57 protein-coding genes and 4 pseudogenes (1 of these 61 only partly in view) are annotated in these 54,966 nt (G+C 63.5%); 36 read left to right on the plus strand and 25 right to left on the minus strand.

Translation table 11 applies throughout. From position 1 onward, the window contains the following. The 3 genes and pseudogenes from FJ979_RS28245 to FJ979_RS28250 all read left to right on the plus strand — a co-directional run. Positions 1 to 642, plus strand: a pseudogene (locus FJ979_RS28245) (EmrB/QacA family drug resistance transporter); the annotation flags it as partial. 101 nt (positions 643 to 743) lie between these two features. Continuing rightward, a complete protein-coding gene (locus FJ979_RS32705) occupies positions 744 to 908 on the plus strand; it encodes a hypothetical protein (protein WP_181165226.1) in 165 nt (54 codons plus the stop codon). Between the two features lie 145 nt (positions 909 to 1,053). Continuing rightward, on the plus strand, positions 1,054 to 1,497 hold the full coding sequence (locus FJ979_RS28250) for a PPC domain-containing DNA-binding protein (protein WP_140513575.1): 444 nt from the start codon (positions 1,054 to 1,056) through the stop codon (positions 1,495 to 1,497). A 19-nt stretch (positions 1,498 to 1,516) separates the two neighbouring features. Here the strand turns inward: FJ979_RS28250 and FJ979_RS28255 are convergent, their stop codons facing one another. Next, a complete protein-coding gene (locus tag FJ979_RS28255; protein WP_140566345.1) occupies positions 1,517 to 2,125 on the minus strand; it encodes an isochorismatase family cysteine hydrolase in 609 nt (202 codons plus the stop codon). 238 nt (positions 2,126 to 2,363) lie between these two features. Between FJ979_RS28255 and FJ979_RS28260 the strand changes: the two genes are divergently transcribed. Genes FJ979_RS28260 through FJ979_RS28270 form a run of 3 tightly spaced genes read left to right on the plus strand, consistent with a single transcriptional unit; the run spans position 2,364 to position 4,217 of the window. Further along, entirely contained in the window at positions 2,364 to 2,780 is a 417-nt protein-coding gene (locus FJ979_RS28260; RefSeq protein ID WP_140584373.1) for a GFA family protein, read from the plus strand. Further along, positions 2,732 to 3,787 carry an ATP-dependent DNA ligase gene (locus FJ979_RS28265; RefSeq protein ID WP_140560377.1) on the plus strand — a complete coding sequence of 352 codons (1,056 nt, stop codon included), beginning with the start codon at positions 2,732 to 2,734 and terminating at the stop codon, positions 3,785 to 3,787. The genes FJ979_RS28260 and FJ979_RS28265 overlap by 49 nt, the downstream gene beginning before the upstream one ends. A gap of 13 nt (positions 3,788 to 3,800) precedes the next feature. Continuing rightward, on the plus strand, positions 3,801 to 4,217 hold the full coding sequence (locus FJ979_RS28270; RefSeq protein ID WP_140560366.1) for an HD domain-containing protein: 417 nt from the start codon (positions 3,801 to 3,803) through the stop codon (positions 4,215 to 4,217). A 76-nt stretch (positions 4,218 to 4,293) separates the two neighbouring features. On the opposite strand, the gene FJ979_RS28275 is transcribed toward FJ979_RS28270, so the two are convergent. Further along, positions 4,294 to 4,632 (minus strand): DUF427 domain-containing protein, encoded by a 339-nt coding sequence (locus FJ979_RS28275; protein ID WP_318013176.1) that lies wholly within the window; start codon positions 4,630 to 4,632, stop codon positions 4,294 to 4,296. 364 nt (positions 4,633 to 4,996) lie between these two features. Between FJ979_RS28275 and FJ979_RS28280 the strand changes: the two genes are divergently transcribed. Continuing rightward, positions 4,997 to 5,278, plus strand: coding sequence for a hypothetical protein (locus FJ979_RS28280; RefSeq protein WP_140513579.1), 282 nt, complete (start codon positions 4,997 to 4,999; stop codon positions 5,276 to 5,278). Between the two features lie 95 nt (positions 5,279 to 5,373). Here the strand turns inward: FJ979_RS28280 and FJ979_RS28285 are convergent, their stop codons facing one another. Continuing rightward, a complete protein-coding gene (locus FJ979_RS28285) occupies positions 5,374 to 5,991 on the minus strand; it encodes an NAD(P)H-dependent oxidoreductase (protein WP_140560364.1) in 618 nt (205 codons plus the stop codon). Positions 5,992 to 6,140: 149 nt separating this feature from the next. Here FJ979_RS28285 and FJ979_RS28290 point away from each other — a divergent pair, with 149 nt between their 5' ends. The 3 genes from FJ979_RS28290 (at position 6,141) to FJ979_RS28300 (ending at position 8,671) form a co-directional block, all read left to right on the plus strand. Then, positions 6,141 to 6,854 carry an MgtC/SapB family protein gene (locus FJ979_RS28290; protein ID WP_224655833.1) on the plus strand — a complete coding sequence of 238 codons (714 nt, stop codon included), beginning with the start codon at positions 6,141 to 6,143 and terminating at the stop codon, positions 6,852 to 6,854. A 162-nt stretch (positions 6,855 to 7,016) separates the two neighbouring features. After that, the gene (locus FJ979_RS28295; protein ID WP_140513581.1) at positions 7,017 to 7,403 is read left to right on the plus strand and encodes a hypothetical protein; all 387 of its coding nucleotides are present in this window, start codon (positions 7,017 to 7,019) and stop codon (positions 7,401 to 7,403) included. A gap of 77 nt (positions 7,404 to 7,480) precedes the next feature. Beyond that, complete coding sequence (locus FJ979_RS28300) at positions 7,481 to 8,671, plus strand: NADH-quinone oxidoreductase subunit D (RefSeq protein ID WP_140560363.1); 1,191 nt, start codon at positions 7,481 to 7,483, stop codon at positions 8,669 to 8,671. Between the two features lie 54 nt (positions 8,672 to 8,725). Here the strand turns inward: FJ979_RS28300 and FJ979_RS28305 are convergent, their stop codons facing one another. Both FJ979_RS28305 and FJ979_RS28310 read right to left on the minus strand, forming a co-directional pair. Further along, positions 8,726 to 9,163, minus strand: a complete 438-nt coding sequence (locus tag FJ979_RS28305) for a CBS domain-containing protein (protein WP_140496149.1) — start codon at positions 9,161 to 9,163, stop codon at positions 8,726 to 8,728. A 120-nt stretch (positions 9,164 to 9,283) separates the two neighbouring features. Then, on the minus strand, positions 9,284 to 9,457 hold the full coding sequence (locus FJ979_RS28310; RefSeq protein WP_140522262.1) for a hypothetical protein: 174 nt from the start codon (positions 9,455 to 9,457) through the stop codon (positions 9,284 to 9,286). A 202-nt stretch (positions 9,458 to 9,659) separates the two neighbouring features. On the opposite strand from FJ979_RS28310, the gene FJ979_RS28315 reads away from it, so the two are divergent. Further along, positions 9,660 to 9,845, plus strand: coding sequence for a hypothetical protein (locus tag FJ979_RS28315; RefSeq protein WP_140496151.1), 186 nt, complete (start codon positions 9,660 to 9,662; stop codon positions 9,843 to 9,845). A gap of 24 nt (positions 9,846 to 9,869) precedes the next feature. On the opposite strand, the gene FJ979_RS28320 is transcribed toward FJ979_RS28315, so the two are convergent. Together FJ979_RS28320 and FJ979_RS28325 are read right to left on the minus strand one after the other, a co-directional pair. After that, positions 9,870 to 10,619: a metallophosphoesterase gene (locus FJ979_RS28320; RefSeq protein WP_140496152.1), complete on the minus strand. Its 750-nt coding sequence runs from the start codon at positions 10,617 to 10,619 to the stop codon at positions 9,870 to 9,872. Continuing rightward, positions 10,612 to 11,421, minus strand: a complete 810-nt coding sequence (locus FJ979_RS28325) for a nucleotidyltransferase family protein (protein ID WP_140496153.1) — start codon at positions 11,419 to 11,421, stop codon at positions 10,612 to 10,614. Before FJ979_RS28325 ends, FJ979_RS28320 begins: the two co-directional genes overlap by 8 nt. A gap of 269 nt (positions 11,422 to 11,690) precedes the next feature. On the opposite strand from FJ979_RS28325, the gene FJ979_RS28330 reads away from it, so the two are divergent. Further along, positions 11,691 to 13,394 carry an HAD family hydrolase gene (locus FJ979_RS28330; RefSeq protein ID WP_140556677.1) on the plus strand — a complete coding sequence of 568 codons (1,704 nt, stop codon included), beginning with the start codon at positions 11,691 to 11,693 and terminating at the stop codon, positions 13,392 to 13,394. A 99-nt stretch (positions 13,395 to 13,493) separates the two neighbouring features. On the opposite strand, the gene FJ979_RS28335 is transcribed toward FJ979_RS28330, so the two are convergent. From FJ979_RS28335 to FJ979_RS28355, 5 genes are all read right to left on the minus strand, one after another. Then, on the minus strand, positions 13,494 to 13,691 hold the full coding sequence (locus FJ979_RS28335; protein ID WP_140496155.1) for a hypothetical protein: 198 nt from the start codon (positions 13,689 to 13,691) through the stop codon (positions 13,494 to 13,496). Positions 13,692 to 13,864: 173 nt separating this feature from the next. Continuing rightward, positions 13,865 to 15,211, minus strand: a complete 1,347-nt coding sequence (locus FJ979_RS28340) for a sorbosone dehydrogenase family protein (protein WP_140556675.1) — start codon at positions 15,209 to 15,211, stop codon at positions 13,865 to 13,867. Further along, on the minus strand, positions 15,198 to 15,656 hold the full coding sequence (locus FJ979_RS28345) for a DUF2231 domain-containing protein (protein ID WP_140496157.1): 459 nt from the start codon (positions 15,654 to 15,656) through the stop codon (positions 15,198 to 15,200). Before FJ979_RS28345 ends, FJ979_RS28340 begins: the two co-directional genes overlap by 14 nt. Before the next feature lie 106 nt (positions 15,657 to 15,762). Continuing rightward, the gene (locus FJ979_RS28350; RefSeq protein WP_140584375.1) at positions 15,763 to 16,944 is read right to left on the minus strand and encodes an acetate/propionate family kinase; all 1,182 of its coding nucleotides are present in this window, start codon (positions 16,942 to 16,944) and stop codon (positions 15,763 to 15,765) included. Between the two features lie 27 nt (positions 16,945 to 16,971). Then, on the minus strand, positions 16,972 to 19,359 hold the full coding sequence (locus FJ979_RS28355) for a phosphoketolase family protein (RefSeq protein WP_140584404.1): 2,388 nt from the start codon (positions 19,357 to 19,359) through the stop codon (positions 16,972 to 16,974). A 164-nt stretch (positions 19,360 to 19,523) separates the two neighbouring features. On the opposite strand from FJ979_RS28355, the gene FJ979_RS28360 reads away from it, so the two are divergent. The 6 genes from FJ979_RS28360 (at position 19,524) to FJ979_RS28385 (ending at position 24,341) form a co-directional block, all read left to right on the plus strand. Continuing rightward, a complete protein-coding gene (locus FJ979_RS28360) occupies positions 19,524 to 20,126 on the plus strand; it encodes an alpha-ketoglutarate-dependent dioxygenase AlkB (RefSeq protein ID WP_140556672.1) in 603 nt (200 codons plus the stop codon). Between the two features lie 147 nt (positions 20,127 to 20,273). Next, a complete protein-coding gene (locus FJ979_RS28365) occupies positions 20,274 to 20,714 on the plus strand; it encodes a DUF2267 domain-containing protein (RefSeq protein WP_140584376.1) in 441 nt (146 codons plus the stop codon). A gap of 49 nt (positions 20,715 to 20,763) precedes the next feature. Then, positions 20,764 to 22,533, plus strand: coding sequence for a thiamine pyrophosphate-dependent enzyme (locus FJ979_RS28370; protein WP_140584377.1), 1,770 nt, complete (start codon positions 20,764 to 20,766; stop codon positions 22,531 to 22,533). 354 nt (positions 22,534 to 22,887) lie between these two features. Next, positions 22,888 to 23,352 carry an Hsp20 family protein gene (locus FJ979_RS28375; protein WP_140584378.1) on the plus strand — a complete coding sequence of 155 codons (465 nt, stop codon included), beginning with the start codon at positions 22,888 to 22,890 and terminating at the stop codon, positions 23,350 to 23,352. 66 nt (positions 23,353 to 23,418) lie between these two features. Next, a complete protein-coding gene (locus FJ979_RS28380; RefSeq protein ID WP_140584379.1) occupies positions 23,419 to 23,886 on the plus strand; it encodes a hypothetical protein in 468 nt (155 codons plus the stop codon). 152 nt (positions 23,887 to 24,038) lie between these two features. Beyond that, positions 24,039 to 24,341 (plus strand): DUF982 domain-containing protein, encoded by a 303-nt coding sequence (locus FJ979_RS28385; protein WP_140584380.1) that lies wholly within the window; start codon positions 24,039 to 24,041, stop codon positions 24,339 to 24,341. Positions 24,342 to 24,482: 141 nt separating this feature from the next. Here FJ979_RS28385 and FJ979_RS28390 read toward each other — a convergent pair whose 3' ends face one another. From FJ979_RS28390 to FJ979_RS28405, 4 genes are read right to left on the minus strand one after another with little or no spacing between them, the layout of a single operon-like run. Then, positions 24,483 to 25,271: an SDR family oxidoreductase gene (locus tag FJ979_RS28390; RefSeq protein ID WP_140584381.1), complete on the minus strand. Its 789-nt coding sequence runs from the start codon at positions 25,269 to 25,271 to the stop codon at positions 24,483 to 24,485. 53 nt (positions 25,272 to 25,324) lie between these two features. Then, positions 25,325 to 25,660, minus strand: a complete 336-nt coding sequence (locus FJ979_RS28395) for a hypothetical protein (protein ID WP_140496164.1) — start codon at positions 25,658 to 25,660, stop codon at positions 25,325 to 25,327. Further along, positions 25,660 to 26,526, minus strand: coding sequence for a DUF6772 family protein (locus FJ979_RS28400; RefSeq protein WP_140522704.1), 867 nt, complete (start codon positions 26,524 to 26,526; stop codon positions 25,660 to 25,662). Before FJ979_RS28400 ends, FJ979_RS28395 begins: the two co-directional genes overlap by 1 nt. Positions 26,527 to 26,578: 52 nt before the next feature. Next, positions 26,579 to 27,718, minus strand: coding sequence for a mandelate racemase/muconate lactonizing enzyme family protein (locus FJ979_RS28405; protein ID WP_224684726.1), 1,140 nt, complete (start codon positions 27,716 to 27,718; stop codon positions 26,579 to 26,581). A gap of 133 nt (positions 27,719 to 27,851) precedes the next feature. Here FJ979_RS28405 and FJ979_RS28410 point away from each other — a divergent pair, with 133 nt between their 5' ends. The 6 genes from FJ979_RS28410 to FJ979_RS28430 all read left to right on the plus strand — a co-directional run bounded on the left by FJ979_RS28410 (position 27,852) and on the right by FJ979_RS28430 (position 31,949). Further along, on the plus strand, positions 27,852 to 28,610 hold the full coding sequence (locus FJ979_RS28410) for a FadR/GntR family transcriptional regulator (protein ID WP_140584382.1): 759 nt from the start codon (positions 27,852 to 27,854) through the stop codon (positions 28,608 to 28,610). Next, positions 28,607 to 29,395, plus strand: coding sequence for an SDR family oxidoreductase (locus tag FJ979_RS28415; protein WP_140584383.1), 789 nt, complete (start codon positions 28,607 to 28,609; stop codon positions 29,393 to 29,395). The genes FJ979_RS28410 and FJ979_RS28415 overlap by 4 nt, the downstream gene beginning before the upstream one ends. A 79-nt stretch (positions 29,396 to 29,474) precedes the next feature. Continuing rightward, positions 29,475 to 29,669, plus strand: coding sequence for a hypothetical protein (locus FJ979_RS32710; RefSeq protein WP_181181817.1), 195 nt, complete (start codon positions 29,475 to 29,477; stop codon positions 29,667 to 29,669). 14 nt (positions 29,670 to 29,683) lie between these two features. Beyond that, on the plus strand, positions 29,684 to 29,854 hold the full coding sequence (locus FJ979_RS28420) for a hypothetical protein (RefSeq protein WP_181181818.1): 171 nt from the start codon (positions 29,684 to 29,686) through the stop codon (positions 29,852 to 29,854). Between the two features lie 23 nt (positions 29,855 to 29,877). After that, entirely contained in the window at positions 29,878 to 30,798 is a 921-nt protein-coding gene (locus FJ979_RS28425; protein ID WP_140584405.1) for a sugar ABC transporter permease, read from the plus strand. After that, entirely contained in the window at positions 30,795 to 31,949 is a 1,155-nt protein-coding gene (locus tag FJ979_RS28430) for an extracellular solute-binding protein (protein WP_246679381.1), read from the plus strand. The genes FJ979_RS28425 and FJ979_RS28430 overlap by 4 nt, the downstream gene beginning before the upstream one ends. A gap of 43 nt (positions 31,950 to 31,992) precedes the next feature. On the opposite strand, the pseudogene FJ979_RS33495 reads toward FJ979_RS28430, so the two are convergent. The 3 pseudogenes from FJ979_RS33495 to FJ979_RS28445 all read right to left on the minus strand — a co-directional run. Beyond that, positions 31,993 to 32,190 (minus strand): annotated as a pseudogene (locus FJ979_RS33495) (extracellular solute-binding protein); the annotation flags it as partial. Between the two features lie 76 nt (positions 32,191 to 32,266). Then, positions 32,267 to 32,422 (minus strand): annotated as a pseudogene (locus FJ979_RS33500) (carbohydrate ABC transporter permease); the annotation flags it as partial. After that, a pseudogene (locus FJ979_RS28445) lies at positions 32,421 to 32,579 on the minus strand (extracellular solute-binding protein); the annotation flags it as partial. The pseudogenes FJ979_RS28445 and FJ979_RS33500, both read right to left, overlap by 2 nt. Here FJ979_RS28445 and FJ979_RS28450 point away from each other — a divergent pair. From FJ979_RS28450 to FJ979_RS28505, 12 genes are all read left to right on the plus strand, one after another. After that, positions 32,576 to 33,544: an ABC transporter ATP-binding protein gene (locus tag FJ979_RS28450; protein WP_140584384.1), complete on the plus strand. Its 969-nt coding sequence runs from the start codon at positions 32,576 to 32,578 to the stop codon at positions 33,542 to 33,544. The pseudogene FJ979_RS28445 and the gene FJ979_RS28450 overlap by 4 nt on opposite strands. Positions 33,545 to 33,664: 120 nt before the next feature. Further along, on the plus strand, positions 33,665 to 35,128 hold the full coding sequence (locus FJ979_RS28455; protein ID WP_140584385.1) for a phosphatidylserine/phosphatidylglycerophosphate/cardiolipin synthase family protein: 1,464 nt from the start codon (positions 33,665 to 33,667) through the stop codon (positions 35,126 to 35,128). 107 nt (positions 35,129 to 35,235) lie between these two features. Then, on the plus strand, positions 35,236 to 36,036 hold the full coding sequence (locus FJ979_RS28460) for an endonuclease/exonuclease/phosphatase family protein (RefSeq protein ID WP_140513604.1): 801 nt from the start codon (positions 35,236 to 35,238) through the stop codon (positions 36,034 to 36,036). A 112-nt stretch (positions 36,037 to 36,148) separates the two neighbouring features. Continuing rightward, the gene (locus tag FJ979_RS28465) at positions 36,149 to 36,481 is read left to right on the plus strand and encodes a hypothetical protein (protein ID WP_140496173.1); all 333 of its coding nucleotides are present in this window, start codon (positions 36,149 to 36,151) and stop codon (positions 36,479 to 36,481) included. A 124-nt stretch (positions 36,482 to 36,605) separates the two neighbouring features. Beyond that, positions 36,606 to 37,208, plus strand: a complete 603-nt coding sequence (locus FJ979_RS28470) for an ANTAR domain-containing response regulator (RefSeq protein WP_140496174.1) — start codon at positions 36,606 to 36,608, stop codon at positions 37,206 to 37,208. 2 nt (positions 37,209 to 37,210) lie between these two features. Continuing rightward, positions 37,211 to 38,437: a CmpA/NrtA family ABC transporter substrate-binding protein gene (locus FJ979_RS28475; RefSeq protein ID WP_181168328.1), complete on the plus strand. Its 1,227-nt coding sequence runs from the start codon at positions 37,211 to 37,213 to the stop codon at positions 38,435 to 38,437. Positions 38,438 to 38,647: 210 nt separating this feature from the next. Then, entirely contained in the window at positions 38,648 to 38,968 is a 321-nt protein-coding gene (locus FJ979_RS28480; RefSeq protein WP_140496176.1) for a hypothetical protein, read from the plus strand. Between the two features lie 68 nt (positions 38,969 to 39,036). Beyond that, the gene (locus FJ979_RS28485) at positions 39,037 to 40,338 is read left to right on the plus strand and encodes a nitrate/nitrite transporter (protein ID WP_140496177.1); all 1,302 of its coding nucleotides are present in this window, start codon (positions 39,037 to 39,039) and stop codon (positions 40,336 to 40,338) included. A gap of 20 nt (positions 40,339 to 40,358) precedes the next feature. Further along, entirely contained in the window at positions 40,359 to 42,809 is a 2,451-nt protein-coding gene (nirB, locus tag FJ979_RS28490; RefSeq protein ID WP_140584387.1) for a nitrite reductase large subunit NirB, read from the plus strand. Positions 42,810 to 43,020: 211 nt separating this feature from the next. After that, positions 43,021 to 43,350: a nitrite reductase small subunit NirD gene (nirD, locus tag FJ979_RS28495; protein ID WP_140522291.1), complete on the plus strand. Its 330-nt coding sequence runs from the start codon at positions 43,021 to 43,023 to the stop codon at positions 43,348 to 43,350. 3 nt (positions 43,351 to 43,353) lie between these two features. Then, complete coding sequence (locus FJ979_RS28500) at positions 43,354 to 46,245, plus strand: nitrate reductase (protein WP_140584388.1); 2,892 nt, start codon at positions 43,354 to 43,356, stop codon at positions 46,243 to 46,245. A 382-nt stretch (positions 46,246 to 46,627) separates the two neighbouring features. Next, positions 46,628 to 47,482, plus strand: a complete 855-nt coding sequence (locus FJ979_RS28505; RefSeq protein WP_140496181.1) for a hypothetical protein — start codon at positions 46,628 to 46,630, stop codon at positions 47,480 to 47,482. Between the two features lie 188 nt (positions 47,483 to 47,670). Here FJ979_RS28505 and FJ979_RS28510 read toward each other — a convergent pair whose 3' ends face one another. The 6 genes from FJ979_RS28510 to FJ979_RS28535 all read right to left on the minus strand — a co-directional run. Then, positions 47,671 to 49,185, minus strand: coding sequence for an aldehyde dehydrogenase family protein (locus FJ979_RS28510; protein ID WP_140584389.1), 1,515 nt, complete (start codon positions 49,183 to 49,185; stop codon positions 47,671 to 47,673). A 170-nt stretch (positions 49,186 to 49,355) separates the two neighbouring features. Further along, complete coding sequence (locus tag FJ979_RS28515; RefSeq protein WP_140522297.1) at positions 49,356 to 50,618, minus strand: RNA polymerase sigma factor; 1,263 nt, start codon at positions 50,616 to 50,618, stop codon at positions 49,356 to 49,358. Next, complete coding sequence (locus tag FJ979_RS28520) at positions 50,615 to 50,989, minus strand: YciI family protein (protein WP_140496184.1); 375 nt, start codon at positions 50,987 to 50,989, stop codon at positions 50,615 to 50,617. Before FJ979_RS28520 ends, FJ979_RS28515 begins: the two co-directional genes overlap by 4 nt. 84 nt (positions 50,990 to 51,073) lie before the next feature. Continuing rightward, the gene (locus FJ979_RS28525) at positions 51,074 to 52,177 is read right to left on the minus strand and encodes a DNA topoisomerase IB (RefSeq protein WP_140584390.1); all 1,104 of its coding nucleotides are present in this window, start codon (positions 52,175 to 52,177) and stop codon (positions 51,074 to 51,076) included. Between the two features lie 129 nt (positions 52,178 to 52,306). Continuing rightward, positions 52,307 to 53,191, minus strand: a complete 885-nt coding sequence (locus tag FJ979_RS28530) for a transglutaminase family protein (RefSeq protein WP_140522300.1) — start codon at positions 53,189 to 53,191, stop codon at positions 52,307 to 52,309. Positions 53,192 to 53,205: 14 nt separating this feature from the next. After that, on the minus strand, positions 53,206 to 54,966 hold the 3' portion of the coding sequence (locus FJ979_RS28535) for a circularly permuted type 2 ATP-grasp protein (RefSeq protein ID WP_140522302.1). 651 nt of this gene lie beyond the right edge of the window; only the last 1,761 of its 2,412 coding nucleotides appear in the window; the start codon falls outside the window, past its right edge — the gene reads right to left on this strand; the stop codon is at positions 53,206 to 53,208.

The raw sequence follows: 54,966 nt of genomic DNA on the forward strand, positions 1-54,966 counted from the left end.
TTCGACTACACCGCGACGCTTTCGGGACTTTCGATGATGCCTGGCGGCATCGCCATGCTGATGCTGATGCCGATTTCCGGCTTCGTGCAGCCGAAATACCTGATCATGATCGGCATGTCGGCGGTTGCCGTGGGATTGTGGCACCTGACTTCACTGTCGCCGAATGCCGGTTTCAGCTATTTCACCTATGCCCGCATTTTCATCACGGTAGGGCTTCCCTTCCTGTTCATCCCCATTTCGACGGCCGCCTATGTCGGCCTGCCGCCGCAAAAGACCAACCAGGCCTCGGCGCTGATCAATGTCGCCCGCAATATCGGCGGCAGCGTCGGCGTATCGCTCTCCAACACCGTCGTGGCGCAGAACGCACAACTGCATCAGACCCATCTGATCGGCAACACGGCGCAGTCCTCGCCTGTCTATCAGCAGATGCTTCGGCGCATGACTGACTATTTCGTCGCTCAGGGCTCGCCCGCGGTCGAGGCGAAAGTCCAGGCGGTCGGCTGGATTGGCCAGACGATAGGCCGGCAGGCGACGCTTCTGGCTTACGTGGACTTGTTTCGCTACTCCGCGATCGCGACCGCCCTGCTCGTGCCGCTCGCACTTTTGCTGCGCTCTCCCAAGTCGAGTTCCTCCGCGAAATAGCTTCTACCGAGGCAGGCGCTCCTTCGAGCAAGGCAGTTTCATGGAACCGGGCGGCGCTTGTCTGGTTACGTCCCATGACACGGAAAAAAGGAGACAGACCGATGGCCAAGGAAAAGATCCGGCCACAAGACGAAGATCGCGAAGCCGTGCATCTGGCCGAAACGACCGACGTCTCGCCCAAGCAGGCGAAAGATCTTATCCGCAAGCACGACAACGACAGGAAAGAGGTGAAAAAGGAAGCCAAGAACTTCAAGGCTGAGGGGTAGGCGTTCGGGCGGATACTGCCGGCCGCTTCGACGCCGCGCGCCTGCCGCAATATGGAACCGGGACGCGAACGGTTCGTTCGAATAAGTGGGCCGGCCTGAAAATTCACCGCCAAGGTTTCTGCACCTTGGCCACAGGACAACGGCAATGAAATCGAAACTGGTTTCGAAAGTCGCGGGACAGAGGACCTTCGTGGTGGTGCTCGAGCCTGGCGAAGAGGCGATTGGCGTGCTCACTGCCTTTGCCAGCGAAGAACAGATCGACGGCGCATCGCTGACCGCGCTCGGCGCGTTCGAGCGAGCAGCGGTCGGTTGGTTCGATTTCGAGGCAAAGGACTATCGCAAGATACCGGTCAACGAGCAGTGCGAGGTTCTCAGCGCGATCGGCGACATTGCCTTGGGCGATGACGGCAAGCCCAGCCTCCACCTGCATGCCGTGCTCGGACTGAGCGACGGAGCGACGCGGGGCGGACATCTGCTGGGCGGCGTCGTGCGACCGACCCTGGAGGTCACACTGGTCGAGTCCCCCGCTCATCTGCGCCGCAGGAAACACGCCGATCTCGGCATCGCCTTGATCGACCTGAGCGCCTGACCTGGACATTGCTTCGAGATCAGGTCCAGTTGGAAAGAACCGTCTCCATCTCGACCGTTTCGACCTGCTGCGCGAACCGCTGATGATAGACGGTCATCAGCGCGTCGTGTGTTGCATCCGAAGAGCTGCACAGGGCATCCGTCACCAGAACCACGCGGTAGCCGATATCGATCGCGCCAAGCACTGTCGCCAGAACGCAGACGTCGGTCTCGCCGCCGGTGATGACCAGAGTGTCGATCCGGCGGGATGAAAGCAGCGTGTGCAGATGCCCTTCGGGCCACGGTGAATAGATATGCTTGTCGACAACGATCGCCGGCGGGCAGCATGCCGCCAGCGGCGGCAGGAGTTCGATCATCTCCTCGCCGATCCTGTCGATGGTCATCGATGCCCAGCGTTCATAGTACCGCTTCCAGGTGCCGGCGCCCTGCCCCGGGCTTCGCGCCGGAAGGAAGCGAGTGAAGATCGTTTGTGAAGGATATCTTTCGGCAAGGCTGACGATCCGGGGAAGGACACGGGTGATCCAGGGTGTCGCCCACTCCGACGGCTCGGCGAACAGCCGCTGCATGTCGACACACAGATGGGCGCAATGATCGCCCAGAGGTCCATATGCCAGACCCGGAACCGACATCAGCAGCGACCCGCTTTGTCGTCTTCGGCGTCGAGCCGGCACAAGGCGGCCAGGGACGGATACCTGAACGCACATGCCAGCCGCATAGGGGTTCCGTTCAAGTCGACATCCTTGCGCTAGTCCCCAGTTTCTCGAGTGCCGACCAAACGCGAGGCAGCGAAACTCGTTCCCCTCGGGCTTTCGGAAACCACATCATCGGTGGAACGTTGACCAGCATCGAGGTTCGAGAGATCGGCCAATGGTCGCGCAGCAAGAAATGAGAGAACGAACCGGGGGATGCCTGTGCGGCAACGTCCGCTATCGCACCATCTCCAGGCCGCGCGCTCACTATTGCCACTGCGACATGTGCCGACGCTCGACCGGCAGTGCGTTCGCAGTCCTGGCGTGGGTACCATCGGCCAGCTTGCAATGGCTTTCCAACAAGCCTTTCTGCCGCAGGTCATCACCCATCGCACAAAGAAGCTTCTGCCGCGACTGCGGATCGCCCATCGCGTTGGCCTACGATGCATCGCCGGATGAGATCGCCCTGCATGTCGGAACCTTCGACGATCCCGCCGATCTCGAGCCACGCTACAATTACGGATCCGCGCAACGGCTCGGATGGACATGCTGCGGTGTGGACCTGCCGCACCACGACGCCGAAGAGCGGTGGTAGAAGCCGTGGCCGCTGCTTTTCCGCTGCCTTTGGATACCCGCCCCATGGAGGCCAAGGCGGCCGACGCACTGCCGGGCGACGACGGTCTCTGGCAGTATGAGCCGAAGTGGGACGGATTCCGCTGCCTGGCCTTCAAAGGCACCGCAAGCGTCGATCTCAGGGCCAAGTCCGGCAAGCCGCTCGGCCGGTATTTTCCGGAAATAACGACACTGTTGCGCGATCTCGATACCCAGTCTTTCGTTCTTGACGGCGAGATAGTCATCGAAGTGAATGGCGATCCTTCCTTCGAGGCCTTGCAGATGCGGCTTCACCCTGCCGAAAGCAGGATTCGCATGCTGAGCGCGCAAACCCCGGCCCGTCTCGTCCTGTTCGATATTCTCGCCGATCCGGACGGGGGGATCATGCTCGACAAGAGCTTGACGGAACGACGGGCCGCGATTGAGCGCTTCGTCATGAGGTCGGGCGTTTCCTCGTTGCGGTTGTCGCCGCGCACCACCGACGTGACCACCGCCAGGCGCTGGCTGGGCGAGGCCGGCCACGGCTCCACCGATGGAGTTGTCGCCAAACTGCTGATGGACCCTTATCGGCCGGGCGAGCGCACCATGATCAAGGTGAAGCGGCTGCGCACCGCGGACTGTGTCGTCGGCGGGTTCCGCTACCTGACGGGCAGCAGCCAGGTCGGATCCCTGCTGCTCGGTCTCTATGACGACCACGGCAAACTCGACCATGTCGGGTTTACGTCGACGATCGGCAAGGACGACAGGGCAGAAATTACCGCGAAGCTCGAGAACCTGAGAGGCGGACCCGGCTTTACCGGCAAGGCTCCCGGCGGGCCGAGCCGCTGGAGCACCGAACGCAGCGGGGAGTGGGAGCCCGTGCGGCCGGAGTTGGTGGTCGAAGTCCGTTTCGATCACGTCACCGGCAATCGGTTTCGCCATGGAACGAAACTGCTGCGATGGCGGCCGGACAAGGCGCCCCGGCAATGCGGGTTCGAACAGATTGAATGAAGGGAGGCTGGCAATGAGCATGCTCTACCGCGCGGCCAAGATTGCCGAGGACGCGCATCGATCGCAGACCGACAAGACCGGGCAACCCTATATCGAACACTGCAGGCGCGTGGTCGACACGGTCGAAACCCTTGACCAGAAGATCGTGGCTTATCTGCATGACGTCCTCGAAAAAGGGGAAGGCTGGACAAGGACAAGGCTGAAATCGGCGGGGTTTGGCCCCTCGATTGTCGCCGCGGTCGATGCACTGACGAAGAGGCCTGGCGAGAACGAAATCGCTTTCGTGCGCCGGGCTGCGTCAAATCCCCTGGCGCGGGCGGTCAAGCGTGCCGATCTGGCCGACAACCTGTGGCAAGCGCGCCGGGCCGGGATTCCTCTCGCGAAATTTGAAGAGGGCCTGCGCATTCTCGACGAAGACCGCGCAGCGTGAAGGCGACCTGGGCCGGTGTCATCGCACGACAACCCAATGGAATCGGTTCCCTTGGATAGATCCTGCCGCTGCCCTGCTATTCCACTATGTGAGGCGTGTGGCGCTCGTCTTCAGCGGGATCGGCGTCTATGCGAGCCTTGCCGGGATCGAAGGCGGCATGGCGAGCAAGCACCCAGACAGGCGCCGCGGGCTCTTCATACGCCCACATGAAATCATCCGCCGATCCGCCAACGGCATGCACACGCCAATAGCTCGCAGTGCCTTTTGGCGATATCGAGGTGGTATCGGTTTTCTCGAGCAGGTCGAAATAGATGTCCTGGAACGGGATGTAGAACACAGGATCCCTCCCCGTTTCCTGGACCTGCAGCGCATGTTCGGTGGAGGCGATGATGGCGTCGGAGAATCTGACAGTCACCGTTCCATGGAAAGGCTGAATATGGAGATTGTTTCCCGACGGTGATCGGGGCTCGGCTGAAGGGTTCATTTGAGTGTCTCTGAGATTTCCAATTGGTAAAGTTCAAGGGCCGGTCTCAAAGGCAAAACGAGGTAATGCGGGATTGGTTGCGCGAATGCGGCGGCTACCTCGCGATGCTGCATCCCAGGCCCAAGGCGGAACACCAACCGATCCCACTGAGAGGAACAACGGGCCGGGTCGGCGGTTATCCGTTAGCCTTTCCGATTCCACGATCCATCAGGATAGCCGAGTTCTGGCGGCGGAAAGCGATGCAACTGGCGACAAAGGGGCCACACGAGGCACCCGTTCATATCGGAGACATGAGATGGAACCGCGCAAGAAGCAACGATCCGAACAACGGGACGAAACTGAAGCCCCGGCAATCCAGCAGGCGGACTGGGATGCAATCAAGGGCGGCAGGGTTCTTCCAGACAAGGTGTCCGACAACGTCGACGCCGTCGTCGACGTCGAGAAGGAAGGCGACCTGCCGGAGGAGGACGATGACAACGCCTACCAGAACAGCGACGAGGCATTGCCCGACGACGAAGAGGAAGGTGCCATATCGCGCGATCTGGCCAGGCGAGCCGGGCCTTTTGACGAGACGTGACCCCAGGGGCGCCTACACTGATCTGGCGCCCGGCAACCATCGAGTGGCCGAGGGTGTCAGGGCAACGGGCACTCCGTGCCGCCACGAAAATCTCTTCACTTTCCGACGCCGGGATATTGCCTTTCCTTCAGCACGCTGGCCAGATGGGCCGCATTCGAAGCCGCCATTTCGATCATCTCGACCACGGCTTCCGGCGTTCCGGGCAGGTCGACATAGTTGACGTCGCCCATAGCCTGCCCAACCCAATACACGCCGCTGTTGGCAGGAATCGTGAAGCCGACGTCGTTTAGCGCCTGAAAGCACGCCGCGTGACAGGCGTGAGCGCCGTCTTCATTGCCGACGATCGCCACGATCGCGACCTTGTCGGCGGCCGGCATCCGGCCTTGTTTGTCGGTTTCCGATAGAAACGCATCCATGCGTTCCAGGACGCGCTTGGCGACACTCGACGGCTGGCCGAGCCAGATGGGCAGGCCCAGCACGAAGATGTCGGCGTCGAGGATCTTCCTGCGGAGCTGCGGCCAACCGTCTCCCTCGCCCATGTCCGACAGCACGCCGGGTTTGACGTCATGGTCGAGGGCGCGAACAATCTCGCCGCGCACCCCATGCGGCACCATTGCCGCCAGCAGATCCGCCAGCAGGCGGTCCGTGGACGATTTCTCGGCGTCGTCGGAGGCCTTCAAGGTGCAATTGAGCGCAAAGGCGGTGAGCGGCATGGAAAGATCTCCCGAGTGCGTTCTGTGCCAAACGCACCGGGACGTCGTGGGTTGCCTGAACCCGACAAGAAGCTTCACCTTCCACCTAGGGAACCATCGAACGCTCCGCGGTGTTGGAGAACGAGCCCTTTGCGTGAGTCGTCCCCGCTATGACCATGCCGCTTCATCCAACCTTGACCGACCTAGCCCTGCGCCTGGCTCTTGCTTTTGTTGCCGGCGTGATCATCGGAATGAACAGGGAAGCCCGCGGCCACACCGCCGGGCTCAGAACAACCATCCTGGTCGGCCTGGCGGCCGCGATCGCGATGATGCAGGCCAATATCCTACTCGAGGTGGGCGGCAAGGGCCCCGATTCGTTCAGTGTGATGGACGTGCTGCGTTTTCCGCTGGGCGTGCTGACGGGCGTCGGCTTCATTGGCGGCGGAGCCATTCTCCGCCGCGGCGACTTCGTGACAGGTGTCACCACGGCCGCCACCTTGTGGGTCATGACCGCAATCGGCCTCGCCTTCGGCGGCGGACAACTGGCACTTGGCACAGCGGGGACGGTTTTGACGTTGATAACGCTTCAGGTGCTGAAGCAGGTCGATCTGTGGATCCCACGAACCCATCATGCGATCCTGGCGATCTCGTTGGCGAACGGCGTTCCGCCTGACCTCGACGCGCTGGTTCAACCGCTGGGCTATCGCTGGCGCTTTCTCGGAATGCAGCACGACATCGAGCGCGGCCGGTTCGTATTCTCCTTCGAGCTGAGCTGGAAACAGCCCGACGCGGCCAAACCCTCCGTCGAGATACTGGCTCGGATCAGTCCGCGCTACGACATCGAACGGTTTGACGCGATCAGCGATAAAGGTCCCCGACCATAGGCAGGGCAGCGATGCGTCCTCGTCCCTGCCTCGGATTCGACCGGAGCCGGAACAAATCCGGACTTCGCGCTTTGAACACGCAACACTGTTCGAGGCGATGGCTTGCTGTCCCTGTCGCGCGTCATCCCGATCGACCCTCCTCGAACAAGGAAGGAAGATATCATGAACAAGGCAATCATCATCCTGGCGGCACTCACTCTGGCTTTGCCTGCCCATGCTCAGTCCCAAAACGCACCCCTTCCCCCGGACGCACCGGCACCGGAAGCCGTGCCAGGTCAGACCGGCCCCGACCAGGGCATCACCGGACAGACATTCACCAACATAGCCATCGTCGCATTGGCGGACTTGCCACCCGACCTCAAGGCTAAGGTCGAGACCGTGGTTGCCCAGACCAGCCAGGAAGACCTTCACGTCCTGCAGCGTTCGGTCAGCGCATCGCCGGAAGCTTCCTCGGTCCTGGCCGCGAATGGACTTGATGCCTCCGAAGTGGTGGCGGCCAACATTGACGGCGACGGCACGCTGACGCTGATCATCCAGACCACGACCTGACGGCGTGGGGCAGAACCCGGTGCTTCGGCGGATGTCCCATTCCCGGTGCCAGGCGGCAACGGTCGAAGGAGGGCGTCATGGCTGACGCGACGGTCCGCAATTTCACGATAAACTTCGGGCCGCAGCACCCTGCGGCGCATGGCGTCCTGCGGCTGGTGCTCGAACTCGACGGCGAAGTCGTCGAACGCGTCGATCCGCATATCGGGCTGCTGCATCGAGGCACGGAGAAGTTGATCGAGTACAAGAACTACCTACAGGCCCTGCCCTATTTCGACAGGCTTGACTATGTGGCGCCGATGAATCAGGAGCACGCCTTCTGCCTGGCGGCGGAGAAGCTGCTCGGGATCTCGGCTCCACAGCGCGGCCAGCTCATTCGCGTGCTGTATTGCGAGATCGGCCGGCTGCTGTCCCATCTGCTCAATGTCACCACGCAGGCGATGGATATCGGCGCCCTCACGCCGCCGCTCTGGGGTTTCGCCGAACGCGAGAAACTGATGGTGTTTTATGAACGGGCATCGGGCGCCCGCATGCATGCCAACTATTTCAGGATCGGCGGCGTACATCAGGATCTTCCTCCGGACCTGTTGGACGATATGTGGGATTTCTGCGATCCGTTCCTCAAGGTCTGCGACAATCTCGAAGAACTGCTCACCGAAAACCGCATATTCAAGCAGCGCAATGTCGACGTCGGCGTCATCGGTCTCGACGATGCCTGGGCTTGGGGATTTTCGGGCGTAATGGTGCGTGGGTCGGGCGCGGCATGGGATTTGCGCAAGGCGCAGCCTTACGAATGCTACCCGCAGATGGATTTCGATATTCCCATCGGCAAGAACGGCGACTGCTATGACCGCTACCTCGTACGAATGGAGGAGATGCGCCAGTCGGTACGGATCATGAGGCAATGTCTTGACAAGCTACGGTCGCCGCAAGGCCAAGGACCGGTCGCAATTCCCAACCGGAAGATCACGCCGCCACGCCGCGCGGAGATGAAACGCTCCATGGAAGCGACCATTCACCATTTCAAGCTTTACACGGAAGGCCATCACGTGCCCGAGGGCGAGGTCTATGCCGCCGTCGAGGCGCCGAAAGGCGAGTTCGGCGTCTATCTGGTTTCGGATGGGGGCAATGTTCCTTACCGGTGCAAGATTCGCGCGCCGTCCTTCGCACATCTGCAGGCGATGGACTATCTGTCCCGGGGGCACATGATCGCCGACGTCTCGGCGATCATCGGCTCCCTCGACATCGTCTTTGGAGAGATCGATCGCTGAACCGCCGTCGCCGCCCGCGGGACGCGGGCAGCGCTCTCGCAATGTCATCGATGGTCAGTGTGCCGTCTGCGAATGCGCGCCGCCTGCCTGTGAGATGCCGTTCAGCGCTTCGCCGGCTCGTGCTGCCTCGCCGTTTTTCGTGAGATCGCCAAGCGAGATGATGCCAACCAGCCGTTTTTCACGGCTGATCACCGGCAGCCGTCTAACCTGAAGGTCCCCCATCTGCTGGAGCACGTCTTCGATCTCCTCGTCGTCGTAACAGTACCTGATCTCGGCGCTCATCACTTCGCGTATCCGCGTATCCGGGCCCCTACCCTGGGCGACGCCACGGACGGCGATGTCGCGATCAGTGATCATTCCGACCAGCCGGTCGTCCTCGCCTACGGGCAGAGCGCCGGCATCGAGGCTGGCCATGGCGGCGGCGGCCTCCCGCAGGGTCTGGTCCGGACTGGCGACCTGAACGCCTTGCGTCATGCAGTTGCCAACTTTCATGATGTTCTCCTTTGGTTGAAGCGCCCCTTGCCGTTGCTGTGATGGAAACACGATGGAGGGACAATGGCGCCGGCCCAAGAGGTTCCATTGCCACGGGATCGGGATTCATGCGTCGCACGTTCAGACGACGCGGCTGCCGGCATGCATCGGCGACTCTTCGTTCTCGTCGGGATTGGGCAGAGGCGCCTCGTCCGGGAGTTGTTCCGGATCAGGCTCCTCGATCGGTTCGGGCTTCCAGGTCGGCGCCGGCATCGGCACGTCGCGATTGGGATCTGGTTTTCCTGGGTTTGGCATCGGGATCACCTCCCTTCATTCGGGACGCAACTCCTGGCCGGCGTCATTTGTTCCATGGCCAATTCGCGGTCGCCTCCGGCCTTGCCGCCACGGATCGAGACGGCGCGCTGCCGATCGGATCCGCCGGTCGACTTCAGCCCCGTCTTTCGGAACCGGACGGTTTTCCAATCCGTTGTCTCGACATCGATCGAGGAGAAAGACGATGGCTGGTGACGAGAGAATTTCCGGCAGCAACTTGCCCCAAGTCGCGGTCGACAGTGAACAGGTCCGGCAACTGGTGGCGACAGCCGATCTGCCGTCCAATCAGGCACGCGAGCTCGTGCGCCGTCACGGCAACGATCCGCACAAGCTCGAAGAACTGGCAAAATCTATCAAAGCGGTAAGCTGACCGTCGGGACGGCGTCCGACTCCGTCAGATTTCAAGCAAGGCATAGGGTCGGCCGGTCGGTTTGGAAACGTGCATGGCGACGTTGTAGACCCTCGCCCCGCCGGGCGTGCGGCCCTCATAGCTTCCCCGATGCGCATGGCCGTGCACGACAGCACTGACCTGGAACCGGTCGATCGTTTCCGCCAGCCGCGACGAGCCCAGAAACGGAAATATCTCCAGGGGTTCGCCGGCGATGGTCTCGACGATCGGAGCGTAGTGCAAAATGACAAGCGTGCGTTTTGCGCGAACCTGGCGCATCGCGTTCTCAAGCCGCATGGCCTCGCTGACGCTCTCGGCGACCATCGACTTGATGGCCGGCTCGCCGAAGGAGCCGAGCATGCGTGAACCGAACCCCCCGACGAACCCTTTCACGCCGACAAAACCGACCTCCTCTATTTCGGTCGTCTGCCCGTCGAGGAGATGGACGCCCGCTTGACGCAGGATTTCCGCGACGTCCTCGACCGCACCGGATTCATAATCATGGTTGCCGAGCACGCCGACCACCGGGATAGAGCAGGCGCGCAGGTCTTCGGCGAGGATCTCGGCTTCGCGGGGCTTGCCCAGATTGGTCAGATCGCCTGGAAGAACGAGGATATCGGCCTCGCGCGACATTTCGCCGAAGAGATCGCGATACGATGTCTGGGCGTCCTCCTTCACATGCAGGTCGCCAACGGCCGCCACCTTGATCGTGGCGGTGCCCTCCATCGCCGGAGCGTCTTCGGTCCGTTCAGCCATCACGAAATTCTCCTGTACCGCCGACGCCGGCGAAGCCCCATTCCTTGACGTCGATTTCGTAGTCGGTCTGCGAAAGCAGGCGCCCGCGGCAGATCTTCATTCTGGGGGAAGGCAATTGGCGCTGCTTGGCAAGGCGGTCGAGCAGTTCGTCAAGCAGCCATGTGGGGATGCGGTCGCGCTCGCTCGGATAGATCCATCTGAAACTGAGAATCTGCATCAGCAGCACTTCCCAGTGGACTTCCAGGTAGGACAGCAGCCTGTGCCAGTCGATCTGGTCCTGCGCCTTGAGGATCGTATGGGCGATGTCCGCCCCGTCATGACGCCCTCGGTCCTGGATGAAGCATTTGGACCATATGAGCTCGGTCGGGCCGACGATCCTCACCCGGCTTCCCAGCAGTTCGGTTTGGCGGGCATGCTCCATCCACTGGTCACTTACCGGCATCGTTCCATTCGCCGAGGCGAATATGATGTCGAAGAAATGCGTGCCCTTGAAGACCTTCCCAAGCCACCGGTCATCCTCGATTTCGACCGCATAGCCGAGCTGCTTGAAATGGGCCAGGATGCGCGAGAAGTCGCCTGCCTTGCAGAAGATATCGAGATCCTTGGTCTGACGGATGACGCCGGTGTAGGCGCTTACCGCATAGGTTCCGGCGACAAGGAAAGGAATGTCGGTGGCGGCGAGTTCGCGAATGGCTTCGGTATAGAACACCTCCGCCTCGGCGTTCTTGAGCGTCGGGGCGGCCTTTGCGTCGATCGCGGGAAGGGATGCCGGAACAGTTCCCGGCAACGGATCGTTGATCATGGCACGCATGGCTCCCACACATCGGCAACCGATTGATCGCCCGCGTTGTTAACAGCGGGAACCCTGCCTGGTTCCGCCACGGTCGCGTTGCGGCCTGAAGGAAATCGGGCGCGACGGGCAAAATTACCCGCGGAGTCCTGGGTTTCAATATGGTTGCATGGGCCGTTTCCCTGCATGGAACCATCGCCATTCGGCATCGTTAGCCCGGACAGCCGAAGCTGCCTTCGGGCGATCGGGGTGTCTGGTTTCAAGCGCAGACGATATCCAGGATGTATGTTCTTGCCCTAGCGACAGACTATGACGGCACGCTCGCCGAAGACGGGGTCGTCTCCGATGCGACCTATGCTGCGCTCGAACGGCTGAAGCAGACGGGCCGCAAGCTGATCATGGTGACCGGCCGCGAGCTTGCCGATCTTGAGCGGGTCTTTCCGGCACTCGACATCTTCGACAGGGTGGTCGCCGAAAACGGCGCGTTGATCTATACGCCCGCTTCGAAGAAGGAACGGCTTTTGGCGCCGGCGCCTCCGGCTGAATTCGTCGACCGGCTGAAGCGTCGCGGGGTCGCGCCCCTGTCGGTCGGACGCTGCGTCGTGGCCACCTGGGAACCACAGGAAGCCGCCGTGCTGTCGGAGATCAAGGAGCTTGGACTTGAGCTCGAGATCATCTTCAACAAGGGCGCGGTGATGGTGCTGCCAAGCGGGGTCAACAAGGCCACCGGCCTTGCCTGCGCACTCGAGGAATTGGGGTTTTCCGCCCACAACGTCGTCGGCGTCGGCGATGCCGAGAACGACCATGCATTCCTGCGCGCCGTCGGCTTCGGCGTCGCCGTGGCCAACGCATTGCCGACCGTTAAGGAGACGGCGGATTTCGTCACAGCCAGCCCTCGAGGTGCCGGCGTGGTGGAACTGATTGAACAGCTCATATCGCGCGATGCCGGCTTCGTGGAGACGGCTCGCCAACACGTGGAAGTGGGAACCGACATAGCGGGCGCGCAGGTGCACCTTTCACCGCATGGCGGCGGCGTGCTGCTGGCCGGCACGTCCGGCATCGGCAAATCCACGCTTGCCACCGCGTTGACCGAGCGCTTTGTCGAGAAGGGCTTTCAGTTTTGCGTTCTCGACCCCGAAGGCGACTATCAGGAACTCGAGAATGTGGTGGTGGTTGGCGACGCCAAGACCCCGCCGATCTCGCGTGAGGTCTTCGATCTTCTGTCCAAGCCAACCAACAATGTCGCTGTCAACATGCTGGGGCTGAAGACCGCCGAACGGCCCGGCAATTTTGCCAAGCTGCTGCCGGACATGGCCAGCATTCGCGCGCGCACCGGCCGACCGCATTGGCTGATCATCGATGAGGCGCATCATCTCTTGCCCCAAGCCCGTGACGGCGCGTCTTTCGCGCTGCCCAAGAGCCTCCCCGCGACCATCCTGATCACCGTGCACCCCGATCTGGTTTCGCGCGACGTCCTGGCTGGCGTCGAAACCGTCCTGGCGCTTGGACCGGAAGCCGACAAGATCGTCGCAAGCTTCTGTGCCGCCACCGGCATCGACGTCCCCGACGGCGCCGTGCCGCCTCCAAAGGACGAAGTCCTGTTTTGGAACCGATCATCGGGCGAGCCGATCAGGACGGTCAAGGTCGAACGGCCTCGCCAGGTTCGCAAGCGGCACATGCGCAAATATGCCGAGGGCGACCTTGGCGACAACAGCTTCTATTTCCGGGGGCCGGACGGAGCGCTTAACCTGAAAGCGCAGAACCTGATGATGTTCCTTCACATCGCAGAAGGCATCGACGATCGCACCTGGGAACATCACCTGCGCGCCGGCGATTATTCGAAATGGTTCCGCAGCAAGATCAAGGACAAGAACCTCGCCGACGAGGTGGCGGACATAGAAACGGATACCGGCACGGACATGCAGGAGAGCCGCGCGGCCATCGCCGAGGCCATTGGCCGCCGTTACACTGCTCCCGCGGACTGACCTTGAGCCGGGGTAGACGCAAGCCCATCCCGATTCCTCGGGATGGACCTTTCTCATGTCATGATACGGAGCGAGCGTCAGCGCGCCTGGCTGAAATGCCTAGCGGTTTTTGTGGCTCTGTTGGCCCGCTCTTACATGTTGTTCGTGCGAGCCGCCCCGCATGTTGGAGCCGTCGCCCTGTTGCCGCTCATTGTTGCCTGCGGCCTGTTGCTGCTGGCGGTTCTTGTTTTCCGTGTTCTTGTGGCTCTGCTGGCCCGCCTTCACATGTTGCTCGTGGCTACCACCTTGATTGGGCATGGTAATTCTCCTTTCAATCCAACTTCGAGACGACGGTCGTCTCCCCCGGAGAATGCAGATTTCGGCGCCGACGTTCCCTCACGTAATATTTCGTGACATCCTGCCAAAGGGACGAAGGCGGACCGAGCTTGATGCCGACCGGCGGGAGAGCGACATGCCTGAAGCAGCGATCATCACCCCGAGGGTGTGACGCGCCACACTGTGTTTCCGACATCGTCCGCGATCAGCAGCGCTCCGGTTTTGTCGATGGCAACGCCGACCGGCCGACCACGCGCCTCCTCCTGGTCGTTGAGGAAACCTGTGACGACGTCTTGAGCCATGCCGCTCGGACGGCCACCGCTGAATGGCACGAAGACGACTTTGTAGCCATTCAGCCCGGGACGGTCCCAGCTGCCGTGCTCGCCGACAAAGGCGCCGCCTCGATAAGTCTGCGGCAGGCTGGTTCCGGTGTAGAAGGCCATGCCCAACGGTGCCACATGCGAGCTCAGCGCATAGTCGGGAACGATCGCCTTGGCGACCAGATCGGGGCGCTGCGGCATTACCCGGGGATCGACATGCTGGCCGTAATAGCTGTACGGCCAGCCGTAGAAGCCGCCATCCTTCACCGATGTCATGTAGTCTGGAACCAGATTTGGCCCAAGTTCATCGCGCTCGTTGACGACAGTCCAGAGTGCTCCGGTCTGCGGCTCGAAGCTCAAGCCGTTCGGATTGCGCAATCCGCTGGCAAAAATGCGCGATCGTCCGGTGGCCCTGTCCACCTGCCAGATCGCGGCACGATCCTTTTCCGCGCCGATGCCGTTTTCGGTGATGTTGCTGTTCGAACCGACGCCGACATAGAGCAACGAACCGTCCGGGCTGGCGACGAGGCTTTTGGTCCAATGATGATCGATCGGACCGCCCGGCAATTCCGTCAACCTGACACCCGGCGCGGTGATCTTGGTGTCGCCTGGCTTGTAGGGGTAGCGCATGATCGCGTCGGTGTTGGCAACATAGAGGTCGTTTCCCACCAGGGCGACGCCGAAGGGCGAATTCAGGTGATCGAGGAACACATCCCGGACGTCAGGCACGCCGTCGCCATTGCTGTCACGCAGCAAGGTGATGCGGTTGCTCGGTCCCGTATCGCCGCCCGAGGTGACAAGCGATTCGATCAGGCCCATCACGATATCCTTCGGCCGTTTGGCTGGCGGTTCCGGCGGGGCCTTCGATTCGACGACCAGCACATCGCCGTTCGGCAGGATGTAGAGCGAGCGCGGATGCTGAAGCCCGGTCGCCAGCGCATGGATCTGCAGGCCCTGCGCTACCGTCGGCGTTTCATCCTTCTTCCAGCCGACCACGGATGCAAGATGCATCGGCGGGAACAGATATTGCTTTATCTCCGGCAAATTCGGGTTGGGGCCTATCTGAGTGCTTGGGTCGGCGGCATCGTTGCTGCAGCCCGCGGCGCCGAGCGTCGCAAAGCAAAGGAACGCAAGCCCTGTACCATAAGCGCGTCGCTTGCCGGATCGATCAAACGGTTTCATCGGCCACTCCCACGTGGTGGCGGTAGACAAGGGCCCAGCCCAGCCAGCCGGTGAATATCAGGATGAGTACCACCAGCGCCGACAGGATCAGGCCTGTGGGCAGGACCGAGGTCCAGGCATCACGGGTATGTATGAGCATGTTGAAGAAGGAGAGTATGACCGCCAGCGCATTGCCCAGCATGTGCAGCCACGCAGTTTTATGTGCGCGCACCCGGCGATCGCCCAGGAAGTCGGTGAAGCCGGCAATGGCGGCTAGGACGCCGACGATCACCCCGACCGTCAGCAGCCAGGCGGAGAAATTCGCCCACATCATCTCCGCCGTCCGCCAGTAGTTCAGGTCCGTCAGCAATGCGCCGACGAAGCAGGCGATGGGAATGGGCACGAGCATCGGATGGATGGGATGGCCGGCGATGCTGGCCGTGGAAGCCGGATTCTCCCTTGCCATGAGGAAGTCCTTCCATATCAACTCTTGGTTGGCCCATAAACAATCCCCAAGGCCGGAGGTTCCTGCCTGATGGTCCCGGCGGGTCGCCGCGGACCGAGTTCAGCGGTCAGATCGGCACGGTCGCCAGCACCTGGCGGGCGATGATCAATTCTTCGTTAGTGGCGATTGCGTAAACATCGACTGCGCTGCCCTCGCCGGTGATCCGCCCTTTTCCCGACCGGTTTGCATTCGCGTCGAGCAACACGTCCAGCCATCGCAGGCGCTCGCAAACCGCTTCACGGATCTGCCAGGAATGCTCTCCGATCCCTCCCGTGAACACCAGCGCCTCGATACCCTGGAGCGTGGCTCCCATCGCCGCGATCTCGCGGGCGATCCGAAACGTGAAGAGATCGATCGCCTCCGCCGCACGAGGATCCTTGCTGCCAAGCAATGTCCGCACATCTGCCGACACTCCCGAAACGCCGAGCAGGCCGGACTTGTGATAGAGCAAGGTCTCCAACTCTTTCACGGACATGCCGCGCGCCTGCTGAAGGTAGAGAAGCACGCCGGGGTCGATGGCGCCCGGCCGCGTGGCCATCATCAACCCGTCAAGCGCGGTGAACCCCATGGTGGTGTCGAGACTTCTGCCTTCGCGCATGGCGCACAGGCTGCATCCGCTGCCGAGATGCGCGACCACGCAACGCTTGCCCCGGAGTCCGGGCGAAAGCGCCTGCAGCTGGCCTGCGACGAATTCGTAGGAAAGGCCGTGGAAGCCGTAACGGCGGATCCCGCTTTCCTCGAACTCGCGCGGCAGCGCATAGCGGTTGACGGGCGGCTCCAGCGTGCGGTGAAAGGCGGTGTCGAAGCAACCGATCTGGGGTAGGCCGGGCAGCAGTTTGGAGATCGCACGAACCGGCGCCAGGCCGGCCGGCTGGTGGAGCGGTGCCATCGGCGTCAGCGCGTCGAGCGCCTCGACGATCTCGCCGGTCAGCAGGACCGGAGTCGAAAACCGCTTGCCACCATGGACGATGCGATGGCCGACCGCGCTCAGCGGAGCCTGCGCAAGATACGGATCGAGGACATCGAACAAGTCCCGCAGGAGAACCTCTACGGGCGGGCTTGCGGGCTTGACGGCGCGTTTGAAGATGGATTTGCCCGACGCGTCCTTGGCGACGAGGCTTGGCTCGTCATCCAAGTCTTCGCACGCACCGCTCACCGTGAGCACCGGCCCCTCCTGTGATCCGGCTTCGAACAGGCCGAACTTCAGGCTGGACGAGCCTGCATTGAGGGCGAGTATTGCGCTGGTCACGAGCGGCACTCCCCGGCGGGCACAGCCTTAACCATCCGCCGCGCCCGCTTTGTCGCGCCAGGCCCAGTTCCGGATCTCGGGCATGTCCTCGCCATGTTCGCGAACATAGCGCGTGTGCTCGTTCAGGCCGTCGGCAAATCGGGCCCTCGCATCGGCTGCCCTGGCGCTCAGCCCCGGCACCCGGTCGATCGCCTCGATGGCTAGGTGAAAACGGTCCAGTTCGTTGAGCACCGCCATGTCGAAGGGCGTGGTCGTCGTGCCCTCTTCTTTGTAGCCGCGAACGTGGAAGTTGTCGTGATTGGCCCGTTTGTAGGTCAGCCGGTGAATGAGATAGGGATAGCCGTGGTAGGCGAAGACCACCGGTCTGCCGGTCGTGAACAGCCTGTCGAATTCCGCGTCCGCCAGGCCGTGGGGGTGCTGCTCCTTGGGTTGCAGCGCCATCAGGTCCATTACATTGACGACGCGTATCGCGAGATCCGGTATCGCCTGGCGAAGAAGGTCGACAGCGGCGAGCGTCTCCAGCGTCGGCACGTCTCCCGCGCAGGCCATCACCACGTCGGGATCCTCCCCTCCACGCTCGGTTCCCGCCCAATCCCAGATCCCGATGCCGGCCTCGCAATGACGTATGGCGTCGTCCATCGGCAGCCACTGGGAAGCCGGCTGCTTGCCGGCAACGATCACGTTGACCCGATTGTAGGTTCGCAGGCAGTGATCCGTGACCCAGAGCAGCGTATTGGCATCCGGCGGGAAGTAGATGCGCACGATGTCCGCCTTCTTGTTGGCGACGAGATCGACGAAGCCGGGATCCTGGTGGCTGAAACCATTGTGGTCCTGCCTCCACACATGGGAGGTCAACAGATAGTTGAGCGACGCGATCGGCCGCCGCCAGACAAGTTCACGCGAGACCTTCAGCCATTTGGCGTGCTGGTTGAACATGGAATCGACTATGTGGATGAACGCCTCGTAGCATGAGAAGAGGCCGTGCCGGCCGGTCAGCAGGTATCCTTCCAGCCAGCCTTGGCAAAGATGTTCGCTCAGCACCTCCATGACGCGGCCGTCGCGCGCCAGATGCTCGTCATAAGGCTCGATCTTTTCCATCCAGACGCGCTCGGTCGCGTCGAAGACCGCATCCAGCCTGTTGGACGATGTCTCGTCCGGTCCCATGAGCCTGAAATTGCGGGCATCGGCATTCAGCCGTATGACCTCCTCGATGAACGCTCCCATGAGCTTCGTCGCCTCGGCCCTTGCGCCGCCGGGTTTCGGGACCGCGACCCCGAAGTGGCGGAAATCCGGCAATCGCAACTCCTGCTTGAGCATCCCTCCATTGGCATGTGGATTGCTGCCCATGCGCCGCTCGCCGTCCGGCGCCAGGGCCTGTAGCTCGTTTCGAAACCTGCCCGCTTCATCGAAAAGCGTCTCGGGCCGATAGCCGCGCATCCAATTTTCCAGAGCTGCGAGATGGCCTGCATCGTTTCGCGGGTCGGTGATCGGCACCTGGTGCGCGCGCCAGAAACCCTCGACCTTCTTGCCATCCAGCTCCTTCGGGCCGGTCCAGCCCTTCGGGCTTCTCAGCACGATCATCGGCCAGCGGGGCCGATGATCCACTCTGCCGGTCTCGCGCGCTTCCTTCTGGATTTCATCGATCCGATCGAAGACAGTATCGAGCGTTTCGGCCATCAGCCGGTGCATCGCCCGCGGTTCGTCGCCTTCGACGAAAAAAGGTTCATAGCCATATCCAGTCAGCAAGCTTCGCAACTCCTGCGCGTCGATCCGGGCGAGCACCGTCGGATTCGCGATCTTGTAGCCGTTGAGATGAAGGATCGGCAGGACAGCGCCGTCATGGACCGGATTGAGGAATTTGTTCGAATGCCAGGAGGCTGCCAGCGCCCCCGTTTCCGCCTCGCCGTCGCCGATCACGCAGGCCACGACGAGGTCCGGGTTGTCAAACGCGGCGCCATAGGCGTGAGCCAGCGCATAGCCGAGTTCGCCGCCCTCATGGATCGACCCCGGCGTTTCCGCGGCGGCATGGCTCGGGATGCCGCCCGGAAAGGAGAATTGGCGAAAGAGCTTGCGCAGCCCATCCTCGTCGCGACTGACCTCGGGATAGATTTCGCTGTAGGTCCCTTCGAGATAGGTATTGGCGACCATCCCCGGTCCACCATGGCCTGGGCCGCAAATGTAGATCACGTCGGCAGCACGCTGCCTGATGATGCGATTGAGATGGACGTAGATGAAATTCAGGCCGGGCGTAGTACCCCAGTGGCCAAGCAGGCGAGGTTTGATGTGCTCCGGCCGCAACGGCTCCTTCAGCAGCGGATTGTCGATCAGATAGATCTGCCCGACCGACAGAAAATTCGCCGCCCGCCAATAACGGTCGATAAGATCGAGCTCTCCTTGTTCAGGCCGGCTACGCATTGCCCGCACGAGTTTCTCCTTGGCAAAGCTGGTTGTAATACGATGCGTCCCGCCCGCATTGAATAATCCGACAGCGAAGTCGAGGTTCCCATCAAATGCGAGCCGCCCCACGCGGCCGGCCGGGGAAATCTTGCCTCAGCCGCGGATTTCACCATCTAAAGGCGATGCCATCGCCCGGAACCAGCAATCCCACGGATCCTCGCCAGGACGACCTCTTTGGTGCGCCCGACAGCTTGCCGGAAGGATTTCGTTACCGGCCCGAACTGATCACGCCGGCGCAGGAAGCTGAACTGGTGCGGGAGCTCGAGAGCCTGTCCTTCCAGCCATTCGATTTCCACGGCTATCTCGCCAATAGGCGCGTGGCAGGCTTCGGCCTGCGCTACGACTATGAGCGGCGCCAGGTGATGGAGGCGCCGCCCATACCAGGTTTCTTGCTGCCCTTGAGGGACAAGGTAGCCGGCTTTGCCGGCCTGCCTGCCGCCGATTTCGTGCAGGTCCTGATCAACGAATATCGGCCGGGCGCCGGCATCGGATGGCATCGCGACAAGCCGCACTTCGGCATTGTCGCCGGAGTGTCGCTGTTGGCTGCTTGCAGTTTCCGCCTGCGCCGCAGGAACGGTGCGAAATGGGACCGCGAAACCGTCACGGTCGAGCCGAGATCCGCATATCTGATGGCGGGCGCCTCCCGGACCGAGTGGGAGCACAGCATACCGCCGATGAAAGAGCATCGCTATTCGATCACGTTGCGGACGCTCCGGCCGTTGTGATCGTCGGACAGCGACTGCGACAGCCGGTGCAGCATCTCGCGTGAACTGCCGAAGCGAAGAAATTTCGGCCGGGCATGAAACTTTCCCTGCCACCGATGGTTTTGCCGACGGGTTTTGCGGGTGAGCGATTCGATTGAGGAGGCGGCGATGAGCGCTACCGGACTCGAGATTTTCGACAAGACCACCCAAACCACCAACGTCTGGCTGGACGAGATCATGGCCGACCACGGACAGGATCGCCAGTTCGCTTGGCACCTGCTCGGCGTCGTCCTGCGCACCGTCAGGGACCGGCTGCCGGTCGACATGGCTTCGCATCTTGGAGCGCAGTTGCCGCTGCTCGTGCGCGGCACCTACTATGAGCAGTTCGAGCCGTCACGCCTGCCGCAAAAGAGCCGTTCTCTTGAAGAGTTTCTCGGCCCCGTTGAGCAGGGCATGAACGATACGCGTCCCGTCGACCCGAAAGCCGCGGTTCAATCGGTCTTCAAGGTCCTCTTTCATCATATCGACCCCGGTCAGATCAGAAAGGTCCGCGCCTCGCTGCCTGAGGACGTACGGCAGCTCTGTCCCGATCCCGATACGAAACACTGAACCTCCTCTCGGTTCGAGAGGGCGGCGTGCTCAATAAAGGAAATCCGCCATGCCCAATGCCGCCGAAATCCTCGTCGACACGCTGATCAACTGGAAAGTGGAGGTCGTCTTCGGCCTGCCGGGCGACGGCATAAACGGCATCATGGAGGCGTTGCGCACCCGTCAGGACCGCATCCGGTTCGTCCAGGTCAGGCACGAAGAATCGGCCGCCTTCATGGCGTGCGCCTATGCCAAATGGACCGGCAGGTTGGGCGTCTGCCTGGCCACCTCGGGACCGGGGGGCACACACCTCCTTACCGGCCTCTATGACGCCAAGCTCGACCAGGCTCCCGTGCTTGCCATCACCGGCATGCAGTTCCACGACCTTATCGAGACTTTTACGCAGCAGGACGTCGACCTGACCCGCGCCTTCAACGACGTCGCCATCTTCAACGCACAGGTCTCCGATGCCGCCCACATGGAAAACCTGGCGGGTCTCGCCTGCCGCTCGGCTCTTGCCCGGCGCGGCGTCGCCCATCTGTCGATTGCCAGCGATGTACAGGAAAACGAGTTGCCCGAGGCAGACCGCTCGAAGCGAAACCGGCCCTCGCACACCCCCGATCGATGGTTCGAAGGCAGCCGGCTTCCGGCTGCCGACCAGCTCGACCAGGCGGTTAAGATTCTCAATGCGGCGAAAAAAGTCGCTATCCTGGCCGGGCGCGGCGCACTCGGCGCGCGCGAAGAACTTGAACGCGCGTCGGACCTGCTGGCGGCGCCCGTCGCCAAGGCGCTGCTCGGCAAAGCCGTGCTGCCCGACGACCATCCGAATACGACCGGGGGCATCGGCATTCTCGGCACCCGCGCCTCGCAGGATGCGCTGAGCGAATGCGACGCCCTGCTGATCATCGGATCGACCTTCCCCTACATCGAATACTATCCCGAACCCGGCAAGGCGCGCGGCGTCCAGATCGACCGTGACGCGCAGAGGATCGGCCTGCGGTATCCCGTCGAGGCAGGGCTCGTAGGCGATGCCGCCGAAACCTTGCGTCTTCTCAACGAACGCCTCGAGCGCAAGAGCGACCGCTCCTTCCTGGGAAAGGCGCGGCAGGAAATGACCCGCTGGCGCGATGCAATGGCATTATCCGAAGCCAAGCCGGATGTGCCGCTGAAGCCGCAACTCGTGGTCAAGGCATTCGGCAGGCGTATGCCCGAGAACGCGATCCTGGCAGCCGATTCAGGACAGAATACCGAGATGGCTGCCAGGCACATCGACATGAAGGCCGGACAGGCATTCGGGGTTTCTGGAGCGCTCGCCTCGATGGCCTGCGGCCTTCCCTATGCGATTGCCGCCGGCATTGCCTTTCCGGGGCGCCCTATCTTCGCAGTGGTTGGGGATGGTGGGCTTGCCATGCAACTCGGCGAATTCTCGACCGCGGTACGGCACGGCATTCCGCTCAAGGTCCTCGTGCTCAAGAACGGCATGCTGAACCAGATCGCCTGGGAGCAGATGATGTTTCTTGGCAATCCGCAATTCGGCTGCGAGCTGCAGCCCATCGATTTCGCCATGGCCGCCGAGGCCATGGGCGGCATCGGCTACAGCGTCTCGCGGCCGGAAGAGGTCGAGGGCGTGCTTGAGGCGGCCTTCGCCACGCAGGGACCGGTGATCATCGAGGCCGTCGTGGACGCCTATGAGCCAATGATGCCGCCCAGGATGCCGCCGGATTATGCGAGGAATTTCCGCAAGGCGCTGCCGGACACGCCTGGACACGACCAGATCGAGGACAATGTCGGCGAGGAGCCGCTGAAGTCCATGATGAACGAAGTTTCCGAGGAAGCGTAGGCACAGCCGATCTCGCCCCACGTCCGCGACGGATGGCGACGTGCGCGGCGACACTGCATAGGGATACTTCTACCGAGTCCGTGGGATCGGTATCGGCGCCCCGACCATCGCGGAAGTCTCGGGCCATGTACCGCTTCGGGGCAGATCCTGCTGTTGCGAGAGTGAAAGGGTTGTGCGGCAGAACTACCGCAAGCCACTGTTCTTGCATGGCAACTTAGCATCAAAAAATCTTTGGGACCCCTCTTGAAGAGATTTCTGGCCGTTCCCAGATCGTTTCGCGTCGAGGCTTCGGCTCGATGAAAAAGGCGTCGCGACACCCGCGGCGTCCCATGTTGCTTTTCGGAGGATATGGATATGAGAAGCGTGGATTTTGCACCCCTTTACCGCACGACGGTCGGCTTCGACCGTCTTTTCGACATGCTCGACAGCAGCATTCGCTCGGACTGGCCTCCCTACAACATTGAAAAGAATAATGAGAACAATTACCGCATCACCATGGCGGTAGCAGGCTACGACCTGGACGAGCTCGAACTCGTGCAGAACGGCGCCGAACTGTGCGTTACCGGACGCAAGAAGCCAGATCCAGAGCAGCGGCAAGTTCTCCACCAAGGCCTTGCGATAGGTAATTTCAGACAGGCCTTCAGGCTGGCCGACCACGTAAGGGTGAAGGCTGCGACGCTGAACTGCGGTTTGCTCGCCATCGAGCTCGTGCGTGAGGTGCCCGAAGAACGCAAGCCGCGTCGCATCGAGATTGGCGTCCGCGACCCTGAAAATATACCGAAGTCGATAAGCCAGGATGTGTCGCGCAAGGCGGCCTAGAATGTCGCAACAACCTGCGGTCCGCCTCCCGGCAACGCCGAGAAGCCAAGATTGCGGAGAACGGAGATGAGAAGCGAAGCTGATATCTTTCTTCAAGCCGGCACAAGAAAACCGACCCGCATCGACGTCTCGCCGGTGCCGAAAAACCCCGGCGACGTTCTCAACTGCTCAACCATGAGCCTTGAGGCGAAGCGTGCCTTGCTTGCCTCATGGGCCTCGCACGCGCATGCGGTTGACGACGCTCCGTCGCTGCGCAGGCTGGATGACGGCTCGGTCATGAATGTGGATGAGATCCTTCGCGCGCTGAAGGCACTGGATGAGCGCGAGCAAGGGCATCCGCCGCACAGGGCGGCGTCTCGGTCCCAGCGGCGTTCTTTCGGCCGCTTCCGTCGAGGGAGTTGGTCCCGCTGGATCGCGGGCATCCGAGGTGAAGACGATGATGACGATCCACCTCCGAGCCCGGTCTGCGCGGCGATCCCGCCGAGGGCAGGCGGTGGCGGGGCATTTTCCCTGCCGGAACCTGAAGCAGCCTAGAGCAATCCCGGGAAAAGCGCATACCGCTTTTTCCCTGGAAATTACGTAGAAACAAACAGTTAGAGCAGTTCGGCGTCTCGTGAAACGATGAACTGCCCCAATGAAGGGGTTGGGGCCAACCCCTCAAAGCATCCAGCCAATGGAGGAAGTTCATGAATGACAAAATGTTCGAGCAGCCTGTTCTGGTGAAGAACGGGGATTTCATGATCGAGGAAGTAGCGTGCCTCGAAGATGCATTCGAGTTTCTGCAGAATTGGCCCCGGAACCGCAGAGGCCCGATTTTCGAAACCGCCCTGCGCGCGTGTCAACGCGCCTATGACGGCCATGTCCCAGCCTCGCTGGCACGCGATGCTTTTGCCGGCTTTGCGCGCTCGGCCAGGATCCTTGAAGACGTCTCGACCTGCATACCCTGGATGGCGGGGATCAAGACGGGCAGAGGCGGCATTTCCGCCTGAGGAGAACGTTCGCCGAACCTTCGGTTTCAAGTATGTCAGGTTCCGAGCAAAGTCATGGAGAGCGCCTAATTCCGTAGGTCGTGCCGCCGGCAGGGCGCGGTGACCGGTGCTAACGCCGGTCACCATGCTTGGCGGTGCCGGTCAGCGGAACATCGAGCCGCCATCAACGTCGAGCGCCGCGCCATAGACGAAGCTCGCGGCGTCCGAGCAAAGAAATAGGATCGCGGCGGCCATGTCGTCGGGCCGGCCCATGCGGCGCATCGGCAAATTGGCCGCGATGCGGTCCTTGAGAGCCTGGTCGATATGGGAATGCATCGGCGAATCGGTCGGCCCCGGATTGAGGGCGTTGATGCGCACCTTCTTTCCCGCCAATTCGCGCGCAACCGACTTCACCAGCGACAGCGTGCCGGCCTTGGACGCCGCATAGGCGGTGTCGGCGATGAGCCCGCCGCCGCCATGCACACCGGCGTCGGAGGCCACGCACACGATATTCCCCCCGCCGGCATTGCCTTGCATGCGCTGCACCGCCCCCTGGACGGTGAAGAAGGTGCCCAGCAGATTGACGCCGAGGACGCGCTGCCAGTGCGCCCAATCCTGCTCCGCGATTCTCTTGGCAGTGATGATCGCCGCGCAGGTCACGACGTTGTCGAGCCGCGCCAGCCTGGCGTCGCAATAGTCGAACATGCGCGCGATGCTGTCGGGGTCGCCCATGTCGGCCACCACCTTGTGCGGTGGTGTCCCGGCCGTTCCGCTCAATTCGTCATGGCGCTTCGCCAACCCCTCGGTATCGCGGTCGCACATCACGACCTCGGCGCCCTTGGAGAGAAAGGCACGGGCGGTCTCGAAACCCATGCCGCTCGCGGCACCGGTCACCAGCACGGTCTTGCCAGCAAAACTGTCCTGGGCAAACGTCGCATAGGGGCCCATCATGATGTCTCCGTGAACAGTAAGGGTTGGCCGGCGGTAAGGTTGGCGAGGCGTGTTCAGGCCTTCAGGTGCAGCGTCACGAGCACGCTGCACTCCGCGCCGCTGTCGAAACGCGCCGCGACGCGCAGCCAGTTGCCAAAATGGCTAAGCCGCGCCATTGCCATGCCGTCGCGCTCGGCCGGCATGACAAACTCGGTGCCTTCGCGCAGCCAGTGCATTCCATCCGGCGAGATCTCGATCCACGCCGTTGCCGCAGGGCCGACAGGTTGCTTCAACGCGCGCACGAAGAAGATCGCCTCGCGCGCCCATCCTGCCTCGTAAGGCTCGCTGGCGGCCTCGCCGCGCCAGCGCTCGTTGCGCGAGACGACCGCGGTGATGTTCTCGGGCAGCATCAGAAGTCTCCGGAAATGCAGATGGAATCGACATAGAGGAAGGCCCGTTTGGCAACGTCGGTTTCAGCGAAGAGGCCGAAATTGAGCATGCACCACAGGTTCTTCATCGCCGGAATGCGGATCGAATCGAATCCCGAGAGATCGAAGCTGCGATCGTTGCAGCGCAGCCCGAGCGCCGTCATCGATTCCAGATCGAAATCGAAGCACAGATAAGTCCAGTTCACCTTGGTGGGGATCTCGTTGTAGCACAGGCGCTGCGATCCGCCGGGAAGGTCGAGCCATCCCTCCGGCGACAGGTGATAGTGGCTGATCGTCTTGTCGTCGCTGCCGATCGGGATGATCTTCTCGGTCTCGCGCTTGTATTGCCATTTTTGCAAGTGCTGGCCGTCGAGCGCGTTCAAAAAGCGCAGATGCGGCATGACCCGATCGCTGTTGCCATCCTGGTCTCCGCCCTGCAGGTCGAACAGGAAGCCGACGGAGCGCACATCGGTTTCGGACAGCTTCAGCGCATTAGCTTCGGGCTTGAAGGTGAAATACATTTCGAAGCGGATCGGTCCGCGCTTCCTGAATGTGTGGCGTTTGATGGCGACGTTGCGGGCTCCCGGCGCGGGACGTGTCGCAACCTTCAACGCATAGGATGAATCCATCCCCCCGTGTGAGCCGGCGTCCCAGTGCGCGAGCGTCGACAGCATGGCGCTGGTATGTTGCGCGTAGCCCGGCAGCATGGTGTCCAGATCGTCCTCATAGTTGCCGACAAGCTGCGACCAGCCGCAATGGCCGCGCGCGAAATCGTCGAACGACAATATCCGCGGCAGCGGGTCGAAGCGGCTGAGCGCGGGGTCCGCGCGCAACAACGCCAGCCGCATCGCCTCGGCGAGGTCAGCGCCCTGGTTTGGAACCTGGTTCTTCATCTCGGCCTCATCCGGCTTTCAGTTTCTTGACGGCGTCCCAGTCGATCTCTATGCCGAGCCCCGGTTTCTGCGGGACGTCCAGCGTGCCGTTCTTCTGCCTGACGCAACCGGGCGCGAGATCGGCCAGACTGGTCTTGAACGGGCTGGCGTCGCACTCGCACTCCATGACGCCGAAATTCGGCATCGCGGCTGCCAGATGGACGCTTGCGGTCTCGCAGACGATGCCCGACATGCCGATATGCGGCGCGTAGCGGACATCATGCGCCGCGGCGTAGTCGGCCATGCGACGCGTCTCGGAGATGCCGCCCGCGCGCGCCACGTCGGGCTGCAGCACGGACAACGTCCGGTTGGCGATCAGGCGCTGCGCCTGGTCCAACGTGAAATTGCTCTCGCCCGCGGCCAGCGGCACGTCGCAGCGCCGGCGCAGTTCCTCATAACCCTGCTCGTTTTCCGGTTGCAGCGGCTCCTCGAACCAGAAATAGCCGTTTGCCGAAAGCGCACGACCTACCTCGACCGCCTCGTCCAGATTGTAGGCCCAGTTCGCATCGACGCAGAGCCCGATCGCATCGCCGGCGCGCTTGCGGATGCGCTCGATCCGTTTGCAGGCTTCGCGCACGGGCCGCGCCATCTTAACCTTGATGCGCGTAAAGCCCTCGCCGAGATAACGATCGAGTTCAGCGTCGGCGGCATCGTCGTCGACCCAGTTGACCGCGGCGGCATAGACGTCGATGCGGTCGCGTCCGACACCGCCGAGAAGCTTCGCGATCGGCTGCCCGGTCGCCTTGCCCAATATATCCCATAGCGCGATGTCCACGCCGGCGATGGCCTCGATCAGCACGCCGCCCGCCCTGCCCGAAAGCGCGCGGCGCATGGACTGCCATAGGGCGCCGATGTTGCGCGCGTCCTGGCCGAGCAGGCGCGGCTTGAGCGAGCTTTCGATCAGCTCGACATAAGCCTTGGGCGAGAACCGCGCCAGGGTTTCGCCTACGCCGACAATGCCCTCGCTCGTGCGCACTTCGACCAGGACCAGCGAGACCTTTTCATAGACGCCCCAGGACGTGACCGTGGGCCGGGGCAATGTCTGGCTGAGGGGATGGGCAATCACCTCGGCAATCTTCAGCGGCCCCGCCGCGATTGGATCGCTCACGTGCATCGGCTCCAGATTTCTCCCTTGGTCCTCTCGCACCGCCTTCATAGCTTTCACTTGTAAACTTAGCAACCAAAAAACTTAGTTGCTATGTTCGGGAAAACCGTGCTAGTGAGCTCGGAAAGGATTCCGAATGCCCCTGGACGAAGCACGCAAGCCGATTTTCTCTGCGAAACTCGCGAGCCCTTCCCGCCTCGCGGACGGCGTCTCGGATGCGATCGCCGCGGCGTTGTTCGACGGACGCATCGCGCCTGGCGAAGCGCTGCCGCCGGAAGGCGAGATCGCCAGGGAATTCGGCGTCTCCAAGCCCATCGCACGCGAGGCGCTGCGCCAGTTGACCAGCGCCGGCCTCGTTTCGACGCAGCAAGGAAAAGTTGCCCGCGCCAAGGCACTCAGCGGCGAGCCGATGGAGCGCATCTACGCCTATGCGGTCCGTTCGAGCCTGACGCGGCTTCAGGAAGCCAACGAGATGCGCCGCGTCATCGAGGTTGGCATAGCCAAGCTGGCCGCCGAGCGCCGCGATCCGCGCGGCTTGGAAATGATGCGCCAGGCCGTGCTCGACATGCACGCCGGCATCGGCAGGCCCGGCGATTTCACGCAAGCCGACATTCTGTTCCACCTCGGCCTCGCGACGGCCACGGGCAACTCCATGATCCGTATTCAGATGGAAGGGATGCGGTCTGTCCAACGCGAGGTTTCTGAACTGTTCTCCCAGCGCTCCAACCGCACGGAAGCGGATTGGCGGGCGACCGTCGAACGGCACCAGGCGATCTACGACGCGATCGTGACGGGCGACACCGATCTCGCGGACCGGCGCATTCACGAGCATTTCGACGCGGCCGACATCGCCTCGTTCGAGGTGGCCGGCAAGCTCGGGGAGCCGTCGCCGTGAGCAAGGACCGTTTTTCCCTTGCCGGACGGCGGGCGCTGGTGACCGGCGCCAGCTCCGGCATCGGGCGCGCGGTTGCGATCGCCCTGGCGCAGCATGGCGCCAGCGTCGCGCTGCATCACTTCGGTGACGCCGCCGGCGCGCGCGAAACGGCTGCCGCTATCGGCCCGGGCACCGCGGTTCTCGAGGCCGATTTCACCGATAGCAAGTCAATGTCGGCCTTTACCGATGAAGCCGCCGGCGCCGGGCCCATCGACATCCTCGTCTCGAACGGCGCGATCGAGCGGCGCCGTGCATGGAGCGAGATCGACGAAGCGCATATCCAGGCCCATGTGGCGGCAAACTTCACGGCCCTGCTTACCCTGGCCACGCGGCTCGTTCCCGCCATGGCCAAGCGCGGATGGGGACGCGTGGTCGCGACCGGCAGCGTGATGGCGAGGCGTCCGCGCGCGGAAACGATCGTCTATGCTTCGCTGAAGGCGGCGCAACTTACGGCGGTGCGCGCCATGGCACGCGAGGTTGCGCCGCATGGCGTCACCATGAATGTGGTATCGCCCGGCGCGATCGAGACGGAGGCAACCACCGAGCGCTACCGGGACGCAGCCTTCCGCCAAGCGGTCGCGGCGAAGATTCCCGCCGGCCGCCACGGCCAGGCCGACGACCTCGTCGGCGCCTTCGTTTTTCTGTGCAGCGACGCCGCCCGCTACGTCACCGGGGCTGACCTGCCCGTCGACGGCGGCTGGACGATCGGCGACGCGCCCAGCGCGCTGCCGGGGACAACAGCATGACAAGTCGCCGCCGCCTGCCGGCCCGTTCGTTGCGCGCCCGCAGTTGTTGATTGGACCATCGGCGTTTCGGGAGGAAACCATGAAGACCGCAATCAAACTTGCACTATCGACCTTGGCGCTGTGCGCCCTGTCGGCGCACTCGCTGGCCCAGGAACTCCGAGTGACCGTGTGGACGGGCAGCGAGGCCCACCTCAAGATGCTGAACGGCATCGCCCAGGGCTTCATCGCCAAGCATCCGGGCGTCACGGCGCCTTCGTCAACTCCAACAAGCTGATCCCGCCCGAGCAGATGAAAAGCATCGCCGCAGCGATCGTCAACGGCCGCGTTCACCCTTCGCATGAGCATGTGCCGCAGATATTCGCCGCGATGGCGCCGCGCGTCGACGCGCTGTGGCGGGCCGACGCCAATGTCGAAGAGGCGCTGAAGGGCGTCTGCGCCGCCATTCAGCCATTGCTCTGACAGGATCTCGGTTCATGGCCGGCATGGCATCCCGGGACAATGCGGCGCGCCCTGCCAGCGCGCCGTGGCTGAGCTTGAAGGCCAGGGAGATGCTGGAGGCATGGCTGTTCGTCAGCCCGACCTTGATCGGCTTCCTGGTCTTCTTCCTTGGGCCGCTGGTCGCCATCTTCTATTATTCGACGACCGAGTGGAACCTGCTCAGCCAGCAGGCGGCCTTCGTCGGGCTTCGCAATTTCCAGAATGCGCTGCTGGAGAACCCCGACTTCTGGCATGTCGTGCGCAATTCCGTGATCTTCGCGCTGGGGCTCGTTCCCCTGAACATGGCGCTGGCGCTCTCCCTCGCGCTTGCGCTTTCGCGGCCGTTCTTCGGCGTCGTCTTCTTTCGCACGGTCTTCTTCGCGCCGGTGGTCACATCGGCGATCGCCTGGGCCATCGTCTGGAAATTCATGCTGCAGGGCGAAGGCGGCGCCGTGAACCAGATGCTCGCCTGGATCGGCATCGATGGCCCGAACTGGTTGCGCGAGCCCAACTGGGCGATGGCGGCCGTCATCGTCACCCGCGTCATCAAGATGGTCGGGCTCAACATGATCCTCTACATCGCGGCGCTCCAGTCGATACCGCGCGACTACGAGGAGGCAGCCGCGCTGGAAGGTGCCTCGCGCTGGCAGATCTTTCGCATGATCACCTGGCCGCTGCTCGCGCCGACGACGCTGGTCATCATGGTTCTGACGACGATCGGCTCGTTCAAGGTGTTCGACCACATCTACCAGATGACCGGCGGCGGCCCGGAAAACGGTACCCTGGTGCTGGCCTTCTACATCTATCAGCAAGGCTTCAAATTCTTCAACGTCGGTTACGCGGCCGCGCTCGCCCTGATCATGTTCGTCATCGTGATGGCGCTGACCCTCGTGCAGGTGATGTTGCGGCGGAAGGAGATGGAGTGACCCCGCCCCGGACCGAGATTCTCTATCGCATCTGCTGGACCATGGCGCTGCTACTTTTGGCCGTGCCCTTCGTGTTCCCGTTCCTGTGGATGATTTCCGGCGGCTTCAAGAGCACCACCGAAATCTTCGGCGCGCCGACCTTGATTCCCCGCGTCTGGCGCTTCGAGAACTTCGCGGAAGTGTTCACCTATCAGCCCTTCGCGCGGCAGTATTTCAACTCGCTCTATATCGCCGCGACGGCGACGGTGCTGACCCTGTTCATTGCCTCGCTCGCGGGCTACGCGCTGGCGCGCATCCGCTTTGCCGGCGCCGGGCTGTTGATGCTGTTCCTGGTGATGGCGCTGATGGTGCCGGAAGAGGTCACCATCATCCCTAACTTCTTCCTGATCCGCGCCATGGGCCTGATCGACACGCACTGGCCGCTCATCCTTCTGCCGGTCTTCGGCCCGCAGGGCGTGGTGGCGACCTTCCTGATGCGTCAGTTCTTCCTGGCGCTACCCAGGGAACTCGAAGAAGCCGGCAAGATGGATGGCCTGTCGCGGTTCGGCGGTCTGGTTGAAGATCGCCCTGCCCATGGCGCGGCCGGCGCTCGCCGCGGTTGCGATCATCACCTTTCTGCATTCGTGGAACCTGCCAAGAAAGTCACCGAGGCCAATCCCGGCAAATGGGGCTTCGAGTTCAAGGATGGCGAAGGTTACGCATCGCGCATGACGCACGCCTTGCTGCCCCCTGTGCGCGCCTATGGCGGCGATCTTTGGGCCAATGGCCAGTGCGGCCTCGACAAGCCTGAAGCGGTGGCTGCCATCAAGCAGCTCCACGACATGGTGTTCAAGGACAAGTCGATCGTGCCGCCGGGAGAGCAGGGCGACTACTTCTCCGGCAATTCGGCGATGACCGTGAACCAGATCTCGCGAGCCTCGAAGATGCCCGAGGCGGGCTTCAAATGGGGCATCGCCCCTTTGCCTTCGGGACCGGCCGGCGAGGCTCCGGTCATCGGCCAGGCCGCGCTGACCGTCTTTGCGTCCGGCAAGAACAAGGAGCTTGCCGCGCAACTGGTGGCCGACATGACCAGCAAGGACAATGTGGCTGTCATGGCCCAGTTCTTTCCGCCGGCCCGCAAGAGCGTCCTGGAGAGCGACGCGGCAACGTGAACTTTTCGAGCGAACTGAGGAAGATCAGCGGCTCGAGGAAGAGGACCTCCTGGAATTTCTGCATGTTCCACTCGCCTTTCGCGGCGAGCTGGTTGGGATCTTCGACACCTGCTTTGTCGAACATGTCCTTGTTGTAGTAGATCAGGAAAGGCGAGGTGGAGAAGGGCACGCCGTAGACCTTGCCGTCCTTCTGCCAGAGCGCCATGGCCGGTTGGGAGAAATCGTCGAAATTGTATCCCTCGGTCGCCCACGGATGACCTCGACCGTTCCGAACCGCTTGCGGATGTCCTTGAGCAGAAGCTTTGTCATGACTCCCCTTATCCCTTGACGCCGGAGAGGGCGAAGCTCTCGATGATCTGGCGCTGGGCGATCAGATAGATGATGAGAATGGGAACCACGGCCAGGCTGGTCGCCGCCAATTGCAGATTCCACAAGGGCAGGCCGTAGCTGTCGTTGAAGTTGGACAGCGCCAGCCGCCTTGAGCGTCGGGCCGATGTCCATTAGCAGCCCGGCGTTCTCGAAGGCGGGTGCGGCATCCTCCATCATCCAGGCGATGTCGGGGGCGTTGCCCCCGGCGACCTGGAAAGTGAGCTTCTGCGTGTAGTCGGCGACCGGAACGGTCTCGAATTTACGTCGATCTCGAGATCGAGGATGGCGAGTTCGTGGTCTTCGTCGGCCCGTCGGGATGCGGGAAGTCGACGCTGTTGCGGCTGATCTCCGGCCTCGAGCATCTCAGCGAGGGCGAACTCCACATTGGCGGCCGTCTGGTCAATGAGGTTCCGGCGGCCAGGCGCGGCGTGGCCATGGTGTTCCAGTCCTACGCGCTCTACCCTCACCTGACCGTCCGCGACAATATGGGCTTCGGCCTCAAGGTCCGCAAAGTGCCGGCCGGCGAGCGCGCCCGGCGCGTCTCGGAGGCCGCCGCGACGCTGAAGCTCGAGCCGTTGCTCGACCGTTTCCCGCGTCAGCTGTCGGGCGGGCAGCGCCAGCGCGTGGCCATCGGCCGCGCCATCGTCGCCAATCCCGACGTCTTCCTTTTCGACGAACCGCTTTCGAACCTCGACGCCGAACTGCGTGTGCACATGCGCTCCGAGATCGCCGCGCTCCACCAGCGCCTGTCGACGACGATGATCTACGTGACCCACGATCAGATCGAGGCCATGACGCTTGCCGACAAGATCGTCGTGTTGCGCGACGGAAGGATCGAACAGGTCGGCTCGCCGCGCGAGCTCTACGACAGCCCCCGAACCATTTTCGTCGCCCAGTTCATCGGCAGCCCGAAGATGAACATCCTGCCGCTCGCCGATGGGCGGCCAATCACCCACGGGGCGTCCGTGCCTGCGGCGGCCGTCTCGATCGGCGTTCGGCCCGAGCACCTGTCGCTGGCCCAGCCTTCGTCCGCCACGCTGCGCGGCAAGGTAAAGCTTGCCGAATACACCGGCGCCGTCACGCTCATCCACGTGGAATTGGACGCGGGCCAGACTTGTCTTGTCATCCACAATCAAGGAACGGCGCCCGAGATCGGCGCCGAGATCGGCCTGGACGCAGCCCCGACGAACCTGCACTTCTTCGACGGCGAGGGCCGCGCGGTCTGACGCGATCAGGAATGGCCAGCGCGTAGCCGGCGTGCGGACGCGATGACCCGCGGAAGCATGAGAACGGGCGAATGACCCGCCGCATTGCCTTCTGTACCCGCTCGCTGGATAGTTCCGGCCATGCTGCAGAGCCTGACGACTCACTGGCCTCAAATCCTGGCGATCATCTCGGTGATGATCGCGAGCGTTGGCATTGCCCATGCCGTCATGACCAAGGAGGACGTCCGGGCCGCCACCGGCTGGGTCGGCGTGATGGTGCTGTCGCCGATCCTGGGGGTGCTGATCTATGCCGTGGCCGGCATCAACCGCATCCGTCGCGCCTCGATCAGCGCACAGCGCTCGCTTGCCGGCGATCTGGCGTCCGCCAGGCACGACCGCGACATTGCCGCCGAGGAGGCCCTGATCATCGAACGATACGGGCCGCGCTTCATCGGCCTCAGGACGCTGGGCGACAGGGTCGCGCGGCGCGCGCTTCATCCGGGAAACGCCATCACGGTCCTGGAAACAGGCGACGAAGCCTATACCGCGATGTGCGCGGCCATCGACGGCGCCGAACGCAGCGTCCTGCTCGAAACCTATATTTTCGACAATGACCCCGTCGGCCTGCTCTTCGTGGAATCCCTTGCCCGGGCCGTCCGGCGCGGCGTCAGCGTGCGCGTGTTGATCGACGCCGTGGGCGCCCGCTATTCCGTGCCCAGCATATTGGGCCACCTGCGCGGCGCCGACATCACCGCCGGGCTCTTCAACGGCAACATCGTCATGGGCCTGCACCTGCCCTATGCCAATCTGAGGACCCACCGGAAAATCCTGGTGGTCGACGGCACGGTTGCCTTTACCGGCGGCATGAACATTCGCAAGGGTTTTTCCGCCGAGTTTGCCGGCTCCAACAGTTCCAGGGACACGCATTTTCGCGTGACCGGTCCAGTGGTAGCCGACCTCTTTTCGGTTGCCGCCGAAGATTGGCGTTTCGCCAGCAACGAGGCGCTGAAGGGCGATGCCTGGCGAATTGCCCCGCTGTCGCCGGCGCCCGCCACGCCCATGCTGGTGCGGGCGGTCGCGTCCGGCCCGGACGCCAGCGTCGAGACCAATCACAAGCTGCTGATCGGCGCCTTCTCCGTCGCGCGCAAATCGATCCGCCTCATGTCGCCCTATTTCCTGCCGGACCGCGAACTGATCAGCGCCCTGACGACCGCGGCAAGACGCGGTGTCGAAATCGACATCGTGGTGCCGGCGGTGAACAATCTTTTCCTTGTCGACCGTGCGATGACGGCGCAGTTCGACCAGGTTCTGAAGCACTATTGCCGCGTCTGGCGCACGGAAGGACCTTTCGACCATTCGAAGCTGCTTTCGATCGATGGTGCATGGGCCTATGTCGGGTCTTCCAACCTTGACGCCAGGTCGCTACGGCTCAATTTCGAGATCGACCTGGAGGTACTCGACGCCGGCTTCGCCAGCGAGGTCGAAAAGCGGATCGCGGCGGCGATCGAGACAGCCGTCCCTGTCACGCTGGAAGCATTGCGGGCGCGGCCATTCGTCATCCGTCTGTTCGATCGCATCCTGTGGCTGGGCTCGCCCTATCTTTAACAAAAGGACGTGTTTGCCAGATAGCTTGAAATCGATGATGGAACAGATGCCGAAAGGTTCTATTCTTTGAGGTGCATGGTGCAAGCAGCAGGAATGGCGGGCAAACGATGCGGGTGAACGGGCGCAGCCTGCCGGCAAGCATGCTTTTGTCCATTCGCGACAAGCGGATGCGGAAGGCCAATGCCACGTCGACCAACAAGGCGGACGCCACCGGAACGCTGGTCGCCTCCTACAATGTCCACAAATGCATCGGCGTCGACCGCAAGTTCGATCCCGACCGCACCAGCCGCGTCATCCGCGAGATCGACCCGGATGTCATCGCCCTGCAGGAAGCGGACAACCGTTTCGGCGACCGGACCGGACTTCTCGACCTGTCCCGGCTCGAACTGGAAACCGGCTTGGTGCCGGTGCCGATTTCGGCGACCGGCAAGGGCCATGGCTGGCACGGCAACGTCTTGCTTTTCAAAAAGGGCGTCGTGCGCGACGTGCATCAGATCAGGCTTCCCGGGTTGGAACCGCGTGGCGCTCTGGTGGCGGAAATCGACCTCGACGGAAGCCAGTCCCTGCGCGTCATCGCGGCGCATTTGGGCCTGCTGCGCCGTTCGCGGTCGCAGCAGGCACAGGTCGTCCTGGATATCATGAACAGCCCCGACGAGAAGCCGACGCTGCTGCTCGGCGACCTTAACGAATGGCGCCTCGGAAACCGCTCCGCGCTGAACACGCTGCATCTGACGTTTGGACCGCTGCCTCCGGCTGTTCCCACCTTCCCCTCGAACCTGCCGCTGCTGGCGCTCGACCGCATCATGGCCAACCGGCACGGAATGATCGCGGCCGTCGAAGCGCATGACACGCCGCTGTCGCGGGTCGCCTCCGACCATCTGCCGCTGACCGCCTTTGTCCGCCTGTAGCCACGCGCCGATAACGCCTTGATGTCGACCGCGTTGGAAAGCGTGTAGGGCGGTATCGGAACGGCGGCTCCTTTTGCGAGTTGATATGGCTTGGACAACAGGAGGACGAGACATGAGAAGCTTTTTCCTGGCCTCGATGATGGCGTTGGCCGCTTCGGCTTCCGTCATTGCGCCGACGCAGGCCGCGAGCGTCACCATCCAGTCCGGCGACGAGCCCCAGTATTCGCCCGACGACGACTATGACAATGGCGAGGTCGTCGTGCGCCGCCATCACGATCGCCAGCGTTATATCGACAATCGCTATAACGACGACGAGGACAGCGATGTTCGTTACAGCGACCGCGAATACCGCCGCTACCATCGTCACCACCGCTGCCACATCGAGTTGGTGAAACACTGGCGCCACCATCACAGGGTGATCGAAGAGGTTCGTGTCTGCACCTGACCGAGGATCGCTGAAGTGCATCTGCGTGGCCTGATTGCAATGCGGTAAGCTGCGGCCACGCCCCTTCCGCTGCACTGGCTATGCCGCATTGCACAATTCCGCGACCTTGCCCACAATGCGGGGCATGGTCCTATCCTCCCTAGCCGTCCTGGTGATCGACGAAAACCGTATCCGCGCCTCGATCATCGAGGCGGGACTGCGCGAGGCCGGCCATCAGCGGGTGACCGTCGTCCATGACGTGGCGGGCATTGCGCGCCGCATCGCCGAGATCGAACCCGACGTGATTGTCATCGACCTCGAAAACCCCAACCGCGACATGCTGGAGAACATGTTCCAGCTGTCGCGCGCGGTGAAGCGCCCGATCGCCATGTTCGTCGACCGTTCCGACCAGGCCTCTATCGAGGCCGCGGTCGATGCCGGCGTGTCCGCCTATGTCGTCGATGGCCTCAGGCAGGAACGCGTGAAGCCGATCCTCGACATGGCCGTCAGCCGCTTCAACGCCTTTTCGCGCATGGCACGCGAACTGGAGGAAGCGCGCAGCGAACTCGAGAACCGCAAGGTCATCGACCGCGCCAAGGGGATATTGATGAAATCGCGGGGTCTGAGCGAAGACGCGGCCTACACGCTGCTGCGCAAGACGGCGATGAACCAGAACCGCAAGATCAGCGACATCGCCCATAGCCTGGTGACGACAGCCGGGCTGCTCGGGCCGCTGGAGGATGAATGAGCATGACAGCTGCGCATCAGATCACCGCCGGCTTCATGCCCCTGTTCGACAGCGCCGTGCTGGTCGCGGCCGGCGAAATGGGCTTTGCCGCGCGCGAAGGCGTCGATCTCGTCCTCCACCGCGAAACCTCCTGGGCCAACATCCGCGACCGCATCGCCATTGGCCATTTCGACCTTGCCCATATGCTTGGGCCGATGCCGCTCGCCTGCAACCTCGGGCTCACGCCGCTGGCATCCGAGACGATCGTGCCCTTTTCGCTCGGCCTCGGCGGCAATTGCGTCACCATCTCCAACGCCGTCTGGGAAGGCATGGCGGCGCACGGCGCCGTATCGGATCTCGATCCGGCCCGCGCCGGCGCGGCGCTCGGCGCGTTTATCCGCGAACGCGCGGCGGCCGGCCGCGACCCGCTGCGCTTCGCCGTCGTGCATCCGCATTCCGGGCATAATTACGAACTGCGCTACTGGCTCGCCGCCTGCGGCATCGACCCGGACGGCGAGATCGAGATCGTCATCGTGCCGCCGCCCTTCATGGCCGACGCGCTGGCCGCCGGCCGCATCGACGGCTATTGCGTCGGCGAACCCTGGAACAGCGCCTCCGTCTCGGCCGGCACCGGCCATATCGTCACCGTCAAGGCGCTGCTGTGGCGCAACAGCCCCGAAAAGGTGATCGGTGCGCGCAAGGCCTGGGCCGAAGCGCAGCCGGAGGCGCTGGCGGCGCTGCTCAGGGCATTGCACCACTCCGCCCGCTGGTGCCAGGACCCGGCCAATCGAGGCGAACTGGCGGCATTGATGGCGCAGCCCGGCTTCCTTGGCCAGTCCACCGAGATCCAGATGCCGGTCCTGACCGGACATCTCCGCCTCGGCAGCGCCGCCGAGCGGAACGTCGAGGACTTCTTCGTTCCGTTCGACAAGGCGGCGAACTTTCCCTGGAAGAGCCATGCGCTGTGGTTCTACACCCAGATGGTGCGCTGGGGCGATATCGCGCACACGCCTGAAAACCTCGCCGTCGCCCGCGACTGCTACCGGCCCGACCTCTATCGGGCGGCGCTGAAGCCGCTCGGCGTAGCGCTGCCGGGCGCCAATGCCAAGGTCGAGGGGGCGTTGAAGATCGCAACGCCCGTCGGCTCGGCCGGGGCAAGCCTGGTGCTCGGCCCCGACGGTTTCTTCGACGGCCGCATCTTCGATCCGGACCAGATCGACGCTTATATCGGGGCGCAGCGGCCAGGGTGATCATTTCCGCGCCATTCTTGTGCATTGCACAAAATTTATGCGGACTGATCGCGTAGCTGACCAATGTTTGGCCTTGTCACCTGGTGGCCGGATCTGCCCGTGAATCGGCTATTCAGCTGAATTCATTCGAAATTCCTTTCTAAGGCGAGACTGGCACGGTTCCTGCATTGAAATAACCGGACCCTTAGTGGGTCACGGAACAGGCGTCCAATGGCGGGCGCCCACAGGCAAAGCTGCCGCTCAGGTCAAGACGCGATCCGGATTCCCGGACGCGAAGACCTGGCCGGCGGCTTTTTTGTTTGGCCGAACACGCAATCGACGGTGCTGGTCCCAGGCAGCGCCCAACCGGAGACGACGATGACGAAACGGATCGGAACTGGAACAACCCTCAAGGATTTCACGCGCCGCGATTTTGTCGCCAGCAGCGCGCTGGCGGCGGCGCTGTTCGTCGCAGCGAAGATGCTGTTCCCGGTTGGCGCCGTGGCCGAGGGCAAAGGTGCCCAAGTGAACGCGCCAAGCTCGCCGCGCTGATGCCGCGCCGCTGACCATCGATCAAGAAAACACGCGCGGTGCTTCTCCATCGCAAACCGGAGCCTGACATGACCGCAATCCTCCCAGCCGCGCCCAGCCAGGACAATGCCCCCCGGCAGGCGCTCGTGATGTCCACCATCGCGTTCACAGTCTGCTTTGCGGTGTGGACGATCTTTTCCATCATCGGCGTGCGCATAAAGCAGGAACTTGGGCTGAACGAGACGGAGTTCGGCCTGCTCGTCGGCACGCCGATCCTCACCGGCTCCCTCGTGCGCATGGTGCTCGGCGTCTGGACCGACCGCTATGGCGGACGGCTGGTTTACACCGCCACCATGCTCGCTGCGGCGGTAGCGACCTTCCTGCTCGCTTTTGCGCACACTTACGGACAGATGCTGATCGCTGCACTCGGCGTCGGGCTTGCCGGCGGCTCCTTCGCCGTTGGCGTCGCCTATGTCTCGCGCTTCTTCCCGGCGGGCAGGCAGGGCACGGCGCTCGGCATCTTCGGTGTCGGCAATGTCGGCGCCGCTGTCACCAAATTCCTGGCGCCTTTCGTGCTTCTCGCCTGGGGCTGGCAATCGGTCGCGCTGATCTGGGCGGCAGCACTCGTCATCATGGCCGCCATCTTCTGGTTCACGACCGGCGACGATCCCGTGATTCGCGAGCGCCGCGCCGGCAAGACCACGCCTGCGAGGAGCTTCTGGCAGGAATTCGCGCCGCTGAAGAACCCGCAGGTCTGGCGCTTCGCCTTCTATTACTTCTTCTCCTTCGGTGCGTTCGTGGCGCTGTCGCTGTGGCTGCCGCGCTACCTGATCGGCGTTTACGGCTTCGGGCTGGCGACCGCCGGCATGATCGGCGCGGCTTATTCGATTCCCGCGAGCATCTTCCGCGCCTATGGCGGAGTGCTTTCCGACCGCGTCGGCGCTCGTACCGTACTCTACTGGACCTTCTCCGTTTGTGCCGTCGCGACCTTGGTGCTGTCTCTCCCCTCGGCAGACTATGTGGTGCGCGGCATCAGCGGGCCGATCGCCTTCCATTTCGAGATCGGCCCGCTCGCCTTCATCGCCGTCGCCTGCGTGCTCGGCTTCTTCATGAGCCTCGGCAAGGCCGCCGTCTACAAACATATCCCGGCTTACTATCCGCAGAGCGTCGGGGCCGTTGGCGGCGTCGTGGGCATGATCGGCGGCCTTGGCGGCTTCATCCTGCCGATCGCCTTTGGCGCGCTGAACGATCTCACCGGCGTCTGGTCGAGTTGCTTCATGCTGCTCTTCGTCCTCGTCGTCGCCTGCTTTGCCTGGATGCATGTCAGCGTCAGGCGGATGGGGCGGGCCGCATCAACCAAGGCGTCGACCCTTTCCTATGCTGCAGAGTGACACCGGAGCGGATTAGGAACATGACCCAAAAACTCGTCATCATCGGCAACGGCATGGCCCCCGGGCGCATGCTGGAGCACCTGCTGGAACAGGCGCCGGACCGCTACAGCGTCACCATCTTCAACGCGGAACCGCGCGTCAATTACGACCGCATCATGCTGTCGCCGGTCCTCTCGGGCGAGAAGGCCTACGAAGAAATCATCATCCATGGCGACGGCTGGTACATCGCCAACAACATCACCCTCTACAAGGGCCACAAGATCGTCGCCATCGACCGCGCAGCGAAGACCGTCACGTCGGACCACGGCGTCACCGAACCCTACGATAAGCTCGTCATCGCCACCGGCTCGGTGCCGTTCATCATCCCGGTGCCCGGCCACAACCTGCCCGGCGTTCTCACCTATCGCGACCTCGACGACGTCCAGGCGATGATGCTCGCGGCCCAGTCGCGCGCCAAGGCTGTGGTCATCGGCGGCGGACTGCTCGGACTGGAAGCAGCAGCGGGCCTCAACGCGCAAGGCATGGACGTCACCGTGCTGCATGTCATGCCGACGCTGATGGAGCGCCAGCTCGATCCGGCGGCAGGCTATCTGTTGCAGCGCGCCGTCGAGCAGCGCGGGATCAAGGTTGTCACCAAGGCCAATACAAAGGCGATCACGGGCAACGGCAAGGTCGAGCAGGTCGAACTCGTCGACGGCACCGTCATCCCCGCGACGTTGGTGGTGATGGCCGTCGGTATCCGGCCGAACGCAGCGCTGGCGAAGGAGGCGGGCATCGCCGTCAACAGAGGCATCGTCGTCGATGCCGGCATGCGCAGCAACGACCCGGACATCTACGCGCTCGGCGAATGCGCCGAGGTCAACGGCCAGATCTATGGGCTGGTCACCCCCCTATACGAGATGGCCCGCGTCGCCGCCCGCCAGCTCGCCGCCGACGAGGCGGTCGGTTTTGTCCACATGGACACGCCGACCAAGCTCAAGGTCACCGGCATCGACCTGTTCTCGCTCGGCGACTTCGCAGAGGGCGAGGACCGCCAGGAGATCGTGCTGCGCGACGCGGCGGCCGGCGTCTACAAGCGCCTCGTGCTCAAGGACGACCGCATCATCGGCACCGTGCTCTACGGCGAGACCGCGGACGGCGCCTGGTTCAACGACCTCAAGAAGAAGCAAACAGACATATCGCAAATGCGCGATACGTTGATCTTCGGCCAGTCCTACCAGGGGGGTGCCCCACTGGACCCTATGGCGGCCGTTGCAGCCTTGCCGGATGATGCGGAAATCTGCGGCTGCAACGGCGTCTGCAAGGGCAAGATCACGGGCGCGATCGCGGCCAAGGGGCTGACTTCGCTCGACGACGTGCGCGCGCACACCAAGGCGTCGGCCTCCTGCGGCTCCTGCACCGGGCTGGTCGAAAAACTGATGGTGCTGACCATCGGCGACAAGTACAACCCGGCCGCCGTACAGCCCATGTGCTCCTGCACGACGCTCGGCCATGACGAGGTGCGCCGGCTGATCAAGGCCAAGGCGCTGAAGACCATTCCCGCGATCATGCAGGAACTGGAATGGAAAACCTCCTGCGGCTGCGCCAAATGCCGGCCGGCACTCAACTATTATCTCGTCTGCGACTGGCCGGACGAATACGCGGACGACTACCAGTCACGCTTCATCAACGAGCGCGTCCACGCCAACATCCAGAAGGACGGCACCTATTCGGTGGTGCCGCGCATGTGGGGCGGCGTCACCAATGCCGCCGAACTGCGCGCCATCGCCGATGTCGTCGATAAGTTCGATATCCCGATGGTCAAGGTCACCGGCGGCCAGCGCATCGACATGCTGGGCATCCGCAAGGAAGACCTGCCGGCGGTGTGGGCCGATCTCGGCCAGGCCGGCTTCGTCTCCGGCCACGCCTATGCCAAAGGCCTGCGCACGGTGAAGACCTGCGTCGGTTCCGACTGGTGCCGCTTCGGCACGCAGGATTCCACCGGCCTCGGCATCCGCATCGAGAAATTCATGTGGGGCTCGTGGACGCCGGCCAAGGTCAAGATGGCGGTGTCGGGTTGTCCGAGGAACTGCGCCGAGGCGACCTGCAAAGACGTCGGCGTCATCTGCGTCGACAGTGGCTACGAGATCCACTTCGCGGGTGCGGCAGGCCTCGACATCAAGGGCACCGAAGTGCTTGGCCTGGTCAAGACCGAGGACGAAGCGCTGGAGCATATCGTGGCGCTGACGCAGATGTACCGCGAGCAGGCCCGCTATCTCGAACGCATCTACAAATGGGCCAAGCGCGTCGGCATCGCCGAGATCAAGCGCCAGATCATGAACGATGGCGACAAGCGCAAGGCCTTCTACGACCGCTTCGTCTTTTCCCAGAAATTCGCCCAGGTCGATCCGTGGTCGGAACGCGTGTCAGGCAAGGACAAGCACGAGTTCCGGCCGATGGCCTCGGTCGGGTTCGCGGAGGCGGCGGAGTGATGGAGATGTTCGCGCGAGCCACCCCCCTCTGTCCTGCCGGCCATCTCCCCCTCAAGGGGGGAGATTGGATGCCACAACGGCCTTTGCCAATCGCCAACTTCGCAGAACGGACGCCATCAGCAAAACTGCCGATCTCCCCCCTTGAGGGGGAATTGTCCGGCAGGACAGAGGGGGGCGCCTGGGCGCATTCGTATCAAGTAAAGGCGACCCAATGACCTGGACACCGATCGGCTCCCTGTCCGACATCCCCCGCCGGGGCGCGCGCTGTGTTGCCACGCCGCAGGGCAAGATCGCTATCTTCCGCACCGCCGAGGATCAGGTCTTCGCCATCGACGATCATTGCCCGCACAGAGGCGGGCCGCTGAGCCAGGGCATCGTGCATGGCGCGGCGGTCACCTGCCCCCTGCACAATTGGGTCATCTCGCTGGAGACCGGCAAGGCGCTCGGCGCCGACGAGGGCGCGGTGCGCACCATTCCGGTGAAGATCGAGGGCGAGCGTTTGTTCATCGCGCTCGAAGCGCTGGCAAGCCGCGCGGCCTGACCCATGCAGATTGGCGAAGCACGCGAGGTGAGGACCACTTGCCCCTATTGCGGGGTAGGCTGCGGCGTGCTGGCGAAGGTCGCCGCGGACGGACAGGTGTCGGTCCGCGGCGACCCCGACCATCCCGCGAATCTCGGCCGGCTCTGCTCCAAGGGCTCTGCTCTTGTCGAGACCATCGGCCTCGACGGCAGGCTGCTCCACCCCGAGATCCACGGCCGCCGCGCCTCCTGGAATGAGGCACTCGATCTTGTCGCGTCGACCTTCTCGCAAACCATTGCCGAACATGGGCCGGATGCGGTCGCCTTCTATGTCTCCGGCCAGTTGCTGACCGAGGACTATTATCTCGCCAACAAATTGATGAAGGGGTTCATCGGCTCGGCCAATATCGACACCAATTCGCGCCTCTGCATGGCCTCCTCGGTCGCCGGCCATCGCCGCGCCTTCGGCTCCGACACGGTGCCCGGAACCTACGAGGATCTGGAGCTTGCCGATCTCATCGTGCTGGTCGGCTCGAATCTCGCCTGGTGCCATCCCGTGCTCTACCAGCGCATAGCTGCCGCGCGTGAGAAGCGCCCGGAAATGAAGATAGTCCTGGTCGACCCCCGCCGCACCATGACATCCGATATCGCCGACATGCACCTGGCGATCGCACCGGATGGCGACGTCGCCCTGTTCACCGGCCTGCTCGCCTGGCTCGGCCAGCACAATGCGCTCGACCGCGCCTACATCACCGCTCACACGACCGGCTTCGGACAAGCCCTTTTCGCCGCCTCGGCACTCGACCTTGCCGGCATCGCTGCCGCCACGGGCCTGAGCGAGGACGAGCTCGCCCGCTTCTACGGCCTGTTCGCCGCGACCGCCAAGACCGTCACGGTCTATAGCCAAGGCGTCAACCAGTCGTCGTCCGGCACCGACAAGGTCAACGCCATCACCAACTGCCACCTCGCCACCGGTCGCATCGGCAGGCCCGGCGCCGGGCCGTTCTCGGTCACCGGCCAGCCCAACGCCATGGGCGGACGCGAGGTCGGCGGCATGGCCAACATGCTGGCCGCGCATATGGAGATTGAAAATTCGGGGCATCGCGAACGCGTGAAGCGCTTCTGGAATGCACCTGACATCGCGCAAAAGCCCGGCCTGAAAGCGGTCGACATGTTCCGGGCGGTCGCCGACGGGCGGATCAAGGCGCTGTGGATCCTCGCCACCAATCCTGTCGATTCGATGCCCGATGCCGACGCCGTCGAAGCAGCGATCAAGGCCTGCCCGTTTGTGGTGGTGTCGGACGTGCAGGCCGACACAGACACGGTGCGCCATGCCCATGTCCGGCTGCCGGCCACCGCCTGGGGCGAGAAGGACGGCACCGTTACCAATTCCGAGCGCCGCATCTCGCGCCAGCGCCCGTTCCTGGCCGCGCCCGGCGAGGCGCGGCCAGATTGGTGGATCATCGCCGAAGTGGCGCAGCGGATGGGGTTTGGCGAGGCGTTTTCCTATGACGCGCCGGCCGGGATATTCGCCGAGCACGCGGCGCTGTCGGGCTTCGAGAATGATGGCGCGCGCGATTTCGATATTGGTTGGTATGCCGGTGTCGATGAGAAAGCTTACGAAGCGCTTGCGCCATTCCAATGGCCGGCGCCGAGCCCAGGCGCCCCCCTCTGGCCTGCCGGCCATCTCCCCCTCAAGGGGGGAGATTGGATGCCACGACGGCCTTCGCCAATCGCCGATACCGCAGGACGAGCGCCGTCGACAAAACTGCCGATCTCCCCCCTAGAGGGGGAGATGTCCGGCAGGACAGAGGGGGGCGCCTGGGCTCGACATCTCTCGGAGGGGAACGTTCAAGCTGAGCCCCAACCGGAGAACGATAAAGCAGGGCCACCGAACACCCGCTTCTTCGCCGACGGCAATTTCTACACGCCCGACCGCAAGGCGCGCTTCATCGCCGTCCGCCCTGTCACGGAAACCCGCACGGACGAGAAATTCCCCCTCATCCTCAACACCGGCCGTGTCCGCGACCATTGGCACACCATGACACGCACCGGCAAAAGCCCGCGTCTGTCGCAGCACATCGCCGAACCCTTCGTCGAGATTCATCCCGACGACGCCGCGCGATACGGCATCGGCGACGCCGACATCGCGCGCGTTTCCAGCCCGCGCGGCGCCGTGCTCGTGCGCGCGCTGATCACGTCCCGCCAGCGCCGGGGCAGCATCTTCGCGCCGATGCACTGGACGGACCAGTTCACCGCCAAGGGCCGGCTCGACACGCTCACCGCGCCACTCACCGACCCAGTTTCCGGCCAGCCGGCACTGAAGCACGTCGCGGTGCACATCGAGAAATTCGCCGCGATGGCGTTCGGCTTCGCCGTGACCCGACAAAGGCCCGAAGCGATCGCCGTCGACTATTGGGCCGTGGCCCGCTGCAGGGATGGCTGGCGGGTCGAGCTCGCCTTTGCAGACGACAAAATCGACTGGACGACTTTTGCCCAATCCCTGTTCGGCGCCTCGACCGATGCCGAAATACTCGCCTATCACGACCGCGATGCCGGCCAGCATCGCATCGCCGCCTTCGATGGCGTACAGCTCGCGGGCGCCCTGTTCGTCGCTCCCGGCCCGGTCGCCGTGTCGCGCGGATGGGCAACGCAACAGCTCGAAGAGGCCCATGCCAGCCAACGCGAGCGCTTCCGCATCGTCGCCGGCCGCGCCGGCGCCGAACGGCCCGATGCCGGCGCGACCGTCTGCTCCTGTTTCAACGTCGGGATCAAGCAGATCACGGCGGCGGTGGCTTCCGGCTGCACGAACGTGGAAGCCATCGGCGCCGCGCTGAAGGCAGGCACCAATTGCGGCTCCTGCCGCTCCGAGATCCGCGCCATCATCCAGGCACATCGCGTTCAGGCGGCCGAGTAGGCGGCAGAACCCGCCATCGGCGGCCTCCCGATGCGTATGCGCCGGCGGACCCCGCGTCAGCCCATCATGGCCGGGCGGCAGGACGACACCCGGGGCGTAGCTGCGGTTGTCCAGATCGCTAAGCGCGCCGTACTTGCCGCCGTGTGGGTTGCCGCCGACGTCTCGCCGCCATCATTGGCTACAGAACTGGACTTTAGTCCGAGCTGTCTCATCTGGACACAAAAGCGCAAGGCTGAAAATGTCTTAATGCATGTCGCCCAAAAGTAACCTCGGTTTTGGGAGGACGACATGCACGAAAAAAGCCAAAAGCGCGTCGCATGAATCCGCTTCGACGCGACCCGCTCTTGGAGCGCAGTAAGCTTGGCCAACCAGAAGGAGGCGGATGCTGGACATCGAGGACATAGCCGCTCATCCGGATCTGCACCGCCACGTCCAGGAGCAGTCGCTGGCGCTGATCCACATCTACGAAGCCAGCCCGCGGCTTGCTTCCATATTCGCCACGCAGCAGCGCTGGCTGATGGGCCATGTCGGCCTTGCCATGCATTTCAGGCGCGACCCGGGCGACCGTCGCACCGCGTTGACGGTGTCGCGCTTCATCGAGTTCGTGCATCAGCACAAGGTCGCCAGCCGCAACACCGCCGACGCTTTCATCAAGGAGATGCTGAATTACCGCATCGCCGAATACGTCGCGGGCGGAGACGGGCGCACCCACCCGTTGCAGCCGACAGCGGACACGGTGCGGACATTCACCGGATGGGTGCACGCACATCTACGGACCCTTGACCGACTCGACGGCGCGGACCGGCTGGCGAGATACCTGGAGCGGCCCGATATGCTCGCCGCCCTGCAGCCCCTCGTGGCCGACGGCCTGCTTTCGTCCAAACCGGTGCGCGAACCCAACCAGACCTTTTCCCTGTTCATCTGGCTCAACAATGGCGGCATCGTCATGGATCGGCTCATGTCCGGCATCGACCCCGACCATGCCGGCCTAGATCGGATTCCGACCAGCGTGGTCTCGGTGGCGGAATTCGCCAGTTGGCTCAAACTGTCGCGCACCCACCTCGCCCGAAAACTACGCGATGCCGAGGCGCTCGGCAGCATCGGCTGGCTGGGCCAGCGCGGCAATTCCGTGATGTGGGTCTCGCACCGCTTCTTTCAGGAATACATGACCGTCCAGGCCGCCAAGCTGGCCATCGTGGATGCCGCCTTCGCAGCATGCTTTTCCACCGACCACTGAGAGACTCGCCGCTGCCCAGGCTATGAAGGCGGTCCGTGCCGCTGTGTATCCTTTGAAACAAAAAAACCGCCTCGGCGGCGGGACGTCAGCACCATACGAAGAATGACAGCATAACTGCCCTCAGCAGTGAACCTCAGGCCGCAGAACGGCCCGGGTGCGCAAGGTCACCCGAGCCGGAACCCGCAATGTCACTCGATGTCGAAGGAGACACCCTGGGCGAGCGGCAGCGCCTTGGAATAGTTCACCGTGTTGGTGGCGCGGCGCATATAGGCTTTCCACGCATCGGAGCCGCTCTCGCGGCCGCCGCCGGTTTCCTTTTCACCACCGAAGGCTCCGCCGATCTCGGCGCCCGACGTGCCGATATTGACATTGGCGATGCCGCAGTCCGAGCCGTCGACGCCGAGAAAGCGCTCGGACTCCTGCAGGTCGCGGGTGAAGATCGACGACGACAGCCCCGCTCCCACCGCATTGTGCTCGTCAAGCACGGCGTCGAAATCGGAATACTTCATCACATAGAGGATCGGCGCGAACGTCTCTTCGGTCACCGGCGACACTTGGCTGGGCATTTCGACTAGCGCCGGATGCACGTAGTAGGCGTCCGGATGGCCATTCTCGACCCGCGTGCCGCCGGTCACCTTGCCGCCGTGGGCGGACGCTTCCTGCAGCGCCTTCTGCATGGCTTCGTAGGCTGCCTTGTCGATCAGCGGCCCAACGAGGGCCGACGTCTCCAGCGGATTGCCGACAGAGACGCTCTGATAGGCCTTCTTCAGCCGCGGTACCAAGGCGTCGTAGATGCTGTCATGCACGAACAGGCGCCTCAGCGTCGTGCAGCGCTGGCCCGCCGTGCCCATCGCGCCAAAGGCAATCGCGCGCAACGCCATGTCGAGATCGGCGGTCGGGCAGACGATGCCGGCATTGTTGCCGCCGAGCTCCAGCACCGCGCGTGCAAAGCGCTTGGCCAGGCGCGGGCCGACGTCGCGGCCCATGCGGGTCGAGCCGGTGGCGGAGACCAGCGGCACCTTGGGATGATCGACCAGAATCTCGCCGACGGCGCGGTCGCCGATCAGCACCGACGCGAGCCCTTCCGGCGCATCAGTGCCGAAGCGCTTGACGGCGCGCTTGAAGATCGCCTCGCAGGCCAGCGCCGTCAGCGGCGTTTTTTCGGAAGGCTTCCATACCACCGCATCGCCGCAGACCAGCGCCAGCGCCGCATTCCACGACCACACCGCGACCGGGAAGTTGAAGGCGGAGATGACGCCGACCACGCCGAGCGGATGCCAGGTTTCCATCATCCGGTGTCCTGGGCGCTCGGTCGCGATGGTCAGTCCGTACAATTGCCTGGAAAGACCGACGGCGAAGTCGCAGATGTCGATCATCTCCTGCACTTCGCCGAGCCCTTCCGAGGGGATCTTGCCGACCTCGATCGACACCAGCCGGCCAAGTTCGGCCTTGTGCGCGCGCAATTCCTCGCCGAGCAGCCGCACCAGCTCGCCGCGCTTCGGGCCCGGTACCAGCCGCCAGGCCTGGAACGCCTTGTGCGCGGCATCGATGGTCCTGGCCGCATCGGCCTGTGAGATCGTGCTCAATGCCGCGATCTGCTCGCCCGTGACCGGGCTGCGCACGATCAGGTCGCCGCCGACAAGCGCCTCCTTGGCAACACCCAGTTTCGCCAGCAGCTCGGCGGTTTCCTTCGCTGTCGTCATGTCTGTCCCTTTCAGATCCCGCCATTCATGTGGCGTGGTCAAGCATTGCGCCGTGCATTCCCTGTGCGGTCAGGCGCAGGGTGGCGCTGTCTTGGCGTGCCAATAGCGGTTTCAGGAAAAAATCGCCACCCCGGCATGGTCCAAGCCCGGGCCAGACCATTGAACCAGGGTCAGCTTGCGGTGCGCGCTGCGCTGTCCTTCATCAGCCGGTCGATGTGCATGCGTATATGGGCCGCTTCCGCCGCGGTGTTGGCAAGCGCGATGGCGCGATCGAAGGCGACCCGCGCCTCCTCGCCCCGGTCGAGTTGCATCAAAAGCCCGCCCTTGAGGCCGAAGAAGTGGAAATAGCCGGAAAGCCTCTGCTCCAGCGGCTCGATCATGGCGAGCGCGGCCTCCGGGCCACGCACCTTGGAGACCGCAACCGCACGGTTGAGGGTGACGACAGGCGACGGCTGCATTTGTTCGAGCAGGCCGTAGAGCAGGTCGATCTCCACCCAGTCCGTGTCCTCGGCCTTTTCAGCCCGCGCATGCAGCGCGGCAATCGCCGCCTGCACCTGGTAAGGGCCGGGCTTTCGGTGGCGCAGCGCCTTGTCGACCAGCGCCAGCCCCTCATCGATCATCTTGCGGCTCCACAGGCTGCGGTCCTGATCCTCGAGCAGAACGATCTCTCCGTCCGCATCGAAGCGGGCCGGTGCGCGCGCATGCTGGAGAAGCAGCAGCGCCGTCAGCCCCATGATCTCCGGCTCGGTCTGGAACAGCCTGAGCAGCAGCCGGGCCAGCCGGATCGCCTCCTCGCACAGCGGCGCGCGGGCTGGCGCCTCGCCGCTGTTGATCGAATAGCCCTCGTTGAAGATCAGGTAGACCATGGCTGCGACTGCGGCGAGCCGCTCCGAGCGCTCCACCGCGCCCGGCGTCTCGAACGGCACGCCGGCGTCGGCGATACGTGCCTTGGCGCGGGTGATGCGCTGCTCCATGGCGCTTTCGCCGACCAGGAAGGCGCGCGCGATCTGCTTGACCGTAAGGCCGGAGACAATGCGCAGCGCCACCGCGATCTGCTGCGTTGCCGGCAGGTCGGGATGGCAGCAGATGAACAGCAGTCGCAATATGTCGTCGCGGTAGTGCGCGCCATCGAGCCGCTCGGCGATGTCGCTCTCTGCGTCCTCGAGATCAGATATCTGGTCCTCTTCCGGCATCGGCGCCTGCTTGGCGCGCTTGCGCACCGCGTCGATGCCGCTGTTGCGTCCGACGAAGATCAGCCAGGCCGCCGGATCGCGCGGCGGACCGTTCTGCGGCCAGTTCTTCAGCGCCCTGAGGCAAGCGTCCTGGAAAGCTTCCTCCGCCGTATCGAGGTCGCGGAAATAGCGCAGCAGCGCACCCATCGCCTGCGGGCGGGCGGCGCTGATCGCTGAGCTGATCCAGGCAAGTTCGGTCATACGGCGACCCTAGTGGGATTGAAGATGGATACCGGGCGGATTTCGTAGGAGCCGCCGCTCGGATTGACCTCGGAAAGTTCGCGCGCGAACTCCACCGCCTCGTCGAGATCGGCGCATTCGAGCGTGTAGAAGCCGAGGAACTGTTCCTTGGTCTCGGCGAACGGCCCGTCGATGACGATCGATTCGCCCTTGACCTTCCTCAGCGTCGTCGCCGCCGTCGTCGGCAAAAGCCGCGCCACCGGGCCAAGCCGGCCGGCGTCCGCGTATTTCTGCTGGACATCGAGAATGTTGGCCATGACCTTGTCGTCCTGTTCCTTGCTCCAGGAGCAGACGACGTCTTCGGAAGCATAGCACAAGATCGCGTAGAGCATGGTTTGTCCTCTTCTGTGTCAAAGGACGAAACACTAGGACCGATCCCGACACGGCGTCGATAAAAAAATCGAGGCGCCGCGGATTCAGCGGCCGCTGGTTGCCGCGGGTCCGCTTTCGTGCGTCTTCAGCCATCGCAGCACGAGCGCTTCCTCGTCATCGAGACCGTCTATCGACCGTTTGCGCTTGTTGGCTTCCGCTATTTCGGCAAGCAGCCGTCCCTGCAGCCATGCTTCGAAGACTTGCGGATGGATATAGCATTGGCGGCAGACGGCGCGCGTGTTGCCCAGCCGCTCGGCGACCCTGTCGATGACGCTGTTCATCGCCCGTTTCTGCTGTGCCTGGCTGTCGGGCAGCACCGTTTGCGCGAACAGCGACGCGGCGTGAATGGTGCCGCCCCATGTACGGAAATGTTTCGAGCTGAATGCATCGCCGATGGCCTCGCGGATGTAGCGGTTGACGTCCTCGGAGCGCACCGGGTGTCTGTTGCCGTCCTCATCGAGATACTGGAACAGCTTTTGGCCCGGCAGGTCCTGCGCGCCCCGCACGATTCGCGCGATGCGGCGATCGACCAGCTTCAATTTCCATTCCTTGCCCGATTTGCCCTTGAAGGCGAACCGCAGGCTCGATCCCTTGATGTCGACATGGCGGTCCCGCAGCGTCGTCAGGCCGAAGCTCTTGTTGTCGCGGGCGTAAGCGGCGTTGCCGACTCGGATCATGGTGTTGTCGAGCAGCCAGACGATCGCGGCGACGACGCGTTCGAGCGGCAGGCCATGGCGGCGCAGGTCGCTGTCGATCCTGCGCCGAAGCTCCGGCAGGCTTTCGGCGAAAGCGACAAGGCTCGAATATTTGGCGCTGTCGCGTTCCTCGGCCCAACGCGGATGGTAGCGATATTGCTTGCGCCCGCGCTGATCCCTGCCGGTTGCCTGGATATGGCCGTCCGCCTCGGGCGAGATCCACACATCCGTCCAGGCCGGCGGGATAACGATCGCCTCGATGCGCGCTCGGGTGGCATCCGAGACCGGCCTTCCGTCAGGTCCCCTGTAGGAAAATCCCTTGCCCGCTTTCAGTCGGCGGATACCGGGCTCGGTATCGCTGACATAGATCAGTGCGGCATCCTCGGCAGAGATCTGAGCGCCGTTCTTTGGTGCGGCCTCGCCGTCGATAGTCAATCCGGATTTCTGCAGCATGCTGGCCCCACGGAAACACCCGTAGATAAGCCTCTGGGCCGAGCACTGGTTCCATTCCTGTCCGAAAAGTCGGCGGCCACCCACGTCGGGCGGAACCCTGCAAGGCGCTTTGCGCAAGCAGGCCTGACGTCAGGTCTTCTCCAGCACCACCGGAATAACGTCGACGGCTTGCTCTCCGACCTGTCCGCCGGTGGTCTTGAGAACGCCGACGATCGGCGCGACATCCGAATAGTCACGGCCATAGCCGACGGTGATGTGATCGTTGGAGGCCCGCATGCCGTTGGTCGGGTCGAACTCCTGCCAGCCGGCATCGCGCCCGCACCACACCTTGACCCATGCATGCATGGCGTCGGCGCCCTCCAGCCTGGCCTTGCCCTTGGGCGGAATGGTGCGCAGGAAGCCGCTGACATAGCCGGCCGGTATGCCAAGCCCGCGCAGGCCGGCGATCATGATATGCGAGAAATCCTGGCACACCCCGCGCTTCAGCCGGAATGCGTCGCCAGCCAGGGTCCGCACGGTTGTCGCCTCGCCATCATAGGTGAAATCGCGGTGGATGCGATTGCAGAGGTTCATCGCCGTACCGGCGGCCGAGCCGCCGACGCTATCGCGCGCATAGGCGGTGATCGCCGCATCGATGCCGGCGTGACCGCTGGCGGCCAGGAAATGGTGCGGTGTATCCGGCGCCAGGGAGCGCATGGCGGCGAGCTCCTGACGCAGCCGGCTAAGATCGGGCGACACGTCGAGCCCGAGTTCCGGTCGCGACACCGCCACGCGCGCGCTCATCCTGATGTCGAGCGCGTCATGCGCGTCGCGGAAGGCGATCGAGGTGACGTTGTTGCCGAAGAAATCGGAAAAATCCGAGCGTTCGTTTGGCGCCGGCGCGAAGGATAGCGACGCTGCGACGACGCGCTGCACGCCGTCGATGGTCGGCGGCAACACGCGGACCTGGTGACGGCCGCCGCCGGCGACGGCGGCGTAGTCGTAGTGAAGGTGAAGCCTGATGTCGTAGAGCATGCCGGAGCGCCGCCTTAACCGAAATAGGCCTTGGCGAGGCTGCTGTAGAGCCCGCCTATCTCGCCGGCGAGATCGTTCAGCGCCTTCACAGTCATGTCCGCTGGCTCCTTGATGGCGATGGCTGTGTTGAGCTGCAGGATTTCCTTGGCCGCAGGCGACATGTGCCCCTCGCCGCCGATCGCCGGCAGCAGCCCGATCTCGGCCTTCAGCCGTTCGAGCTGGAACAGGATGGAACGCGGATTGAGCGGATCGAGCGCCAGAAGGTCGATCACCGTGCGGCGGCCGGCTTGCACAGGGTACTGCCGCCGGTGCGTCATGACGCTGTCGCCGATCTCCAGCATCATGTCGAGCGCGCCGTCCGGCGCCTTGTCGCTGGTCAGCCGGGCGAGCGTGCTGGCGATCTGTATGCCGCGTTCCAGCCGCCGGCCGATCTCCAGGAACCGCCAGCCCGCGAAGCGGTACATGTTCTCGTGCAGCAGGCCGGAAAAACCGGCGAGCTTGCGCAGGATGACGGTCATCGCCCGCGTCGCGTCATCCCCCGGCGCCACCGTCGTCGCGAACTGATGGATGGTCTTCGACAAGTCCTTGAGCGCCAGCCAGCCGTCCGGCGAGAAACGGTCGCGGATCTGGCCGGCGCTGTAGACCGCGCTGTCCAGCGTACCGATCAGCCCCGATGGGATCGCTGTTTCGACATCGATGCCGAACGGTTCGAGATGATCCCTGATGTCGGCCAGCAGCGGCATATCCGGATCGGAAGTTTCGGCGAGCCGCACATGATAGGCGCGCAGGATGCGCACCGTGTCTTCCGAGCGTTCGATGTAGCGGCCGAGCCAGGTCAGGTTTTCCGCTGCGCGGCTGGGCAGGCTGCCCGGCCTGGTGCGGCTGAAGCTGTCGCCCTCTTGTGGCAGCAGCGTCTCGCGCTCCACCGGCCGGTCGCTGACCACCCAGACATCGGCCGCCTGGCCGCCGCGCTGCATGGCGATCGCGGTCGGATCGAGCGACAGGCCGACGCGGGCGAACCCGCCCGGCATCACCGTCCAGCCCTCGGGCGTGCGCGCCAGGTAGACACGCAGGCTTGCCGGCCGCGGCTCCAGCCAGCCGCCGACATAGACGGGCGTCGTCGAAAGCGTCACCGCTTCCTGGCCGACGAAAGCGTCGCCGTCGCGTTCGATGCGCGCCACCAGGTCCGCCCGCTCCCCGGCCGACAGCGCGGAGCCAAGCCTAGTCTGGTCGTCGTCCTCGAAGGCCAGCCTCGTCGACAGCGCCGGCCCGATCACCATGCGGTCGATATTGGCGAGCACATGCGCTCGGTCGGATGCCTGACCGCACCACCATGTCGCGACGGTGGGCAGCTCGAGTTCCTCGCCCCGCAATTCGCGCGCGATCTTGGGCAGGAAGGCAAGCAGCGCGCGCGTTTCCATCAGGCCCGAGCCGAGCGCATTGACGGTGGAGACGCTGCCTTGCCGGATCGCCTCGACCAGGCCCGGCGTACCGATTTGCGACTCCGAGCGCAGTTCCAACGGATCGGCGAACGCCGCGTCCAGCCGTCGCCACAGCACGCTGATCGGCATCAGCCCGGAAACGGTGCGCACCATCAGCCTGCCCCCGGAAACGGTCAGGTCCTCGCCTTCGAGCAGCATGATGCCGAGATAGCGGGCGATATAGGCGTGTTCGTAATAGGTTTCGTTGAGCGGCCCAGGCGTCAATATGGCGACGCGGCCGTCAGCTTCCCTGGCCATGCCGATCAGCGCATCGCGAAAGCGCCGGAAGAAGCC

This window comes from Mesorhizobium sp. B1-1-6 (assembly GCF_006443035.1).
Lineage (GTDB): Bacteria > Pseudomonadota > Alphaproteobacteria > Rhizobiales > Rhizobiaceae > Mesorhizobium.

Bases quoted from the DNA above. Each gene is read 5' to 3' on its own strand.
- FJ979_RS28260 (WP_140584373.1), top strand. From the start codon at position 2,364: ATGGTCGCGCAGCAAGAAATGAGAGAACGAACCGGGGGATGCCTGTGC.
- FJ979_RS28250 (WP_140513575.1), top strand. From the start codon at position 1,054: ATGAAATCGAAACTGGTTTCGAAAGTCGCGGGACAGAGGACCTTCGTG.
- FJ979_RS32710 (WP_181181817.1), top strand. From the start codon at position 29,475: ATGAAGACCGCAATCAAACTTGCACTATCGACCTTGGCGCTGTGCGCC.
- FJ979_RS28465 (WP_140496173.1), top strand. From the start codon at position 36,149: ATGAGAAGCTTTTTCCTGGCCTCGATGATGGCGTTGGCCGCTTCGGCT.
- FJ979_RS28505 (WP_140496181.1), top strand. From the start codon at position 46,628: ATGCTGGACATCGAGGACATAGCCGCTCATCCGGATCTGCACCGCCAC.
- FJ979_RS28500 (WP_140584388.1), top strand. From the start codon at position 43,354: ATGCAGATTGGCGAAGCACGCGAGGTGAGGACCACTTGCCCCTATTGC.
- FJ979_RS28425 (WP_140584405.1), top strand. From the start codon at position 29,878: ATGGCATCCCGGGACAATGCGGCGCGCCCTGCCAGCGCGCCGTGGCTG.
- FJ979_RS28515 (WP_140522297.1), bottom strand. From the start codon at position 50,618: ATGACCGAACTTGCCTGGATCAGCTCAGCGATCAGCGCCGCCCGCCCG.
- FJ979_RS28385 (WP_140584380.1), top strand. From the start codon at position 24,039: ATGAATGACAAAATGTTCGAGCAGCCTGTTCTGGTGAAGAACGGGGAT.
- FJ979_RS28375 (WP_140584378.1), top strand. From the start codon at position 22,888: ATGAGAAGCGTGGATTTTGCACCCCTTTACCGCACGACGGTCGGCTTC.
- FJ979_RS28400 (WP_140522704.1), bottom strand. From the start codon at position 26,526: ATGCGGCTGGCGTTGTTGCGCGCGGACCCCGCGCTCAGCCGCTTCGAC.
- FJ979_RS28475 (WP_181168328.1), top strand. From the start codon at position 37,211: ATGACAGCTGCGCATCAGATCACCGCCGGCTTCATGCCCCTGTTCGAC.
- FJ979_RS28280 (WP_140513579.1), top strand. From the start codon at position 4,997: ATGGAACCGCGCAAGAAGCAACGATCCGAACAACGGGACGAAACTGAA.
- FJ979_RS28410 (WP_140584382.1), top strand. From the start codon at position 27,852: ATGCCCCTGGACGAAGCACGCAAGCCGATTTTCTCTGCGAAACTCGCG.
- FJ979_RS28340 (WP_140556675.1), bottom strand. From the start codon at position 15,211: ATGAAACCGTTTGATCGATCCGGCAAGCGACGCGCTTATGGTACAGGG.
- FJ979_RS28345 (WP_140496157.1), bottom strand. From the start codon at position 15,656: ATGGCAAGGGAGAATCCGGCTTCCACGGCCAGCATCGCCGGCCATCCC.
- FJ979_RS28380 (WP_140584379.1), top strand. From the start codon at position 23,419: ATGAGAAGCGAAGCTGATATCTTTCTTCAAGCCGGCACAAGAAAACCG.
- FJ979_RS28485 (WP_140496177.1), top strand. From the start codon at position 39,037: ATGACCGCAATCCTCCCAGCCGCGCCCAGCCAGGACAATGCCCCCCGG.
- FJ979_RS28460 (WP_140513604.1), top strand. From the start codon at position 35,236: ATGCGGGTGAACGGGCGCAGCCTGCCGGCAAGCATGCTTTTGTCCATT.
- FJ979_RS28455 (WP_140584385.1), top strand. From the start codon at position 33,665: ATGCTGCAGAGCCTGACGACTCACTGGCCTCAAATCCTGGCGATCATC.
- FJ979_RS28325 (WP_140496153.1), bottom strand. From the start codon at position 11,421: ATGATCAACGATCCGTTGCCGGGAACTGTTCCGGCATCCCTTCCCGCG.
- FJ979_RS28365 (WP_140584376.1), top strand. From the start codon at position 20,274: ATGAGCGCTACCGGACTCGAGATTTTCGACAAGACCACCCAAACCACC.
- FJ979_RS28290 (WP_224655833.1), top strand. From the start codon at position 6,141: ATGACCATGCCGCTTCATCCAACCTTGACCGACCTAGCCCTGCGCCTG.
- FJ979_RS28370 (WP_140584377.1), top strand. From the start codon at position 20,764: ATGCCCAATGCCGCCGAAATCCTCGTCGACACGCTGATCAACTGGAAA.
- FJ979_RS28395 (WP_140496164.1), bottom strand. From the start codon at position 25,660: ATGCTGCCCGAGAACATCACCGCGGTCGTCTCGCGCAACGAGCGCTGG.
- FJ979_RS28320 (WP_140496152.1), bottom strand. From the start codon at position 10,619: ATGGCTGAACGGACCGAAGACGCTCCGGCGATGGAGGGCACCGCCACG.
- FJ979_RS28470 (WP_140496174.1), top strand. From the start codon at position 36,606: ATGGTCCTATCCTCCCTAGCCGTCCTGGTGATCGACGAAAACCGTATC.
- FJ979_RS28315 (WP_140496151.1), top strand. From the start codon at position 9,660: ATGGCTGGTGACGAGAGAATTTCCGGCAGCAACTTGCCCCAAGTCGCG.
- FJ979_RS28310 (WP_140522262.1), bottom strand. From the start codon at position 9,457: ATGCCAAACCCAGGAAAACCAGATCCCAATCGCGACGTGCCGATGCCG.
- FJ979_RS28530 (WP_140522300.1), bottom strand. From the start codon at position 53,191: ATGCTCTACGACATCAGGCTTCACCTTCACTACGACTACGCCGCCGTC.
- FJ979_RS28360 (WP_140556672.1), top strand. From the start codon at position 19,524: ATGCCATCGCCCGGAACCAGCAATCCCACGGATCCTCGCCAGGACGAC.
- FJ979_RS28265 (WP_140560377.1), top strand. From the start codon at position 2,732: ATGCTGCGGTGTGGACCTGCCGCACCACGACGCCGAAGAGCGGTGGTA.
- FJ979_RS28305 (WP_140496149.1), bottom strand. From the start codon at position 9,163: ATGAAAGTTGGCAACTGCATGACGCAAGGCGTTCAGGTCGCCAGTCCG.
- FJ979_RS28525 (WP_140584390.1), bottom strand. From the start codon at position 52,177: ATGCTGCAGAAATCCGGATTGACTATCGACGGCGAGGCCGCACCAAAG.
- FJ979_RS28300 (WP_140560363.1), top strand. From the start codon at position 7,481: ATGGCTGACGCGACGGTCCGCAATTTCACGATAAACTTCGGGCCGCAG.
- FJ979_RS32705 (WP_181165226.1), top strand. From the start codon at position 744: ATGGCCAAGGAAAAGATCCGGCCACAAGACGAAGATCGCGAAGCCGTG.
- FJ979_RS28255 (WP_140566345.1), bottom strand. From the start codon at position 2,125: ATGTCGGTTCCGGGTCTGGCATATGGACCTCTGGGCGATCATTGCGCC.
- FJ979_RS28330 (WP_140556677.1), top strand. From the start codon at position 11,691: ATGTATGTTCTTGCCCTAGCGACAGACTATGACGGCACGCTCGCCGAA.
- FJ979_RS28480 (WP_140496176.1), top strand. From the start codon at position 38,648: ATGGCGGGCGCCCACAGGCAAAGCTGCCGCTCAGGTCAAGACGCGATC.
- FJ979_RS28390 (WP_140584381.1), bottom strand. From the start codon at position 25,271: ATGATGGGCCCCTATGCGACGTTTGCCCAGGACAGTTTTGCTGGCAAG.
- FJ979_RS28270 (WP_140560366.1), top strand. From the start codon at position 3,801: ATGAGCATGCTCTACCGCGCGGCCAAGATTGCCGAGGACGCGCATCGA.
- nirD (WP_140522291.1), top strand. From the start codon at position 43,021: ATGACCTGGACACCGATCGGCTCCCTGTCCGACATCCCCCGCCGGGGC.
- nirB (WP_140584387.1), top strand. From the start codon at position 40,359: ATGACCCAAAAACTCGTCATCATCGGCAACGGCATGGCCCCCGGGCGC.
- FJ979_RS28420 (WP_181181818.1), top strand. From the start codon at position 29,684: ATGAAAAGCATCGCCGCAGCGATCGTCAACGGCCGCGTTCACCCTTCG.
- FJ979_RS28510 (WP_140584389.1), bottom strand. From the start codon at position 49,185: ATGACGACAGCGAAGGAAACCGCCGAGCTGCTGGCGAAACTGGGTGTT.
- FJ979_RS28335 (WP_140496155.1), bottom strand. From the start codon at position 13,691: ATGCCCAATCAAGGTGGTAGCCACGAGCAACATGTGAAGGCGGGCCAG.
- FJ979_RS28295 (WP_140513581.1), top strand. From the start codon at position 7,017: ATGAACAAGGCAATCATCATCCTGGCGGCACTCACTCTGGCTTTGCCT.
- FJ979_RS28285 (WP_140560364.1), bottom strand. From the start codon at position 5,991: ATGCCGCTCACCGCCTTTGCGCTCAATTGCACCTTGAAGGCCTCCGAC.
- FJ979_RS28355 (WP_140584404.1), bottom strand. From the start codon at position 19,359: ATGCGTAGCCGGCCTGAACAAGGAGAGCTCGATCTTATCGACCGTTAT.
- FJ979_RS28520 (WP_140496184.1), bottom strand. From the start codon at position 50,989: ATGCTCTACGCGATCTTGTGCTATGCTTCCGAAGACGTCGTCTGCTCC.